We start from the raw sequence: 56504 nt of genomic DNA on the forward strand, positions 1-56504 counted from the left end.
TGGACGAGCTCGGTGAGGTTGAGCCGGTTGAGGATGGCGTCGATGTCCAGCTGGGCGGCGATGGTGTTGAGGTCGACGCGTTGTTGGACGAGCTCGGTGAGGTTGAGCCGGTCGAGGATGGCGTCGATGTCCAGGTCGGCCGCGATCGCGTTGAGGTCGACGCGTTGCTGGACGAGCTTGGTGAGGTTGAGCCGGTCGAGGATGGCATCGATGTCGATGCGTGAGGCGATGCCGTCGATGTCGACGCGCTCGAGGACGGGTTCCAGGGCGAGCCGTGCTGCCACGGCATCGACGTCGAGGCGTGAGGCCGCCGTGTCGAGGTCAACGGCCGCCACCACGGTGTCGAGGTCGACGTGGTGCAGGACGAGCTCGGTGAGGTCCAGGCGCGACAGCACCACCTCGACAGCCGACGGGACAACGGCGTCGACCACCGCCGACACCCTCTGCTCGATCAGGCGTCGCTGGTCTGCCCCGATGCACCCCAGGCCTCCCAGCAGTCGCTCCGGCTGCAGAGCCGACGGCACCAGCGGTGGGCGCAGCGCCAAGCCCACCACGGGTCGTGCCGCCGACGCGCCGGCCCGCATCAGGCGACCCGCTACCCCGATGCCGATCGCCGACGTGCCCAGCGCCACGTCCGCCAACGACGGGCTCGCCCCATCGCCTTCCGCCCCGCCGGGTCGCCCACGGGCCGTTTCACTCGCGCCGGCCGGCCCGCCTGCCCGCTCGTCAGGGTGGCTGAGTGACACCAGCCGTGGCCGCCCGAGGTGCACCCTTCCCAGCCCCCTGGCGACCTCTCGGCGCAGCCCTGGGCGCGACCGGCTCGACGACCCGGGAAAGTCGTCCGGGTTGTCGAGATGCCCCGCGGTGGCCACGTGCCGTCCCTGCTTCAGGCCGCTGCTCGGGGAGCCTTCGGGGTGAAGTCGGCGATGTCCATCTGCCCACCGCGCACCGTGAGGCAGGTGGACTCGGGCACCTCCCGCCACGCGCCGTGCAGGTCTCCGAGCGGCTCGGAGACGACCAGCCGGGTGTCGTCCGACAGCCCGTGCAGCAGTGGGTAGTCGGGGTACTGCTCCCGAAGGGTCGAGATGTCGGTGCTGTGGAACAGCGAGCGCGACTGGCCCTCGCTGGAGTACCGGAACGCCCACGTGGTCACACCGTCGGTGGTGGCCACGGTCATCTGGATCGGGTGCTCCACACCGTGACGCCGGCCGGTCTCCTCGATGTGCCCGACCGCGCGGGCGACGGCGGCCGGCGGGTCTGCAGCCAGCCCGTAGCTGAGGGCGAGGTAGAAGAACACCTCCGAGTCCGTGGAACCCTCGATCTCCGGGTACAGCTCGGGGTCGATCTCCAGCACCAGGTCACGCTTGACGAGGTGGAAGTCGCGGATGAGCCCGTTGTGCATCCACAGCCACTCGCCGCGCCGGAACGGGTGGCAGTTCGACTGCTGCACCGGCGAGCCGGTGGAGGCCCGGATGTGCGCGAAGACCCGCCCGGAGAGCGCCTGCGACGACAGCTCACGCAGGTTGCGGTCGTTCCACGCGGGTTCGGTGCTGCGGAAGATGCCCGGCACGGTGTGGCGGCCGTACCAGCCCACCCCGAAGCCGTCACCGTTCGTCGTCTCGGCCCCCATCCGTGAGTGCTTGCTCTGCACCACCAGCGAGTTCTGGGGCTTGTAGAGCAGGTCCTCCAGGCAGACCGGTGATCCTGAGTACGCGAGCCATCGACACATCGTCGCCTCCTTCCGACCCATCGCAGCAGGTCCCGGATGGGCCCGGATCACCCTCTGCGGGTGACTGGACTCGCTCAGCAGGCCCCGCGGGGAGATGGCGAGGTATGCCGCGTGGCGACCACGCGGCATACCTCGCCTATCCTTGGTGGCGGATGAGTCGGCCAGGCGGTCGCGTCGGTGAGCAATCACCGCCGAGGAACGTCCGGGCTCCACAGGGCGCAGTGGTGGCTAACGGCCACCCGGGGTGACCCGCGGGACAGTGCCACAGAAAACAGACCGCCAAGGCGAACCGCCGGCCCTCGGGCCGGTAGGCGTCAGGGCAAGGGTGAAACGGTGGTGTAAGAGACCACCAGCGGCCCCGGTGACGGGGTCGGCTTGGTAAACCCCACTGGGAGCAAGCTCAGACAGTGTGCGTCCGAGGGCTGCCCGCCCGAGCACACGGGTAGAGCGCTGGAGGCAGTCGGCAACGGCTGTCGTAGATGGATGACCGTCGCCGCGCCGCTGGTAACGGCGGCGCGGAACAGAACCCGGCGTATCGGCCGACTCATCCACCCCTCGTGGGTGTGCCTCGCTTCGGTCATTGACGGCTCGGACCTGCGGGAGAACACTCGAATGAGGCGAGAAAGGGGTCCGCCATGGCTTGGAACCTGGCTGGCAGCTACCTGGAGACCTGTTCGTGCGAGCTGATGTGTCCGTGCAACCTCTCGTTCGACCACGGAGCCACCTACGACTTCTGCCGGGTGACTCTGGTGTTCAACATCCGCGAGGGCCAGGTCGAAGGCACCGACATCGCCGGGCGCAGGGTCGCGTTGATCGCAGACACGCCCAAGGTGATGACCGAGGGCAACTGGCGCCTTGGCGTGTACATCGACGCGGAGGCCAGCGACCAGCAGTTCGACATGCTGGTCAAGGTGTTCGGCGGGCAGCTGGGTGGGCCGATGGGTGCCCTGGCCCCGCTGATCGGTGAGGTGGTCGGCGTGGAGCGGGCCACGATAGAGGTGACCGACGACGGCCTTCGGCACAGTGTCCGGGTCGGCGACACCATCGACTTCGAGATCGAGGACGTCGTCCCGTTCGGCGTGGAGACGGGTGAGCCCGTGCGCTTCCACGGGATGTTCCACCCGGTGGCCTCGGACCTCACCATGGCGGAGGCGCGGAGCAGCCGGATCAACGCGTTCGGCATCTCCTACGAGGGCAAGACGGGGTTGTCGACGTCGGAGTTCTCCTGGGCCGCCTGATCGGCCATGGGATCGTCCACCGCACCCGGTGCCGGCGACGGCCTGAGCCCGGCATACGCAGCGGTGCGTGCGCGGCTCGGCCTGGTCGCCGCACTGTTCACCCTCGCCGTGCTCGGCTGGGTCTGGGCCGCGCACGAGATGAGCGGCATGGACGCCGGGCCCTGGTCCGGCCTGCGCGGTCTGGGTTGGTTCCTCGGTGTCTGGGTCGTCATGATGGCGGCGATGATGCTGCCATCGGTGGCACCCACCATCGCGCTGTACACACGGCTCACGCAGCGGAGCTCGCCGCTGTCGCCGTGGATGTTCGCCGTCGGCTACCTCCTGACGTGGACCGGCGCGGGGTTCGTCGCCTATGCGGTCGGCGTGCTCGCCGGCGCCCTGTTCGGTGACGCGCTCCGGTGGGACCACGCGGGTCGCGGCTTGGCCGCTGCGATGCTGGCTGTCGCGGCTGCCTACGAGCTCACGCCGCTGAAGGACGTGTGCCTGGGCAAGTGCCGCAGTCCGTTGGGCGCGCTCCTCGGGTCGTGGCGAGAGGGTCGGACCGGCGCGGTGCAGATGGGCGCGCGCAACGGTGCCTGGTGCGTTGGCTGCTGCTGGGGACTGATGGCCGCGTTGTTCGCGCTGGGAGTGATGAGCCTCTCGTGGATGGCTGTGGTGGCCGGCATCATCGCCGTCGAGAAGACGCTGCCGTGGGGCCGTGGCGCCACCTACGCCACCGCGGTCCTGCTGCTCGTCCTGGCCGTGCTCCTGCTGGCCGCGCCCCAGATGCTGCCGGGGCTGACCATCCCTGGCGGCCCCATGATGTCCGCCGGCTGACGTCCTCGACACAGAAGCCCCCGCGGGAAGGCGGAGGCTTCGTGAGGAGAACCGCTGGGCGATCCCGTCAGACCGTCAGTCAGACGATCAGGACGACCGCGGCGGTCACCGCACCGGCCAGGGCGAGCGCGCCGAGCGCGAAACTCGTGATGGCAGGGGCGGTCCAGTTACCGGACCGGTCGCGAAGGCTGGCGCCGAGCATTCCAAGGCCTGCGGTGAGCAGAACACCGCCTGCGATGAAGCACCCGAGGTACCAGGCCGCGCTGAGGCCAGCCAGCACCCAGCTGGTCGGTGCGAAGTAGGTGTACGCACCAAACGCCGCGACGACGACGCCAAGGGTGATCAGCGTGTAGTCGACGGTACGGCTTCGGAACAGCCGCGGAAGATGGTCCACCGAGGTCTGCCCCTTCATCTGGGTCTGTGTCATCTCTCTCCCCTCCTTTCTCTCTCCACCTTCAAGCGTTCGCTGCAGAGAGGCCTGGGACAGAGCCGTTGGACCCGAGTCTCGTGCGGGTACCCGGCGCACGAGCAGCTGACGGCGCCGGGCGGGGGTCAGCTCTCGCGCCAGGAAGCGCCAGGAAGCGCCAGGAAGCGCCAGGAAGCGCCAGCCTGAGCCGTGGACCTAGGCCCCGCTGACGCCGGTCAGGCTGACGCCGACTCGAGCTGGCCCGCGAAGTGCTCGGCGAACCGCTTGACCGCGTCCCACTCGGTGTAGACGTAGTCACGGGAGGTGTCGGTCCCGAGGTGGCCCGGCTTGTCCCCGGCGATCTTCTTCATCATGTGCCGCTTGACGAAGCCGTAGTGGGTGTAGAGCAGCGCTCCGCCGAACAGGGCGATCTTGTCGGGGTGCCACCCGGTCTCTTCCGCGAACTCCTCCACGTACCCCTGTGCCTCCTGGGTGTCCCCGTGGGCGGCGAGGCTGACGGAGAAGAAGGCCGAGGGGAGCCGCTCCAGGGTGTCGTGGTTCCTGCGCACGAACTCGACCACGTGCTTGTCGTGCTTCCCCATGTGGATGGACGCTCCGATGACCAGGGCGTCGTAGCCGTCCGGAACCGTGTGTTCCAAGGTGGTGATGTCGGCGGTCTGCACGTCGTGACCGAGGTCGTGCAGGACGTCGGCGATGACCTCGGCGATTGTGGCGGTGTGTCCTTCGGTGGTTCCGTAGGTGATGAGCACTCTCGCCATGGGGCCGACCTCCTCGAGTAGGCGGGTCAGATCAGTGGGTTGGGTGACGGCTCGGCCGCTGCGCCGCTCGGTCACCCCCCGGGTCGCGGAGGCGATCTGGGTCCCGCCTCCCGGTCGTTGCAGTTGTCATCACTGTCGGCTGCCCAGACCGACCCAGGTAGGGACCTTGTTCCCAACCGGACGCCGCGGAGCTCAGCGGCGGTGCACGGGGATCGCGTGTACCCCTCTGGCCTCCGAGAGCACCAGCACCTCCTCGTCTGGTGCCGCGGCCAGGGCGGTGAGGACGGCATCCACCGACCACGGCGCCCCCATGGAAGCAGGGTCTTGACCAGGTGCCCGGCCGGACAGGGCCAGAGGCGCCCCTCGCGACCTCAGTCCTGCTCAGCACGGGTGGGGCCACCTATCTGTTCGTGCTGCAGGGCCGCTCGGTTGACTCGTGACAGCTGCTCGGCGCGCTGTTGGTCCCCCGCCCGAGCAACGGGGACCGGGTCGGAGGAGTACCACCGCGCGGCTGCCGTGCGGAGTCGGGCCCGCAACCCGGTCGATGGCTCGGGCGTGCTGACGTCGTCGCAGTGGGACCGGTCGCGCCTGTGGCTCGGGCCAGAGGTCTCAGAGCTCGGCACGACGGCCCGGGACCCGGTGGCCGTGTCCGGCTGTCCGCGCGCCACCAGTCGCCACTCGTCGTAGGGCGACAGCTTCTCGTGCCTCTCGAAGAAGCCGCCTCCGGCCGTGCGGACCAACCTCCCCGTCTCTCGGCCGTGCACCACCTGGGCACGGTCGCGACGCTGCAGCGACAGGCAGGTCCGGTGTGCTGCCCACGCTGCGAGGACTGGTCCGACCAGGACCGCCACGCGCAGGGTCCAGGTGATCGCCTCGAGCGACAGGTGCAGCTTGAGCGCGATGATGTCGTTGCCCCCGGCGAGGAACAGCGCCGTGTAGAAGGCCAGCGCGGCCGCACCGATGGCTGTGCGTGCTGGAGCGTCACGCGGCCGGTCCAGGAGGTGGTGCTCCTGTGGCCCCGCGCGAGTGGCCCACCGCTCCAGGAAGGGGTAGCTGGCTGTGACCCCGTACATGATGGGCATGAGGAGCACACCGGGAAGAAGGACGTTCAGGCTCAGGGTGTGACCGAAGGCATGGATCTCCACCGGAGCCATGAGTCGCAGTGCTCCCTCGGCGAAGCCCATGTACCAGTCCGGCTGCGACCCGGCCGACGCGGCGGTGGGGTCGTACGGACCGAAGAGCCAGATGGGGTTGATCGCGACCAGTCCGGCGATGAGGGCAACCACGCCGAAGACGATGAAGAAGAAGCCGCCGGCCTTGGCGGCATACACCGGGAGCAGCGGGAAGCCCACGACGTTTCTGTTGGTCCGGGCTGGTCCCCGGAACTGGGTGTGCTTCTGGACGACCACGACCAGCACGTGCACCACCGCGAGCGAGACGATGAGCGCCGGGAGCACCAGGACGTGGGCGGTGTAGAGGCGTGGGATGATCTCGTGCCCCGGGAAGGGGCCACCGAACACGGCGAAGGCCAGCCAGCTGCCGATGACCGGCACTGACAGCATCAGCCCGTTCGCGATGCGCAGGCCGGTGCCGGACAGCAGGTCGTCGGGCAGTGAGTAGCCCGCGAAACCCTCGATGATCGCCAGCAGCGACAGGGTCGTCCCGATCAGCCAGTTGAGCTCACGTGGCTTGCGGAACGCCCCAGTGAAGAACACCCGTCCCATGTGGACCGCGATGGCCACCGTGAAGAGCAGGGCCGCCCAGTGGTGGACCTGCCTGATCAGCAGGCCACCCCGCACGTCGAACGAGATGTCGACCGTCGACCGGTACGCCTCGCTGACGGTGATGCCTCGAAGGGGCGCATAGGTGCCGTCATAGACGACCCGTCCTGCGCTGGGGACGAACCACACCGTCAGGATCGTCCCGGTGACGAGCAGCACGACCAGCGAGTACAGCGCCACCTCACCGAGCATGAAGGACCAGTGTTCGGGAAAGACCTTGCGCAGCAACCGACCTGCGGGCTGGGTGACGCCGGTCCGGTCGTCAATCCACCCTGCAAGCCCCCCGAGCTGCCGTTCGACTGCCATCACGACACCCGGTACTGGGCGACGTCCGCGGTGCGGAGGGTGAGGCCATGGCCGGGTGCGTCGTCGTCCGGCGTGAGGGTGCCGCCTCGAGGGTCGAGGGTTCCGTCGAAGAACATCGACTCGATCCGCACGTGGTCGTGGAACCACTCGAGGTGGCGCAGGTTGGCGGTCGCCGCGGCGACGTGGACGTGCAGGTGGGGCGCACAGTGACCCGACACGTCGAGCCCGAACGAGGCCGCCACCGCAGCCGCGCGGAGCCACTCGGTGATGCCACCGCAGCGCGACGCGTCCGCCTGTAGGCAGTCCACGGCTCCCGTCTCACACAGCCGTCGAAAGTAGTAGAGGTCATTGCCGTACTCGCCGGCGGCGACGTCGGCGTCGACGGCGGCGCGCACCTGGCCCAACCCCGCGTGGTCGTCGGAGGACACCGGCTCCTCGAACCACCGGATGTCCAGGTCATGGGCTGCCCGCATCACCCGCACCGCCTGCTTGGCGGTGTACCCGCCGTTGGCGTCGACGAAGAGCTCCACCTCGGCGCCGATCAGCTCGCGGCTGTGCCGCATGCGCTCCAGGTCCCGCTCGGGGCGTGTGCCCCAGGACTCCCCGATCTTGATCTTCACCCGTGGGATGCCCTGCTGGACCCACCCCTCGAGCTGGTGCGCCAGCTGGGCCTGGTCGTATGCCGTGAAGCCGCCGCTGCCGTAGATCGGAACCTCGCTGCGTACGCTGCCCAGCAGCCGGTGCAGGGGGATGCCGAGCAACCGTGCCTTGAGGTCCCACAGTGCGACGTCGACCGCGCCGATCGCGTACGAAGCCAGGCCTGGACGACCGGCGTTGCGCACTGCGCGGATCATCGACTGCGAGACGCCGGGCACGTCGAACGCGTCGGCACCGCACACCACGGGGGTCAGCAGCTCCTCCACCAGGCGCGCGGCGGCGACGGGAGCGTAGGTCCAGCCGGTGCCCACGGTGCCGGCGGCAAGGACCTGCACCAGCACCAGGGTGGTCGAGTCCCAGGCCAGTGTCCCGTCGGCTTCCGGCGCATCGGTCGGGACGGTGTACGCGCTTACCTGCACGGCGTCGACTCCTGTCCGCCAGATGGGCCCAGGTCCTTGGTGGGTCACGTGTCGGACCCCCTCGTGCCGTCGGGGTGGTCGCCTTGCACACCCCGCATCCACTCGACGTCGTGGATGGCGAAACGCGCCGCGGGCGGCGCGCCGGTGATCATCCGTCACCGCCCGGCATGACCTCGGCGATCTTGGTCTTGACACCCTCCCGGACCACGCCCCAGCGGTCCTCGTCGCCCTTGAGCAGCGAACGGGCGGTGGCCTTCATCTCCGTCCAGGTCGCGTGCGGCGGCACTGGGGGCACATCCGGGTCGACGTGCACGTCCAGCACGGTGGGTCGGTCGGCGCCGAAGGCCTGACGCCAGGCATCCGCCAGCTGGCCGGGCTCGGTGACGCGAACCGCGTGGAGGCCGAGGCTGCTCGCAAAGCTCGCGTAGTCCACGTCCGGGAGGCGTTGGGACTCCTCGAACTTGGGTGAACCCTCCATGGCCCGCATCTCCCACGTGACCTGGTTGAGGTCGTTGTTGTGCAGGATGGCGACGACCAGCCGCGGGTCGCTCCACTGCTGCCAGTAGTGCTTGACGGTGATCAGCTCGGCCATGCCGTTCATCTGCATGGCGCCGTCCCCGGCGAACACCACGGCGGGCCGGTCCGGGTGGGCGAACTTCGCGCCGATCCCGTAGGGGACACCGGGGCCCATCGTGGCGAGGGTCCCGGAGAGCGACCCGCGCATGTCTGCCCGGAACTTGAGCTGGCGGGCGTACCAGTTCGCGGACGACCCCGAGTCCGCCGCGACCATCGCGTTGGGGGGCAGCTGCTCGGAGGCCTCGTGGAAGAGCAGCTGGGGGTTCACCGGATCTGCTTCAACCCGGGCCTCGCGCGCCATCGCCCCCCACCAGTCCGCGACGTTGGACTCGATGTTCTGCCGCCAGCCGCGGTCCTCCTTGCGGCGCAAGTGCGGGATCAGGGCCCGCAGTGTCGCCGCCGCATCGCCGACGAGGTTCAGCTCGTAGGGGTAGCGCATGCCGATGAACTTGCCGTCGAGGTCGATCTGGACGGCGCGGGCCTGATCGAACGCCGGCATGAACTGGGTGTAGGGGAAGTTCGACCCCACGGTCAGGAGGGTGTCGCAGTCCGCCATCATCTCGTAGCTGGGTCGCGTGCCGAGCAGACCGATCGACCCCGTCACCCACGGCAGCTCGTCGGAGAGCACGTCCTTGCCGAGCAGCGCCTTGGCCACGCCGGCGCCGAGGAGCTCGGCCACCTGCTCGATCTCGGCCCGGGCACCGCGTGCCCCCTGACCGATGAGGATCGCGGGTCTGCTGCCACTGTTCAGCAGCTCGGCCGCCTCGCGGACCGACTCGTCACGCGGCACGACGTCGGGCCAGCGGATCCCCATGCTCGAGGGCACCATCTTCATCGCGTGGGTCGGCGCCGAGTACTCCAGCTCCTGCACGTCCGAGGGGATGATCACGGCCGTCGGTGCCCGCTCCGCCATCGCCGTCCGGATGGCCCGGTCCAGCACGTTCGGCAGCTGCTCGGGCACCGTGACCATCTGGACGAAGTCGCTCGCCACGTCCTTGTACAGGCTCAGCAGGTCGACCTCCTGCTGGTAGGAACCACCCATGCCGCTCCGCGCGGTCTGCCCGACGATGGCCACCACCGGCACGTGGTCGAGCTTGGCGTCGTAGAGGCCGTTGAGGAGGTGCACGGCACCCGGGCCCGAGGTGGCCATGCACACCCCGACGCGGTCGCCGTACTTGGCGTAGCCGACGGCTTCGAAGGCCGACATCTCCTCGTGCCGGGACTGGACGAACTGGGGTGTGTTGTCGGCGCGCCCGAACGCGGCGAGGATTCCGTTGATGCCGTCTCCGGGGAAGGCGAACACGTGCTCGACCCCCCAGCCACGCAGTCGCTCCAGCAGGTGGTCCGAAACGGTGGGTGCAGCCATGTCTACTCCTGGGTGTTGGACTTGGCGGTGTTGGACTGGGCCGGCCCGGAGGAAACGGCCCGGGCCACAGAGGCGGCCGGGGCGGGAGAGCCGCCGCGAGCGCCGCGCGCGAGCAGGTCCGCCGTGCGAGCCGCGACGGCCATGATGGTCAGGGCAGGGTTGGCGCTGCCCTGAGTCGGCAGCACGCTGCCGTCGGTGATGTACAGGTTGGGGACCGCGAAGCTGCGACACGAGGCGTCCACCACTCCATGGCGTTCGTCCGCGGCCATCCTTGCCCCGCCGACGAGGTGCGCGAACCGGTCGATGGTGATGACCTCACTCGCCCCTGCGGCTCGCAGGATCGACTCCATGACCTCGCGCGCCGCCTCCATGAGCATCCCGTCGTTGTCACACTGGGAGTAGGAGAAGTGGGCCACTGGCATGCCGTGGCGGTCCTTCTCCGAGGCCAGGGTCACCCGGTTCCCGGGCTGGGGCAGGAACTCGCAGAGAGCCCCGAGGCAGGCCCAGTGGGGATAGTCCGTCATGTACCGGCGCAGGTCGTCGCCGAAGTGGCCCTGCGCCGAGACGTGCTCGGCCCAGGTGATCGGCAGGGGAGAGACGGTCTGGACCGAGAAGCCCCGCTGGTACGGCTTGGTCGGATCGGTCTCGTAGAACGCCTCCGTGCTCACCTCGGGAGGTGGCCCTTTCCACATCCGGACCTCCGCCTCGAACCGGCCGGCGCTCTGGGGTGCGCCCTGCACCATCAGGTATCGGCCGACCTGGTCGAAGTCGTTGCACAGGCCGTCGGGGAAGCGGGTGGACGCCGAGTTGAGCAGCAGGCGCGGTGTCTCGATGGAGTAGCCGGCCACCGCCACCATCCGCGCCCGCTGGAACCGCTGCCTGCCCCGCCGCACGAAGTGCACCCCGGTGGCGCGTCCGGTGCGGTCGTCGACCTCGATCCGGGTGACCATGGCATCGGCGCGGACCTCGGCACCGTGCGCGAGGGCGTCGGGGACATGGGTGATGAGGGGCGAGGCCTTGGCATTGACCTTGCACCCCTGCAGGCAGAATCCGCGGTAGATGCAGTGGGCCCGGTGGCCGAACCGGCCGTTGGCGATCGCAACCGGCCCGACCTTGGCCGTGATGCCGAGGGCCTCGGCTCCTCGCAGGAAGACCTCACCGTTCCCGCTGACGGGGTGTGCCGAGTGCGGGTACCGGTGCGGGTCACCCCAGGGCCAGTCCTCGCCGGCGACCGGGAGCTCGCCCTCGATGTCCTCGTAGTACGGGCGCAGGTCGGTGTATGCGATCGGCCAGTCCGCTCCGACCCCGTCCTGGGAGAGGGTGCGGAAGTCGCTGGGGTGGAACCGGGGGGTGTAGCCGGCGAAGTGGACCATCGAGCCGCCCACTCCGCGGCCCGAGTTGTTGGATCCCAACGGCACGGGGTTCTCGCCAGAGATGACGCGTGGCTCGTTCCAGTAGAGGTGGTGCGAGCCCGCCTCGTCACTGACCCAGTCGCGCTCGGGGTCCCAGAACGGGCCCGCGTCGAACGCCACCACGCGCCAGCCCTGGCGCGCCAGGCGCTGCATGAGGGTGGACCCACCCGCGCCGCAACCGACGATAACGAGGTCGACCTCGTCGTCGTCCTCGAAGGTGCGCATGTCGGCGCGGAGTCGGTGGTTGACGTCGCGGCCATCCGCCGGGACCAGCCACGCCGACTCGTTCCGGCGCCGCAGGGACCGCGCGCCGAGCCCCTTCACGACCCGCCCTCGCCGGCGAGGGGGTCCAGGCCGGGACGGGTGTCCTGCACCTCCCACGGCTCACGGGCGTCGAGGCCCATGTTCTTGTATCCCCGAGGGTATGCAGGGCCGCCAAACCCGATCTCGTCCCAGGCCCACGGGTGGGAGTAGAAGGCGGTGTCCGCGTAGCGGGTCCACAGGCTCCACACCCACGTGACCGGCATGCCGTGCCACTTCCCGGTGGCGTTGCGGACGGCGTGGAGGACCGCCGTCTGGTCCTCCCAGGAGCAACCCACGAACCCGGTGTCGAAGGCCTCGCGCGCGTCCTGCTCGAGTCCCGCCAGGCTGTCTCTCCAGGCCTGGCCGTCTGATGGCATGTCGACGTGGCGCCACCCGTCGGCCTGTCCTTCGGCGAGCCGGGCGTCGATCATCCTCACCACCGGTACGCGAGGGTCCTCGCGCTGTCCCAGGAGCTGGTCGGTGAGGGCGCAGGCCAGGTCCTCCTCGTGCGGCGTGAAGAAGCGCAGGTCCGTGGGGATCCCGATCCGGGGAGCAACCACGCCGGTGGTCGCGGCGTCCCAGTGCTGGGACTGCCCGATCGTGTCGAAACCGGGATAGCGCCCGCCGCCGTGCGCCGGGTCGAGGGGGAGGCTCGTGCGCGCACGGCGGGAGTGGGTCACTTCTCCCTCCGCAAGACGGACGCGACCAGACCCATGCCCCCGACGAGGGTGACCAGGAGGGGGGCCAGCAGGGGTGGGCCCATCTCCACGTTGTATCGCCAGTTGCGCCACCCGCCGGGCTTCTGCGCGACTGCGCGGGCGTGCAGGTAGGTGCCCTGCAGTCCGTTGGCGAGGATCGCAGCGGAGGCAATGGGCAGGGCCGTCTTGGCGGCCCGGTCGCTCGCCACGCCGGCGATGCCTGCCGCGGCCCCGATCGGTCCGAGAGCCACGGGCGACCACATCCACGGGTTGCCGAAACTGGCCTTGTCGTGCTCGAAGTAGATCTCGGCGGCAGTGACCACCGCGCCGGCAGCGGTCAGTGCCGACAGGGTGCGCTCGAACCGACCGTGCCGGACGTTGCGCACGAGGCGGTCGATGCCCAGCAGCGGTGTGGTGAGGGGGTCGGCGTTAGCGGCCACGGTGAGCTCCTCGAAGATATCCAGTGCTGTCAAACAATGATTGCGGTGACGCAAATGGTTCTTCGAGGATCACACGGACATCCCGAGACGGCAAGCGCAACTCTTGCTTCGGCGCAACGAATGGCATACTTCCTTGCGTGAGTGCCAAGGCGATGACGCACGCTGACGACCCCGACCGCCAAGCCGACGCGGTGATGCGTGCTGCGCGGGTGCTCGTGGGCGTGGTCGCCCGGTCCGTGGCCGAGGTCGAGGACCTCGTCTCCATGCCTCAGCTGCGTGTTCTCGTCCTCGTGGCCAGCCGCGGCCGTCTCAACCTCGGGCAGGTCGCGGACGCGCTGGGCGTGCACCCGTCAAACGCGACCCGCATGGTCGAGCGGCTCGTCGTGGCCGGGCTGCTCGCGCGCACCGAAGACCCCGATGACCGGCGCTACCTCGCGCTGGAGCTCACCTCGAAGGGCCACGATGTCGTCGAGCGGGTGATGGCCTACCGCCGTGCCTCGATCCTCGAGGTCATGGCGAAGATGAAGGGTACGCAGCGACGAGCCCTCGCCCGCGCGCTCGAGTCGTTCGCCGAGGCAGCGGGAGAGCCGTCGCGTGGCGAGGAGGCCTGGGTCCTGGGCCTGCCGTCCTGACCGGTGCGAGTGTCGGGGTGGTGTGGCCACACCTCACAGCGGTTCGTGCGGAGGCAGCTGCAGCCCCACGTCCTGCATGGCCGGACCACTCACGACGTAGATGTTCCCCGCGGCGATGTCCGCGGCCACGGCGTCCAGCCACGCCGGCGGCGGCAGCGGCAACGCGCGCGCGTCCAGCGCCCTCACCAGCGCCACCCGCGCCTGCTGCGGGGAGCCACCGCTACCTGCCGTGAACGCCTCGTAGACCGCTGCCTGTCGGTCCGCGTCGCGCTGCCGGCGTGCCCGCGGCCCGGTGTCGGCGTCCTCGTCCCGGGGCGTGCCGGCTCCCCGGGGCCGGGCCGGTGCCGGCAGGTCGAGCAGGTCGGGACTCGACGTCGGGCTCGGAGCAGGGGCGTGTTCGAGCGGCGGTGCTGGGCGGGGTCCTCGCGGCGACGGCGAGGGGCCCGCGAACAGGGCGGCGACGACGGCGTCGGTCGTGGCGGTCCGGGTCCGGCCTGGTGACCACGCTGCCAGGACGAGCATGCTGCCGGCGTGGAGCAGGTCGACCGCCCGGCTGGCTCGCCTGACCCGGTTCCGCCCATCGCGCATGAGCACGACCGCCTGGAGGACCTGCCTGGCGCCCAGGACCCGGGCCGTCACGCGGCCGGGCCGGTCCAGCCGAGTGCCGGTCAGGGCGACGGAGCACCGCTGGGGGTCGACCAACAGGGCCGCGCCGTAGGCCAGCCGGACCACGTCGCGGGTCCTCATCGCTGGCCCCGGCCGCATGGGTGGCCAGGAGCGGCGCTGGTGGCGGCGGCGACCTGGGGCAGCCCACCTGGTCGTCGCCCGTCGTCCGGGATGCCGTTTCGGTGCTCGCTCATCGTCTCTCCTCATCAGCGCTGGAAGGGGGGTGGGTGGCCCTGGGCCCACCACGGTCAGGTCATCGGCATGGCGCTCGGGCCGGCGAGCCTGGTCGCCGACTCGATGAGGAGCGCGTGCACGAACGCCTGGGGGAAGTTGCCGCGCAGCTGGCGTTGCTCGACGTCGTACTCCTCGGTGAACAGGCCGGGCGCCCCGCAGGCGGCCCGGTTGCGCTCGAACCAGCGCATCGCCTCCGTGTGCCCACCTTGCTGGTGGAGGGCCATGGCCATCTGGAACCCGCAGAGCAGGAAGGCGCCCTCTGCCTCTCCGAGCGGCCTGGCGTCCTGGCGAAAGCGGTACAGGTAGCCGTGCGAGCCGAGTTCGCGTCGCACTGCCTCGACGGTCCCCACGGTGCGAGGGTCCGACGCCGGCACGGCCCCACGGATGCCCGGGACGAGCAGGCTGGCATCGACGCGCTCGTCGCTGGGCGAGCGCTGCCAGCGACCCGTGGGGTGCAGGCAGTCGCGCGCCGCGTCGGCCACCATGGCGTCAGCCAGCGAGCTCCAGTCTGCTCCCTGCCTGGTCGGCGCGTGCCGCCCGATGGCGCGCAGCCCGGCTGCGCACATCAGGCGGGAATGCGCCCAGTGCTCGGGGTTCAGCTCCCAGATCCCGGAGTCCGGCCGCTTCCACCGGCGCCGGATCGCGGTCACCGTGGTCTCGGCAGCCTTCCAGTGGTCGACGTCCAACCTGTCATGGCCTGCCGCGGCCGCGAGGAGGAGCAGGACCTCGCCGAAGGTGTCGAGCTGGAACTGGCCACGGACCCAGTTGCCCACGATGCTCCGTCCACCGGGGTAGCCGGGCACGTGGAGTGCGCGCTCCTCCGGCACCTGCCCCCCCGTCACCGTGTAGGCGGGCGCGAGCTGGTCACCGTCGGCGAGCACTCTCTCGCTGACGAACCGGACGGCCGAGTCCACCAGGGACAGGCCCTCGCAGGCGGCCATCGCCTGGCCGGCGAGGCACTGGTCGCGGACCCAGGCGTAGCGGTAGTCGTAGCTGCGGCCCTCGGCAGCGCGCTCCGGTAGCGCCATGGTCGCTGCCGCGACCATGGCGCCGGTGCTGGAGGTCATGCCGCGCAGGACGGCGGCGGACTGACGGGCGTCGTCCGCGGCGATGGTCACGTCCATGCGGGGGACGGCGCAGCTCCAGGCGTGCTCAGTGCTCTCCCACGCCACGTCAGCGTCTGGCGCGGGACCCTCCCAGGGGCGGGTGGACAGCTCCAGCACCAGGTCGTGGTGAGCGCCCTCCGGCACGTCCACATCCAGCTCGAGCACACCGTCCCCGAGGGGTCGGGCCTTCCCGGCGCCGCTCCACCTCACGTGCAGCGAACCCGTGCGACCGGTCCACACGCCGTCGCTCTGTCTCAGCCGCGACAGCCCGAACCGGCCGAACTCCGCCCGGGGCGCGAGCAGCACCCGCACCCGAGCTGGACCCGAGGTGGCGAGGAGCCGGCGCAGCAGCACCGCCGTGTCAGGGTCGCCGGGGAAGGACAACGCCTCTCGGCACTCGATGACCCCGTCACTCGTGACCCAGCGGCTGCGCCAGATCATCGAACCGTCCTCGTAGCGTCCGCCCCACACGTAGCGACCGTGCGCGGGCGTCACGGCATACGCGCTCGGCACACCCAGCAGTGACGCGAAGACGGCGTCATCGTGCCACTTCGGCGCGCACATCCACGCCACGTCCCCTCGCGGCCCGACCAGGCAGCCCCGTTCACCGTCCGCAAGCAGGGCGTACTCGCGCAGGACGTGCGGCGGGAAGAGGGAGGAGTCCAGACGACCCATCCTCAATCAATACCATGCAACGATTGCATTGGCGCAATTATTGAAGCGGTGGCAACGCCGTGAGCTGGAGCCGCGGAGCTCAGCGGCGGTGGACGGGGATGGCGTGCACCCCGCTCGCGTCGGAGAGCACGAGCACCTCCTCGTCGGGGGCGGAGGCGAGAGCGGCCAGGACGGCGTCGACCGACCAGGGCGCCCCGCCGTCCTCGGTGCTCCAGGCCTGCACCCGCCCACCCGTGGCGTGGGCCACGGCCCTGGCGATCTCGGGATCAGCCGGACCCACGAGGAGGACGTAGCGCGGCCCGTGCGCGGCGGCCGGCACCGCGGAGCGGCTGCGCTGGTGGACGGCCCAGTGGTATGCCGCGATGGCGCCGGTGCTCAGGAGGATGCCGATCGGGACGCGCATGCTGCGGAGCGTCTCGGCGCTGACGGTGCCCTGCACGAGGTCCTCGAAGAAGAGGTAGACACCGACGACGAGTGCGACGACCGCCGTCAGTCCACCGAGCCCGAAGAGGAGGAGCAGGTAGGCGCGCCGGGTCGGCGAGGCGGCCTCGTCGGCGGGGGAGGCGTGGAAGGCCCGCTGGATGCGGTGCCAGTAGAACCACCAGACCGGGCCGCCGACGACGAGCAGCGTCGCCGACGCGAGCAGCGTGTTGACCGGGCTCTGGGCGAGGCCTTCGGTGGTGGTTCTGGTCAGCGCCTCGACACCGGACACCGCGAGCATCGCCAGGCCGACCCCCGCCGCCACCAGGCCGATGGCGGACAAGAGGTACTCGTAGACGCGCCGAACCTCGGTGCGGGTGGGCAGGTGGGCCTCCTGGAGGACCCGCTGGTGGTACCACCAGACCAGGGTGCCGGCGGCAGCCGCCCCGATCGCCCACGGCGCGCCGTTGAAGTGACGCACCGCGTCGGTGGACTCGGGGTCACCGAGGAACCAGACCAGCGCCGTGTAGAGGACGGTGCTCGCCGACACGACGGCGGTCACGAGGCCGCCGGCCACGCCGGGCAGGAGGACGTAGCCCAGCCAGAGGGTGTCGCGCTCCTGCCGTGCTGCCGTGCGTACCCAGTAGAGGAACCACACCGGCGCCCCGACCACCAGTGTGATGGCGCCGCGGATCGCCTCATCGCGGTTGCTCGGCCCCGCGTCCCCGCCAGCGAGGAAGAGCATCGCGAGCGCGCCGCCGAGCAGGGTCGCCAGACCGGTGGCGGTGGTGACCAGGCCGGTGAGCGAGCCGGCCAGATGGTGCACCGCGGACCGGCTCGCGGGAACGAACCGGAGGTGCAGCCACCAGTGCGCCGCCCAGACGGCGCCCCACACGATGAACCGCGCCAGCGCTCGCGGGTTGTCGGGCTCGACGCCGAGGGCCCAGCCCAGCGACGACTGGAACCCGGTCATCGCCACGACGAGGGAGGTGACCGCCGCCGCCGTCACGTAGAAGGCCCAAGCGAACGAGACACGCTCCAAGGGGTCGAGGAGCAGGCGGCGGCGCGACCACAGCGCCAGACCGGCATACAGCGGAACGCCCACCACCGTGAAGGCGAGGTCGCGTGCGAGTGCGACCTCGTCGGAGGTCACCACGGGGTTCCGGTCGAGTGCTCGGCCGAGCAGGCCCGCGAGGCCCACCGCCATGACGACGAGCGAGCCGAAGAGCAGCAGGTACTGGAAGAAGCGGCGGATGGCGTGGGCCTCCGTCACCGGGCCACGTTCGCGGCCCAGGCCACGACGCGCCGCCACGACGACGAGGACGACCACCACCAGGAGAAGCAGACCGACGACCACGTCACACCTCCCTTTCAGGGCAGGAAACCAGTCTGGCGGGCGGCGAAGCCGCACGTCAGGGTCGTTGGTCTCGACCTGAGGGGCAATCGGTGCGTGTCCTCGGCATACTGCCCGGGTGCGCCTGCTGCTCCTCGCCGACACCCATGTGCCGAAGCGGGCGCGCGACCTCCCCGCAGCCGTCTGGACGGCGGTCGGCGACGCCGACCTCGTCGTCCACGCCGGCGACTGGGTGGTGCCCGAGCTGCTCGACCGGCTGGAGGAGCGCGCCGCCGGAATGCTGGCGGTCTGGGGCAACAACGACGGCCCTCGGCTGCGGGAGCGGCTGCCCGAGCTGGCCACCGCGGTGGTGGAGGGCGTGCGCCTCGGTGTGGTGCACGAAACCGGCCCGAGCGGCGGCCGCGAGGCCCGGATGCGCGCGCTGTACCCCGACCTGGACCTGCTCGTCTTCGGCCACAGCCACATCCCGTGGGACACCTCGTTCGAGGGGCTGCGACTCCTCAACCCCGGCTCACCCACCGACCGGCGGCGGCAACCCCACTGCACCTACATGACGCTGACCCTGGTGGACGGCCGGGTGCACGACGTCGAGCTGCACCGCCTCGAGCGCCCCACGGCTCGCGGGACCTAGGGCCCTAAAGGGCGGACCGCGCCGCTGTTGGAATGAGTCAGTCCGCACGGTGCGGGCGAGCGGAGCGGAGGTGGACCAGATGAGCGTGAGCATGCCGCAGGGAACCGGTGTGGAGAACCTCGGCCACGTGGACCTGCTCTCCCGCGAGGAGCTGCGGCGGCTGGCCGCCGCGAGTGGTCCGTGCGTGTCGATCTTCCTCCCCACGGCGCGCTTCGGGCCTGAGACGCTCAGCGGTCCGTCCCGCCTGCGTGGGCTGCTGTCGGAGGCGACGACGCGCCTGGCCGAACGTGGCGTCGATGCCCGGCAGGCCGAGGCCCTGCTGGCTCCGGCGCGGTCGCTGGTGGGCGACGAGCCGTTCTGGCAGGGGCTCAGCGACGGACTGGCGCTGTTCTGCGCCCCGGGGGTGAGCGCGCGTTTCCGGGTGCCGGTCGCCTTCACCGAGGAGGTGGCGGTGGGGGAGGCGTTCCGCGTGCGACCGCTCCTGCCCGTGTCGGCGGCCGACGGCCTCTTCCACGTCCTGGCCCTGGCCCAGAACTCGGTGCGGGTCCTGGCGGCGACCCGCCTGACCGTCGGTGAGCTGCCCGTGCCGGGCCTGCCCGGGTCGATGGCCGAGGCCATCCCGCAGGAGGAGATGCAGCGCTACGGCCAGTCGCACTCCGTCGGGGGCAACGGCACGAAGTTCCACGGACAGGGCAACGAGGCCGACTACGACAAGGTGGCGCTCGACCGCTACTTCCGGGCTGTCGACGGACCGCTCGTGGCACGGCTCGGCAACACCAACGGCGACGTCCCCCTGGTGCTGGCCTGCGTCGGCTACTACGCCCCTCTGTACCGGCACGTGAGCCGGTACCCCGCGATCTGGCCGAAGGCGGTGGAGGGCAACCCGGAGGAGCTCACGGCGGCGCGGCTGCACGACGCCGCCTGGGCGCTGGTCGAGGAGCACTTCGCCGAGCGGGGACGCGAGTGGCTGGAGCGCTACCACCACCAGATGGGCACCGGCCGCACGGCGAACGGCGCCGCCGATGTCCTGGCGGCGGCCCGCGACGGCAGGGTCGACACCCTGCTGCTCGACGCCGAGGCCGCTGACGGCAGCGAGCTCGACGAGGCGTTGGCCGCGGCCGTCCGCCACGACGGCCGGGTCGTCTGCCTCCCCGCCACCGACCTGGGGACGGAGCCGGCCGCGCTGCTGCGCTGGTGAGCCGCGGAAGAGAGGCCTCGGCGTCGGCTGCTCAGGCGATGACGGCGTCGATCGTCTTCTTGAGGGCGCTCGGCTGCGACGGCTTCTTCGGGGCACGCTTCTTCGCCGCGGCGAGATCGGCGCCGAGCTCCTGGAGTGCCTTGCGCCCCAGGCCCGTCCGCACCTTGGGGAACCAGTCCTGCTCCTCTTCCTGCATGTGGTGCTCGACGTTCTCGATCAGCACGGTCGTCTTGGCCTCGAACCGCTCGTCCGTGGGGCGCATCATCGACAGCTCCATGACGAGGACGTCGGCGACGTGGTGCTCCTCGTACGACTCGAGCACGTCGTCCTCGAGGTCGGGCAGCAGGTCGCGGACCCGCGGGTACATGACCTCGTTCTCGATGTAGGTGTGGATGGTCAGGAGCTCGATGATCTTCTTGACGGTCTTGCCCTTCTGGGCCGTCGTGGCCTTGGGGCTCTGGAAGTCCTTGAACTGCTTGCGGATCTCCTTGTGGTCGTTCTTCAGCAGCACGATGGCGTCGGTCGACATGGTCTCTCCCCAAGTAGTCGCGCCCCGAGGGACGCGTGGTGTGGCCCGGGCGCCTGCACGCGGGCCGTTGTCCCGATGCTAGGGGCGCACGTCCGGAGTCGCGCGGAAGCGGAGGAGCCACAGGACCACTCCGGCTGCGAGCACCAGCGCGCCGGCGAGCACCGAGGAGGGCGGCAGGGCGAGGCCGACGGCGGTGCAGCCCACCAGCCCCAGTGCCGGCACGGCGCGCGCGCGCAGCGACCGCTGGAGGGTCCACGCGCTGGCGTTCGCGATGGCGTAGTAGGTCAGCACGCAGACCGACGAGAAGCCGATGGCGCCTCGAAGGTCGCCCGCGAGCACGGCCAGCCCCACCACGACGCCCACGGCCACCTCGGCCCGGTGCGGCACGCGGTATGCCGGGTGGACCCGGTCGAGGGCGCGCGGCAGGTACCCGTCGCGGGACATCGCGAACGTGGTGCGCGAGACCCCCAGCACCAGGCCGAGCAGCGAGCCGGTGGCCGCCAGCGCGGCACCCGCCCGGACGACCGGGAGGAGCCCTTCCGCGCCGGCGGCCGTGACGGCGTCGGCGAGCGGTGCGGTGCTGTCCGCCAAGCCGTCGACACCCAGGGCGTGGGAGGTCGCCAGGCCGACAGTGGCATACACGGCTGCGGTGATGGCGAGTGCGACGGGAATCGCGCGGGGGATGGTGCGCGCGGGGTCGCGGACCTCCTCGCCGAGCGTGGCGATGCGGGCGTAGCCCGCGAAGGCGAAGAAGAGGAACCCGGCGGCCTGCAGCACGCCCAGCAGCGTCCCGCTGCCGGTGGCGGCGCAGGCGGTGCAGCTGGCGGCGGGCGCGGCCCAGGCCGTCACCACCACGACGGTGAGGACGAGCAGCACCAGCCCGACGATGATCCGGGTGGCCACGGCACTCTTGTGCACGCCGACGTAGTTGAGGGCGGTGACCGCGGCGACCACCAGGACCGCCACCGGACGGGCGGCGGCCGGCCAGAGGTAGGTGCCCACCGTCAGGGCCATGGCCGCGCAGCTGGCCAGCTTGCCGGCGACGAACGCCCAGCCCGCCAGGAAGCCCCAGAACCGGCCCAGCCGTTCACGCCCGTAGACGTAGGTCCCGCCCGACTGGGGGTACAGGGCGGCGAGTCGCGCGGAGGAGGTTGCGTTGCAGTAGGCGACACCGAGCGCGAGCAGCAGGCCCAGCCACAGCAGCGGTCCGGCCGCCTCCGCGGCGGGCGCGAAGGCCACGAAGACGCCCGCCCCGACCATGGAGCCGAGACCGATGACCACTGCGTCCGCGGTGCCCAGGCGACGCTCGAGGGTGGGCGGCATGGCCGCACGCTACGACCTCGGCCCCGTCGACGCCGTGCAGGGCCCGGCATACGGTGGGGGCATGCGCCTGACCCACCTCGGACACGCCTGCCTGCTCGTGGAGGTCGCCGACACCCGGCTCCTCGTCGACCCCGGCATCTGGTCGCCGCGGGCGTTCGACCAGCGCGACCTCTCCGCCGTGTTCGTCACCCACCAGCACCCCGACCACCTCGACCGCGAGCGGCTTCCCGAGCTGCTGCGGGCCAACCCCGGGGCGACGCTCTTCACCGACCCCGGCACCGCCCCCCAGCTCCAGGACGCCGGAGTCGACGTCGAGGCGTTCGAGCAGGGTGACGAGGTGACGGTCGGCGGGGCTCACGTCGCGGCCGTCGGACGCGAGCACGCGCTGATCCACGAGGAGATCCCCCGGATCTCCAACACCGGTGTGCGGATCGGCGCCGAGGGGGAACCCACCCTCTTCCACCCCGGGGACGCGCTCGACGCCGAGCCCGGCGAGGTCGACGTGCTGGCGTTCCCGCTCAACGCGCCGTGGATGCGCAGCCGAGAGATGACCGGCTTCCTCCGACGCGTCAACCCTCCGTATGCCGTGCCGATCCACGACGCGCTCCTCAGCGAGCGCGGCCGAACCCTGTACCTCACGCAGGCGGACAACCTCGGCGGCCAGGACACCGAGATCCGTGACTGCGGGCACGGCGAACCGGTCGAGTTCCGCCGCTGACACCGCGCTCGGACCAACCCCGGGCGCAGGGCGTGGGCGTCGGAGTCCACGACCACCGCACTGCTAGCGTCTGGGCATGACCGGGGGACCCCAGACACCTTCTCCTGCAACCGCGTCGGGCACCGGGCCGGGCATCGGGTCGGGCACCGATCCGGCGCTGCGGATCCGGGGGTTGCGCAAGCAGTTCGGCCAGACCGTGGCCGTCGCCGGCATCGACCTCGACGTGCCGCGGGGCTCCTTCTACGGGCTGGTCGGGCCCAACGGCGCCGGCAAGACCACGACGCTGTCGATGGCCACCGGGCTGCTGCGCCCCGACCAGGGCAGTGTCCACGTGCTCGGCACCGACGTCTGGGCCGACCCCGTGGCGGCGAAGGCGCGCATCGGCGTGCTGCCCGACGGGCTGCGGCTGTTCGACCGCCTCACGGGGCTGCAGCTGGTGGTCTACGCCGGCCTGCTCCGCGGCATGGACCGTGACGACGTGGTGCAGCGGGCCGGCGAGCTCGTCGCCGCGCTCGGCCTCGACGACGCCGCCGACAAGCTGGTGGTGGACTACTCGGCGGGCATGACGAAGAAGGTCACCCTGGCGTGCGCGCTGGTCCACGGACCACGGCTGCTGGTGCTCGACGAGCCGTTCGAGGCGGTGGACCCGGTGTCTGCCAAGACCATTCGCGGCATCCTGAGCCGTTACGTCGAGGGCGGCGGCACGGTGGTGCTGTCGAGCCACGTCATGGACCTCGTGGAGCGCATCTGCACCGACGTCGCGATCATCGCCGGCGGCCACGTCCGGGCGGCAGGCAGGCTGGACGACGTGCGGGCGGGGGCCAGCCTCGAGGACCGCTTCCTCGACCTGGTCGGTGGCAGCACGGACGTGAAGGGGCTGGCGTGGTTGCACACCTCGTCCGACTGAAGCTCCTGCTGCTGCGGAACACGCTGCGCCGCAGCCCCGCTGCGCTCGTCGGCATGGGGCTCGGCGTGCTCTACGGCGGCGGGATCCTCGTCCTGGTGCTCGTGGGGCTGGTCTCGCTGCGCTTCCTCCCGGACCTCGAGCCGAGCCGCACCGCCCTCACCCTCGGCGGCGCCTTCCTCGTGCTCGCCTGGGCGGTGGTGCCGGTGGTCGCCTTCGGCACCGACCCCACCCTCGACCCGAACCGCTTCGCGACGTTCGCCGTGCCGGAGCGGCAGCTCGCCATCGGGCTGGCCGCCGCGGGCTTCATCGGCCTGCCCGGTGTGGCCACGACCCTGCTGGTGCTGGCCACGTTCGTCACCTGGTCACGTGGGGTGCTCCCGCTGCTCGGTGCGGTGGTGGGTGGTGCCCTCGCCCTGGCGACCTGCGTGCTGCTGAGCCGGGTCATCACAGCTGCCGCCTCCACCCTGCTCTCCAGCCGCCGCGGCCGTGACGTCGTCGCCGTGCTGGGCTTCGTCGCCCTCGTCGGCCTCGCCCCTGCGCTGAGCGTCGGGGGCAGCTTCGAGCTCACCCTCGCCGACCTTGCCGGGGTGACGACGGTGGTGGGCTGGACCCCGCTCGGCTGGGCGTGGGCGGCCCCGGCCGACCTCGCCGACGGGCTGCTGCTCACCGGCCTGGCGCGGCTCGTCCTGGCCGGGGCACTGGTCGCGGTGCTCCTCCTGCTCTGGCAGCGCCAGCTCGTGACGGCGGTGCACGACCCCCGCTCCTCGGCCCGCGACGCCGGTGCCACCGAGTCGGGGATCGGGCTGCTGGGCCGGCTGCCGGGCACCTCGTTGGGTGCGGTCGCGGCGCGCTCGGCGATCTACTGGCGGCGCGACCCGCGGCTCGGCTTCCCCGCCCTCATCACGACGCTCTTCCCCGCCGGCCTGCTGTTCGCCTGGCACCTCGGCGGCTCCGAGCTGGCCCTGGTCGCGATGCCCCTGGCGTCGGCCTACATGCTCGGGTGGGGACAGCACAACGACGTCGGCTACGACTCGACGGCGTTCTGGCTCCACGTCGCCAGCGCCGTCGACGGCGTCAGCGACCGGCTGGGCCGGCTGTTCCCCTCCGCGGTGCTCGGGACGATCTGCCTGCCCGTGTATGCCGTGGTGGGCGCCGCCCTCGGTGACCGCTGGGACCTGCTGCCCGCGACCCTCGGTGCCGGTGCCGCCCTCCTGCTGGCCGGGTTCGGGGTGGCCAGCGTGACGAGCGCGCTCAAGCAGTACCCCGTGCCGGGGCCGGGGGAGAGCCCGTTCAGGACACCTCCGGGTGGTGCGGGGATCACGCTCGTCGTGCAGGCAGTCGTCGGCCTCGCCGTGCTGCTGCTCGCCTTGCCGGCGCTGGCCCTCGGGGCCCTGGCCTGGTTCGGCCACGCCTGGGCGGCCTGGGTGGCGCTCCCGGTCGGGGTCGCGACGGGCATAGGGGCCGCCGTGGTCGGCGTCCGGGTCGGGGCCCGGCTGTTCGAGCGCCGGATGCCGGAGCTGCTGCAGGACCTCGTACGGGTCCGCTGAGCCGGCCGCGACGGGACGCCGGACCCTCGGCGACGACGGCCGGTCAGTGCGCCGACGTGGCCGCGAGCTGGGCGGCCCCGATGATGCCGGCCCGGTTCTCGAGCTGGGCCGGGATGATCGGCGTGCGCAGGTCCAGCAGGGGAAGGTACCTGTCGGCCTTCTTCGACACGCCGCCGCCGACGACGAACAGGTCGGGCCAGAGCAGCGCCTCGAGGTGGCTGTAGTAGCGCTGCAGCCGCTTCGCCCACTCCTCCCACGACAGGTCCTCGGCCTCCCGCGCGCCGGACGAGGCCCGCGTCTCCGCGTCGTGGCCGTCGACCTCGAGGTGGCCGAGCTCGGAGTTGGGCACCAGCACGCCGTCGTGGATCAGCGCGGTGCCGATGCCGGTACCGAGGGTCGTCAGGATGACCAGCCCGTCGCGACCCCGCGCGGCACCGTGGTACATCTCGCCGATGCCCGCGGCGTCGGCGTCGTTGACGGCGATGACGGGGTGGTCGAGCAGGTCGTGCAGGTGGGTCACCACGTCGAAACCGACCCAGTCCGGGTGGATGTTGGCGGCCGACCGCACCACCCCGTGGGTGACCACGCCCGGGATGGTGACGCCGATCGGCAGGTGCCCCTGCGTGCCGTCGAAGTGCTCGACGATCTCGCCGATGACCTCGCAGACAGCCTGGGGCGAGGCGCCTTCCGGCGTCGGGATGCGCAGGCGGTCGGTGGCGAAGTCGCCACGGTCGAGGTCGACGGGGGCGCCCTTGATGCCGCTGCCGCCGACGTCGATCCCGAGTGCGGTGACCGGTGCCGTCATGTGCTGCTCCTTTCGCTGCCACCACACCCTAGGTCGCGAGCGGTCGGCCTGCGCGGTCACCGGAGCGGCAGCGGCGCCTCAGGGGAGGGTGAGGATCTCGTTGCCGCTCTCGGTGATCAGGATGGTGTGCTCGAACTGCGCCGAGCGCTTGCGGTCCTTGGTGACCACCGTCCAGTCGTCGTCCCACATCTCCCACTCGTGGGTGCCGAGGTTGAGCATCGGCTCGATGGTGAACGTCATACCGGGCTCGATGACGGTGTTGTAGGACGGCGCCGCGTCGTAGTGGGGGATGATCAGGCCGGAGTGGAACTCGGCGCCGATGCCGTGACCGGTGAAGTCACGCACCACGCCGTAGCCGAACCGGCGGGCGTAGGACTCGATCACGCGGCCGATGACGTTCACCTCGCGGCCGGGCTTCGCGGCCTTGATGCCGCGCATCATCGCCTCGTGGGTGCGCTCGACCAGCAGGCGCGACTCCTCGTCGACGTCGCCGCACAGGTAGGTCGCGTCGGTGTCGCCGTGCACGCCGTCGATGTAGGCGGTGATGTCGATGTTGACGATGTCGCCGTCCTCGAGGGGCCGGCTGTCGGGGATGCCGTGGCAGATGACCTCGTTGACCGAGGTGCACAGCGACTTGGGGAAGCCGCGGTAGCCTAGCGTCGAGGGGTAGGCGCCGTGGTCGAGGAGGAACTCGTGGCCGACCCGGTCGATCTCGTCGGTCGTCACGCCGGGGGCGATCGCGGCGGCCGCGGCCTCCATCGCCTGGGCGGCGATCCGCCCGGCGACGCGCATCTTCTCGATGGTCTCGGCGTCCTTGACCTCGGGGCCCAGGCCCTTCGCCGGCGCCGGCCGGTCGACGTACTCGGGCCGCCTGATCGAGGCGGGCACGGGGCGCCGCGGCGACACGGTCCCGGGGGCGACAGTTGCGTACGTCAGCGGCATACGGTGGAGTCTAGGCAGCCCGACCCGCACACCGACATGGAGGCTCTCGATGGCTTTCTGGTTCAACATCTCCACCGGCAAGGTCGAGACCGACGAGACCCGCAGCCGCGGTGAGGACGTCATGGGCCCCTACGCCACCGAGGAGGAGGCGTCGCACGCCCTCGAGACCGCCCGCGCGAAGACCGAGCGCTGGGACGAGGAGGACCGCGCCTGGGCCGACGAGGACGTCGACGACTGAGGCCGGTGGGGGTGCTCCTCGGCAGCGACTCCTCAGTCGTTGCGGCGGTGGACGCTGACCACGTAGCCGCCCTCGGGACTCCAGGGCTGGCGGTCCCAGGTGCCGTGGCGCCGCAGGAACGACAGCCCCGCCACCGTGCAGGCGTTGTCGTAGTCCTCCAGCGGGGTCACCGGCACACCCGCCGGCAGGTGCGACGCGTCGAGCCCGAACCCGGCCACCACCAGACCACCCGGCTCCAGATGCGCGGTGATGCGCTCCATCGCCGCGAGCAGCGTGCCGGGCGCCAGCAGTGGCACGACGTTGCCGGCGAGCAGGACCAGCTGGAACGCCTGTGAGCGGAGCTGCAGCCGGCTGAGGTCCTGCTGCAGCCAGGAGGTGGCGGGGTCGCGCCGCCGCGCCACCTCGATCATGTCGCGGTCGGCGTCGACGCCGACGCAGTGGTAGCCGAGCGCGGTCAGCTGGGTGGCCACGCGACCGGTGCCGCACCCGGCGTCGAGGACGCGGGCCGGTGGCGGCAGCACCGACTGCACGAAGGAGGCCTCGCCGTGCACGTCGAGCCCCTTGGCCGCCAGATCGTCGAAGCGGCGCTGGTATGCCGTGGCGGCACCGATGCCGCCGGAGACCTCCGACCAGCGGGTGCGGGGCTCGCTCTCGGGGACCGGGATCTCGTGCTCGCTCATGGGGCCAGCGTAGGGCCGCTCACCGCACCAGCTTGGGCAGTACGTCGCGGCCGAAGACCTCGATCCACTCGCGCTGGTTGCGGCCGACGTTGTGCAGGTAGACCCGGTCGAAGCCGAGGTCGACGTAGCGCTGGATCTCGGCGCGGTGCACGTCGAGGTCGGCCGAGACCACCATGCGGCCGTCGAAGTCCTCGGGTCGCACCAGCTTGGCCATCTGCTCGAACTCGAACGGGCTGCGGATGTCGGCCTTGGGGAACTTCATCCCGCCGTTGGGCCACTCGGTCACGGCGTTCTGCAGCGCCTGCTCGTCGGTCTCGGCCCACGACAGGTGCAGCTGGAGCACCTTGGGCATGGTCGACGGGTCCTTGCCGGCCTCGCGAGCGCCCTCCTCGAACTTCGCGAACAGGCCCTCGATCTTCTCCAGCGGGGCGCCGACGGTGATCATGCCGTCGGCGAACTTGCCGGTCTTCTTCGCGTTGATGGGCCCGGCCGTGGCGACCAGTACCGGGGGAGCGACCTCGGGCATGGTCCACAGGCGGGTGGTCTCCATCTTGAAGAACTCGCCGGAGAACTTGGTGTCCCTGCCCTTCAGGGAGGCGGAGAAGAGCTGGTTGACGAGCTCGATGGCCTCCCACATGCGGCGCGAGCGCTCGCCGGCCTCGGGCCAGTAGCCCGGCACCACGTGCTCGTTGAGCGCCTCGCCGGTGCCCAGGCCGAGCCAGCTGCGGCCGGGGTTCATGGCCTCCAGCGTCGCCGCGGCCTGCGCCACGATCGCCGGGTGGAACCGGAACGACGGACAGGTGACGCCCGGGCCGAGGTCGCCCTCGGTGCGCTCACCGACCGCGGCGAGCACGTTCCACACGAAGGACGCCTGGCCCTGCTGTGGCACCCACGGCTGGAAGTGGTCGGCGGCCATGCACCCCGAGAAGCCGTGGGCCTCGGCGTGCACGGTCAGGTCGATCGCCTCGCGCGGTGCGAACTGCTCGAGCATGGCGGCGTAGCCGACCGTGAGGGAGCCGTCGGGGGTCATCGCGTGGGTCCGGTCCGTCATGCGGTCACGGTATCCCGCAGCCGCGCGGGGTGAGAGTCTCGGCCCCATGCCTGACGACACCCCCATCTCCGCCGATGAGCAGGCAGTGCTCGACGCCGTCGACGAGCAGGGACTGCTGCGTGACCTGGCCGCGCTCGTGGCCATCCCCTCCGTGGGCGGCACCGAGGCCGAGGTCGCGGCCCAGGAGTGGTGCGCCGGCCGGCTGGCCGAGCTCGGCCTCTCCGTGGACGCCTGGGACATCGACGTGGCCGCGGAGCGGGCGGCGCCGGGCTTCCCCGGGATGGAGGTGGAGCGCACCCGTGCCCGAGGCTGCGTCGGCGTTCTCGATGGGGGCGCGCGGCCCACGAGGGCGCAGGGCGCCGGTATGCCGTCGCTGGCCTTCTGCGGCCACACGGACGTGGTGCCCCCGGGAGACCCGGCGGCCTGGCCGGAGGGCGACCCGTGGCGCCTGCGGCGGACCGACGGCGTCGCCGCCGGGCGCGGAACCTGCGACATGAAGGGCGGTCTCGCCGCTGTGCTGGGGGCGGTGTCGGCCCTCGTCTCGACCGGCGTGCGGCTGGACCGACCGCTGGCCGTCCACGCCGTCAGCGCCGAGGAGGACGGCGGGCTGGGGGCGTTCGCCACCCTGCGGCGCGGACACCGCGCCGAGGCCTGCGTCATCGCCGAGCCGACCTCAGGTGCCGTCGTGCCGGCGAACGGAGGCTCGCTCACGTTCCGGCTCGAGATCCGTGGCCGGGCCACGCACGGCTCGACCCGCACCCGGGGTGTGAGCGCCGTCGACCTGCTGGCGCCGGTGCAGGCGGCGCTGGGCGAGCTGGAGGCGGAGCGGAACGCCTCTGCGCCACCGTTGTTCGCGCACCTCGACCTGCCCTGGCCGCTGTCCATCGGCGTGGTGCACGCGGGTGACTGGGCGAGCACTGTGCCCGACCGACTGGTCGCCGAGGGACGGTACGGCGTCCGGCTGGGGGAGTCGCTCGACGACGCGCGGGCCGCGTTCGAGGAGGGTTTGGGGCGCGCCGGTGCCGCCCACCCGTGGCTGCGCGACCACCCGGTGCAGGTCAGCTGGCCCGGGGGCGAGTTCGCCTCCGGGGCCTTGCCGGACGGTGACCCGTTGCTGCCCGACCTCGTGAGCTGCGTTGTCGCACAGGGCAGCTCTGCGCCGGCGGTGCTGGGTGCCCCTTACGGGTCAGACCTGCGCCACTACGCCGCCGCGGGGATCCCCACCGTCCAGTACGGGCCGGGCGACGTCGAGCACGCGCACGCGCTCGACGAGCACGTGCAGGTGGCGGACCTGGTGCGGTGTGCCCGGGTCTACGCCCTGCTGGCGCTGCGCCGGTGCGGGCCTCACATGGCGTCGGGGCGCTGAACTCGGGTCGCCCACCTTCGGGCGTCGACCTACTCCTCGAACGAGTGCTCGGCGGCCGGGAAGGCGCCGGAGGCGACGTCCGCGGCATACGCCCTGGCTGCCTCGGCGAGGGTGCCGCGCAGGTCGGCGTACTTCTTGACGAAGCGCGGTGGCTTTCCGCCCCGGAGCCCGGCCATGTCCGACCACACGAGCACCTGGGCGTCGCAGTCCGGACCGGCGCCAATGCCGATGGTCGGGATGGACAGGACCTCGGTGACCCGGGCGGCGAGGGGGGCGGGGACCATCTCCATGACGACGGCGAAGCACCCGGCCTGCTCGAGGGCCACCGCGTCGTCGACGAGGCGGTCGGCCGCGTCACCGCGGCCCTGCACCTTGTAGCCGCCCAGCACGTGCTCGCTCTGGGGCGTGAAGCCGACGTGCCCCATGACGGGGATGCCGGCGCGCACGAGCAGCTCGATCTCGGGGACCATGGCCTTGCCGCCCTCGAGCTTCACCGCGTGGGCGAGGCCCTCCTTCATGAACCGTGTGGCGGTGCCGAGCGCCTGCTCCGGGCTGGCCTGGTAGGAGCCGAACGGCAGGTCGGCGACGACCATCGCGCGCCGGGCCGAGGTCGTCACAGCCTTCACCAGCGGCAGCAGGTGGTCGACGGTGACGGGCACCGTGGTCTCGAAGCCGAAGACGTTGTTGCCGGCCGAGTCACCGACGAGGAGCACGGGGATGCCGGCCTCGTCGAAGATCTCCGCCGAGTACTGGTCGTAGGCGGTGAGCATGGCCCACTTCTCGCCCCGCTCCTTCATGGCCTGCAGGTGCGGGATGCGGACCCGCCGCACGGGGGCGCCACCAGCCCGGGCCTGGGGGCCGGAGCCGTAGGGAGCCGTGGTCTCGCCGGTGGGAGAGGAGTCGCTCATGCCGGGATCCTAGGGGCCCGCACAGGGAAGGGGCTCAGGAGTCCTGCTCACGCCACCGGCTGGTGATGGGCAGCCGGCGGTCGCGCCCGAACGCCAGCGCCGAGATCTTCGGCCCGGGCGCGAACTGCCGGCGCTTCCACTCGGCCCGGTCCACCAGTGAGACGACCTTGTCGACGACGTCGGCCTCGAAGCCGGCCTCGACGAGCTGCGCGCGACCCTGGGCGCCGGAGACGTAGCGCTCGAGGATGGCGTCGAGCACGTCGTACGGCGGCAGCGAGTCCTGGTCGACCTGCCCCGGGCGCAGCTCGGCCGACGGGGGCTTGGTGATCGAGTTCGGCGGGATCGGCATGGTCTCGCCGCGCCGCTCGGCCTCCTCGTTGCGCCAGGTCGAGAGCTGCCACACCAGGCTCTTCGGCACGTCCTTCAGCGGGGCGAAGCCGCCCACGCTGTCGCCGTAGATCGTGGAGTAGCCGACGGCGAGCTCCGACTTGTTGCCGGTCGCCAGCGTCAGGTGGCCCTCCTCGTTCGACAGGCCCATGAGGATCACCCCGCGACACCGGGCCTGCAGGTTCTCCTCCGCGACGCCCGTGAGCCCCAGCTCGCCGAGGAACGCCTCGACCATCGGCTTGATGGCCTGCACGCGGTAGTGGAGCCCGGTGCGGTCGGCCAGGTCGGCTGCGTCGTCCTTGGAGTGCTCCGAGGAGTAGGCGCTGGGCATCGAGACGCCGTGCACGTTCTCGGCACCGAGGGCGTCGCAGGCGACCGCGGCGACGAGGGCGGAGTCGATGCCCCCGGAGAGGCCCAGCACCACCGAGCGCATGCCGTTCTTGCGCACGTAGTCGCGCAGCCCGAGCACGAGGGCCTGGTACACCTCGCCGACGGGGTCGAGGCGCTCGGCGCACGGCGCCGGCCGCGCGGCATACGGCTCGGCGGTTTCCTCGCTCACCGAGGTGAAGGTGACGCCCTCGGTGACGTCGCTCGGGTCGAAGGTCGACGGGGCGACGTCGAGGTCGACGACGAGCAGGTCCTGCTCGAACTGCGGTCCGCGCGCGAGCACCGAGCCGTCGGGGGAGACGACGATCGAGTCGCCGTCGAAGACGAGCTCGTCCTGCCCACCGACCAGGTTGAGGTAGGCCAGGACGCACTCCGCCTGCCGGGCTCGTCGGGCGGCCAGCTCGAGGCGCACGTCGTCCTTGTCGCGCTCGTAGGGCGAGCCGTTGAGGACGAGCAGCAGCTCCGCACCGGCCTCGCGGGCCATCGAGACCGGTCCGCCCTCCTGCCAGATGTCCTCGCAGATCGCCAGGGCCACGTCGACGCCGCGGACCCGCACGACGGCGAGGTCGTGCCCCGGGGCGAAGACACGCGCCTCGTCGAAGACGCCGTAGGTGGGCAGGTGGTGCTTGGCGTAACGGGCGACGACCTCGCCGCGGTGCAGGACGGCAGCGCAGTTCTGGGGCAGCTCGCGCTGCGGGTCGGTGTCGAGGGTGCCCGGGGCGGCCCGGTCGAGGTAGCCGACGACGACCGGCAGGTCCCCGTGGCCGTCGGCGGCGAGCTGTGCGGCGAGGTGGGTCAGCGCGGCCCGGGACGCGTCGACGAACGAGGTGCGCAGCGCCAGGTCCTCGACGGGGTAGCCGGTCAGCGCCATCTCCGGGAAGGCGACCAGGTGCGCCCCCTCGGCAGCGGCGCGGGCGGTCCACTCACGGACCAGCGCCGCGTTGCCCGGGAGGTCTCCGACGGTGGCGTTGACCTGGGCGAGGGCGAGTCGGAGCTGAGCCATGTCGGCACCCTACCGAGGGCCCCCGGGGGGCGCGGCGCTGAGCGTTCCGGCGGCGCGCGACGGCCCTCGCGGCGGCGTCGCATCCGGGCTCGCATCCGGGCTGGGATCCGGGCTCTCGCGGGTCGTGGAGGCGGCCTCGGACCCTCCGGAACCGTCGCCTAGATACCCGATCAGGTATGTGAATTTTTGACGAGTCTTTACGTTCCGGCCGGTGGAAATGCCGGAAATTCGTGTTCTGATCTCGGTTTGTGTGCCGCTTCTGGCACACGAACACCACTGGAGGATCTGTGAAGAGACGTCACGTGAGCGTCCTGTCCGGGGTGGCGGTGGCAGCCGTCGCGCTGAGCATGGCGCCCGTCCAGGCGCAGGCAACCCCTGTGCAGGGCGACAAGGAACCGAAGGCCACGAACCGGGCCCACGACCTTCCCAACCCGCTCGGCGACGCCCAGCGCGCACTGCGCAAGGAGGCCGTCGAGAAGCTGGTCAAGGGGGAGGCCACCACGGAGACCCGCGGGGGCCAGCGGGTCATCAAGATCAAGGGGAACGCCAAGGCCCCCAAGGGGAGCAAGGCGTCAAAGGACCGCTACGTCTCCTACCCCGTGGAGCGTGAGGAGGACATCTTCACGATCCTCACCGACTTCAGCGACCTGACCCACAACAACATCCCTGAGCCCGACCGCAACTGGGACGGCAGCAGCACGGACGACAACTCGACCTACTGGACGAAGGACTTCGACCGTCAGCACTACCAGGACATGATGTTCGGCGACGGTGAGTCGTTCAAGGACTTCTACCTCAAGCAGTCCAACGGTCGGTTCCTCGCCAAGGGCGACGTCTCCGACTGGGTGCAGGTCAAGGGCGAGGCCGCCACCTACGGCAACAACGACAACGAGCAGCAGGGCTACTGGTCCTACATCACCGACACGGTGAACGCCTGGTACCAGGCGCAGCTCGCGGCGGGCAAGACCAAGGCCGAGATCAACGACTACCTCAAGCAGTTCGACAAGGTCGACCGCTACGACGCCGACGGCGACGGCAACTTCAACGAGCCCGACGGCTACATCGACCACTTCCAGGCCATCCACGCCGGAGAGGGCGAGGAGGCCGGCGGCGGTGTGCTCGGTGCGGACGCCATCTGGTCGCACCGTTGGTACGTCAACTCGACCGACTACGGCCAGACCGGCCCGGCGCAGGCCAAGCTCGGCGGCGCCAAGATCGGTGACTCCGACATCTGGGTCGGCGACTACACCACCGAGCCGGAGAACGGCGGCCTCGGCGTCTTCGCCCACGAGTTCGGCCATGACCTCGGCCTGCCCGACCTGTACGACACCCAGGGCGGTGACAACGGCACCGGCTTCTGGACCCTCATGTCCGGTGGCTCCTGGCTGAACCACGGCACCGACTCGATCGGCACCACGCCCGGCTACATGGGTCCGTGGGAGAAGCTCCAGCTCGGCTGGCTCGACTACAAGGTCGTGCCCTACGGCCAGGACTCGACGGTCAAGCTCGGCCCGGCCGACAAGCCGGCGTCCACGTCCAACTACCAGGCGCTCATCACGCCGCTCCCGGACAAGACGGTCACGACGGCCTACAACAAGCCGCACTCCGGCTCGTACGAGTGGTGGGGCGGTGCCGACGACAGCCTCAACAACACGCTCTCGCGCACCATCGACCTCACCGGCAAGAACTCGGGCTCGGTCTCGGCGTGGCTGCAGTACAACATCGAGAAGGGCTACGACTACCTCTACGCCGAGGTCAGCACCGACGGTGCCAACTGGTCGTCTGTCGGCTCCCCGGTCACGGGCCCGACGGACAACAAGGCGCTGACGCCGTGGCAGCAGCAGACCTGGGACCTCACGCCATACGCCGGCAAGAGCATCCAGTTCCGCTTCCGCTACGCCACCGACGGCGGACTGCACTACGAGGGCCCGTTCGTCGACGACATCGCGGTGACCGCCGACGGTGCCCAGGTGTTCAGCGACGACGTGGAGTCCGGTGACAACGGCTGGACGGCCCAGGGCTTCTCCCGCATGACCGGCACCACCTCTGAGCAGGCCAGCCACTACTACATCGCCGAGAACCGGACCTACACCGGTTACGACGCGACCCTGCAGACGGGCCCGTACAACTTCGGGTTCGCCAACACCCGCCCCGACTGGGTGGAGCGCTTCCCGTACCAGAACGGCATGCTCGTCTGGTACATCGACGGCCAGTACACGGACAACAACACCCGCAACCACCCCGGTGGCGGCGAGGTGCTCCCGGTCGACGCCCGTCCGGCTCCGGTGCGGTTCTACGACGGCACCAAGCTCGGCAACCGGCGCCAGCCGTTCGACGCCACCTTCGGCCTCGAGAAGACCGACGCGGTCACGTTCCACAAGAACGGCATCGCCACCGAGGTCCCCTCGCAGCCGGCGATCCCGACCTTCGACGACAGCAACCCCAACGCCTACTGGGACGCCACCAACCCGTGGAGCTCCACCAAGGTCGCGGGCACCGGCACCGTCATGAAGGTCAACAAGTCCAGCGACGGCGGCAACGAGCTGCAGGTGCAGGTCAGCTTCAAGTGACCTCACCGTCAGCTCACCAGCAGGACTGAGCTGACCGGCGGGACAAAGGAGTCCGGCCACAGCGTGACAGCGGGGCCCCGGGAGCGATCCCGGGGCCCCGTTCGCGTGCGCGGTGCTCCACTGCCGAGCCAGCGCCTCGCCCTAGTGTTGGGGCCGTGAACCACGACTACGACGACGTCGTCATCGGTGCCGGCCACAACGGGCTGACCGCCGCCGCCTACCTCGCGCGGGCCGGGCGGCGGGTCCTCGTCCTCGAGGCCGCCGACCACGTGGGCGGGGCGGCCGTGTCGGCCCGGGCCTTTCCCGGCGTCGACGCCCGGCTGTCGCGCTACTCCTACCTCGTCTCGCTGCTGCCGCGCCAGGTCATGACCGACCTCGACCTCGACCTGCGGCTGATCCGGCGCCGCTACTCGTCGTTCACCCCGCTGCCGTCCGACCCGCGCCGCTCGGTGCTGGTCGACAACGGCGACCCCGCCGCCACCGCCCACGCCTTCGAGGTGCTCACGGGGTCCCTCGACGCCCATCGGGACTGGCAGCGCTTCTACGACCGCATGGCCGCCCTTGCGCGAGTCGTCTTCCCGACGGTCCTGGAGCCGCTGCGCGCCGCCGACGAGCTCGCCGAGCGGGTGGGCGACGACGAGCTGTGGAAGGGCGTCACGCAGCGGCCGCTCGGCGAGCTGCTCGAGGCCACCTTCCCGGACGACACGCTGCGCGGCATCGTCGCGACCGACGCCCTCATCGGCACCTTCGCAGACCTGCGGGGCGACGACCTGCGCCAGAACGTCTGCTTCCTCTACCACCTCATCGGTGGCGGCACCGGTGACTGGGACGTGCCGGTCGGCGGGATGGGGGCGCTCACCACCGCCCTCGCCGGGGCCGCGTCGGCAGCCGGTGCCGACATCCGCACCGACGCCCGGGTGCTCAGCGTGACTCCCGACGGAGACGTCGAGTGGGAGGGCGGATCCGCCCGGGGCGCGGCGGTGCTCGCCGCCTGCGCGCCGGCGGTGCTCAACGGGCTGCTGGCCGCCGGGGGAGCGGCGCCGGTCCCCACCGAGGAGGCACCCGAGGGCGCGCAGCTGAAGGTCAACATGCTGCTGAGCCGGCTGCCGCGCCTGTTGGACCCGGACGCAGACCCCGCTGCCGCGTTCGCCGGCACCTTCCACATCAACGAGGGCTACCAGCAGCTCCAGGACGCGTATGCCGCCGCTGCCGCCGGCCACGTGCCGCAGCTCCCGCCGTGCGAGATCTACTGCCACAGCCTCTCCGACCGCAGCATCCTCGGCCCGGAGCTGGCCGCCTCGGACGCGCAGACCCTCACCCTGTTCGGCCTGCACATGCCGGAGCGGCTCTTCCGTGAGGACCACGACGAGATGCGTGACCTCGCCCTCAGCCACACCCTCGAATCGCTGAACTCGGTGCTGGCAGAACCCATCCAGGACGTGCTGCTGCGCGACGCCGACGGCGCCTACTGCCTCGAGGCCCGCACCCCGGTCGAGCTCGAGCGGGAGGTCGGCCTCCCCGGCGGCAACATCTTCCACCGGTCGCTGCAGTGGCCATGGGCCGAGAGCGCCGCGGACGTCGGGACCTGGGGCGTGGAGACGCCGCACCCGAAGGTGTTCCTCGCGGGGGCCGGCGCGCGCCGCGGAGGCGGGGTGTCCGGCATACCGGGCCACAACGCCGCCCAGGCGGTGCTGGGCTCGTAGCCCACGCAGGTCCCACACCGTGGCGCGCCGCGCCACCACGACACCCGAGTAGGGCAGGATTCGTCCCATGGATCGTCAGCAGGAGTTCGTCCTCCGCACCATCGAGGAGCGCGACATCCGCTTCGTGCGGCTGTGGTTCACCGACGTGCTCGGGACGCTCAAGTCCGTGGCCGTCGCGCCGGCCGAGCTCGAGGGTGCGTTCGCTGAAGGCATCGGCTTCGACGGGTCGGCCATCGAGGGCTTCGCCCGGGTCTACGAGGCCGACATGCTGGCCAAGCCCGACCCCGCGACGTTCCAGGTGCTGCCGTGGCGTGGCGAGAGCCCCGGCACCGCGCGGATGTTCTGCGACATCGCCCTCCCGGACGGCACGCCCGCCAAGGCCGACCCGCGACACGTGCTGCAGCGCGCGCTGGGCAAGGCGGCCGACCTCGGCTTCACCTTCTACACGCACCCGGAGATCGAGTTCTTCCTGCTGGAGCAGGGTTTCCGCCCGGGGGAGCGGCCGGAGCCGGTCGACAACGCCGGGTACTTCGACCACGTGCCGCACGGCACCGGCCACGACTTCCGGCGCGCCGCCATCACCATGCTCGAGTCGATGGGCATCTCGGTGGAGTTCAGCCACCACGAGGGCGCCCCCGGTCAGAACGAGATCGACCTGCGCTACGCCGACGCGCTGTCGACGGCCGACAACATCATGACCTTCCGCACGGTCATCAAGGAGGTCGCGCTCGAGCAGGGCATCTTCGCCTCCTTCATGCCCAAGCCCTTCGCCGAGTTCCCCGGCTCGGGCATGCACACGCACATGTCGCTCTTCGACGGCGAGAGCAACGCCTTCTACGAGGCGGGCGCGCCGTACCAGCTGTCAAAGGTGGGGCGGCAGTTCATCGCCGGCCTGCTGCGCCACGGCGCCGAGATCACCGCGGTGACCAACCAGTGGGTGAACTCGTACAAGCGCCTCTGGGGCGGTGGCGAGGCGCCGGCCCACCTGACCTGGGGCCACAACAACCGCAGCGCCATGGTGCGGGTGCCGATGTACAAGCCCGCCAAGGGCCAGAGCAGCCGGGTCGAGCTGCGCACCCTGGACTCCGCGTGCAACCCCTACCTCGCCTTCGCGGTGATCCTCGCCGCCGGTCTCAAGGGCATCGAGGAGGACTACGAGCTGCCGGCCGAGACCGAGGACGACGTGTGGGGCCTGACCGGCTCGGAGCGCCGCGCCATGGGCATCGAGCCGCTGCCGGCCACGCTGCACGAGGCGATCGCCGTGATGGAGCGGAGCGAACTGGTGGCCGACACCCTCGGCGAGCACGTCTTCGACTTCTTCCTGCGCAACAAGCGTGCCGAGTGGGACGACTACCGCGGCGAGATCACGCCGTTCGAGCTCAAGCGGTACCTGCCGGGCCTGTGACGGGGGAGTGGTGAGCCCTCGTCAGCCCTCCCGCACGGCGACCCTGGCCCGGCTGGGCTTCGCCGAGGCGGCCCGGGCCGAGCAGCTGCTGGGCGACCGCGCCCTGGCCGGGCTGGTCGACCCGTTCGACGACGAGTTCAGCGACGGCCTGCCGGACGCCCTCGGCGACACCGCCGACCCCGACCTCGCGCTGCTCAGCCTCGTGCGGCTCATGGAGTCGGTGCGGGCCGACGAGCCCCGGCGGCGCGACAGCGAGGCCGACCCAGAGGGTTCGCTGTCCGGGCTCGTCGCCGCCCTGCGCCACGCCGGGGCGGCCCGCGACCGGCTGCTCGCGGTGCTGGGGGCGTCGACGGCCCTGGCCGACCACCTCGTCGCGCACCCCGAGCACTGGCGCGACGTCACCGAGGCCAGAACCCTGACGACGCAGGAGCGGGTGGACCACCTCACCGGCGCCGTACGGGAACCCGGTGGGCTCACGGCATACGACGCCCTGCGCGTCGCCTATCGGCGTGAGCTGCTCGGCATCGCGGCGATCGACCTGACCTCCGACGGACCGACGGCGACACTGCCGGACACGGCGGAGGCGCTGGCCGACCTCGCCGAGGCGGCCCTGGAGGCGGCCCTGGTCATCGCGCGGGCGGAGCTGGGGGAGAAGGCCGACACCTGCCGGCTGGCCGTCATCGGGATGGGCAAGACCGGGGGCCGGGAGCTCAACTACGTCAGCGACGTCGACGTCATCTTCGTCGCCGAGCCGGCCGACGGCGCCGACGAGACCACGGCGCTGGCCGCCGCCACCGCGCTGGCCACCCACCTCATGCGGGCCTGCTCGACGTCCACGGCCCACGGGGTGCTGTGGCCGGTGGACGCCGCGCTGCGCCCGGAGGGCAAGCAGGGACCGCTCGTGCGCACGGTCGCCAGCCACCGTGCCTACTACGAGCGGTGGGCCAAGACGTGGGAGTTCCAGGCGCTGCTGAAGGCCCGGGCGGTCGCCGGTGACCGGCAGCTGGCCCGGGAGTACCTCGACGCGGTGAGCCCGCTGGTGTGGCAGGCGGCCTCGCGCGAGAACTTCGTCGAGGACGTGCAGGCGATGCGCCGGCGGGTCGAGCAGCACGTGCCGCCGGCCGAGGCCGACCGGCAGCTCAAGCTCGGTCCCGGCGGGCTGCGCGACGTCGAGTTCAGCGTGCAGCTGCTGCAGCTGGTGCACGGCCGCGCCGACGACTCGCTGCGCTCCGGCACGACGCTGGAGGCGCTCGACGCCCTGGCCGTGGGCGGCTACGTCGGGCGCGACGACGCCGCGGCGCTGGACGAGAGCTACCGGTTCCTGCGCACCCTCGAGCACCGGATCCAGCTCTTCCGGCTCCGCCGCACCCACCTCATGCCCACCGCCGACCCCGACCTGCGCCGCCTCGGCCGTGGGCTGGGCTACCGCAGCGAGGCCGAGGTCGAGGTGGTCACCCGGTGGCAGCAGCAGGCCCGCGAGGTGCGGCGCATCCACGAGCGGCTGTTCTACCGGCCGCTGCTGGCGGCGGTGGCGCGGCTCAGCACCTCCGAGGCCCGGCTCGGGCCCGAGGCGGCCCGCGAGCGGCTGGCGGCCCTCGGCTTCCGCGACCCCGCCGGCGCGATCCGCCACCTCGAGGCGCTGACCTCTGGGGTCAGCCGGAGGGCGGCGATCCAGCGGACGCTGCTGCCGGTCATGCTCGGCTGGTTCGCCGACGAGGCCGACCCCGACGGTGGGCTGCTCGCGTTCCGCAAGGTCAGCGAGGACCTCGGGTCCACCCACTGGTACCTCCGCCTGCTGCGCGACGAGGGCTCCGCCGCCGAGCGGCTCGCGCACACCCTCGCCCGCAGCCGGTATGCCGCGGACCTGCTCATGGGCGCGCCCGAGGCGGTCGCCGTCCTCGGCGAGAGCGCCGGGCTGGCGCCGCGGCCCCGCGAGGACCTCCTGCGCAGGATGACCGCGGCAGCCGCACGCAAGGACGACCCGGAGCGGGCGGTGCAGGCCGCGCGCAGCGTGCGACGCCACGAGCTCTTCCGCATCGCGGTGGCCGACCTCACCGGCCAGCTCGACCTGAGGGGCGTCGGCCACGCGCTCACCGACGTCACCGAGGCGCTCGTCGAGGCCAGCCTGGACGTCGCCCAGCGCGCGGTCGCCGAGAGCCACGGCGGCGAGCTCGCCACCTCCCTCCTCGTCGTCGGCATGGGCCGGCTCGGCGGGGCCGAAGTGGGCTACGGCAGCGACGCCGACGTGATGTTCGTGCACGAGCCGCGGGCCGGTGCCTCCGAGGAGGAGGCGCAGGCCCAGGCGTTGGAGGTGGTGCAGGAGCTGCGGCGGCTGCTCGCCAGCCAGGGCCCGGACCCGCACCTCGGCATCGACGCCGACCTGCGTCCCGAGGGGAAGAGCGGGCCGCTGGTCCGCAGCCTCGACAGCTACCGCTCCTACTACGCGCGCTGGTCGCTGACCTGGGAGTCACAGGCGCTGCTGCGCGCTCGGCCCATCGCCGGTGACGAGGACCTCGGCCGCCGTTTCCTCGAGCTGGTCGACCCGCTGCGCTGGCCGGAGAAGGGGCTCGGGCCCCGCGAGGTGCGAGAGATCCGCCGGCTCAAGGCGCGCATGGAGGCCGAGCGGCTGCCGCGCGCCGCCGACCCCAAGACGCACTTCAAGCTCGGCCGTGGCGGGCTGAGCGACGTCGAGTGGACCGTGCAGCTGGTGCAGATGTGCCACGCCCACGAGGTGCCGGCCCTGCGCACGACCTCGACGCTGGAGGCCCTGCAGGCGGCTGTCGACGCCGAGCTGCTCGACCCCGCCCACGCGGAGGACCTGCGGGCGGCCTGGACCCTCGCCTCGCGGATGCGCAACGCCTCGGTGCTCTTCCGCGGGCGGCCGGTGGACTCGGTTCCCTCGGACCTGCGGGTGGCCGACGGGGTGGGCCGGATCATGGGGATGGACCCCGGGAGCGGGGCCGAGCTGGCAGACCTCTACCGCCGGTTCGCCCGACGCGCGAGGGCAGTTGTCGAAATGGACTTTTACGACGCGTCCTAGAAGTGGACTTTTGTGACGCCTCTGAGGAGGGTACGGTCAGCCCATGCAGCAGAGGGGCTGGGGCGGGGAGGGTGTGCCGTCCTATCGGGAGGTGTTGAGGGCGCCGGGGTTCCTCCCGTTCTTCCTGGCCGCGTCCCTGTCGACCTGGGGCGACTACATCGCCCGGATCACCGTCGCTGCCGTCGTCTTCGAGCGCACCGGCTCCGCGGTCGCGACCGCGGCCACCTTCGCCGTCTCGCTGCTCCCCAGTGTCTTCGGTCGCATGGTGCTCTCGCCGTTCGCCGACCGGCTGCCCTACAAGTTCGTCCTCATCGGCACCCACCTCGTGCGCGCCGCCTTCGTGGTCGCCCTGCTGGCGGCCGTGGTGTCGTCCGCCCCCGTGGCGCTGCTGCTGGCGCTGCTGTTCCTGCTCGAGCTCGCCGGTGGGCCCACGGTGGCGGCCAACCAGATGCTGCTCACCGACCTGTTCCCCAACCGGCGCCTCTACGGGAAGGCCTTCGGGCTCAACACGCTCGCCGAGCAGACCAACCAGGCGATCGGCCTGGCCATCGGCGGCGTGGTGGTCACGACGGCCAGCCCGGTGCAGGGCCTGCTCTTCGACCTCCTCACCTTCCTCGTGGCCTCGGTGGTCCTCGCGATCGTCGTGCCCCGTCGCGACCCCGTCGGCCTGGCCTCGGAGGGCGTCACCGGCTTCGTCCGCGACATCGTCGAGGGCGGCCGCCACCTCGTGCACAACCGGGTGCTGACCTCCCTGCTGCTCCTGAGCCTCACGAGCACGCTCGCCATGGCTGCCCCCGAGGCCGTGGCCATCCCCTACGTCAACACCCACTCCGGCCAGCCGGGCTGGGGCGGCATGCTCATGGCCGCCCCCATCCTGGGTGCCGTGGCCGGACTCCTGGTGGTGAGCCGGTTCGGCGCCGAGGAGCAGAACCGCTCCGTGCTCGGCATGGCCCTCGTCATGCCGCTGCCGCTGCTGGTGACGGTGTTCGAGCCGCCGCTGCCGGCCGTCTGGGGTGCCTGGTTCGCCTGCGGCGCCCTGCAGGCCTACATGCTGCCGCTCCAGTCGACCTTCACCCTCATGGTCCCGGCCGAGCTGCGCGGACGCGTGTTCGGCCTGGCCGGCGCGCTCTCGGTGGCGTCCACCGGCGTCTTCTACCTGCTCGCCGGCTGGATCTCGCAGCACACCACCCCTGCCGCGGCGATCGGCGTCTGCGCCGTCGTCAGCCTGGGCGGCATCGTGCTCGTGGCCGCGCGCTGGCCGCGCACCGAGCTGGCCGACGCGGTGGCCCGCACCTTCGGGGTCCAGGAGACCACCTCCCGCGCAGCCTGAGGCCCTTGCCCACTGCGCAGTGACGACCAGCAGGGCTGCACGGGGCCGGCCTCCCGGAGGCTGGACCGCGGACGGGAGTGCGAGCCGCGCCACCTAGAATCGGGTCCATGATGTCCACGATCGACCTGCGCGGCCGCGTGCTCAGCATGCGCGAGCTGCGCCAGGCCCTGCCGCGCGCCGAGTTCGACGTCGAGGCAGCACTGGAGACGGTGCGGCCGATCACCGAGGCCGTCCGTCATCGTGGAGCCGAGGCCCTCTACGAGCTGGGGGAGCGCTTCGACGGTGTGCGGCCCCCGTCGCTGCGGGTGCCCGCCGCGGTGCTCACCGCGGCGCTCGAGGCCCTCGACCCGGCGGTGCGCGCGGCGCTGGAGGAGTCCATCCGCCGAGCCCGCGTGGTGCACGCCGACCAGCGGCGCACCGACACGACCACGCAGGTCGTGCCCGGCGGCGAGGTCACCGAGCGCTGGGTCCCGGTCGACCGGGTCGGCCTCTACGTGCCGGGCGGCCTGGCGGTCTACCCCTCCAGCGTGGTCATGAACGTCGTCCCGGCCCAGGCTGCCGGGGTCGGCTCGCTCGCCGTCGCGAGCCCGCCGCAGCGCGACAACACCGGCGCGTTCGCCGGCTACCCGCACCCGACGATCCTCGCCGCGTGCGCGCTGCTCGGGGTCGACGAGGTGTATGCCGTGGGCGGCGCCCAGGCCGTCGCCGCGTTCGCCTACGGGTTCGAGGACGCCGACGCGACCTGTGAGCCGGTCAGCCTCGTCACCGGCCCGGGCAACATCTACGTCGCCGCCGCCAAGCGGCTCCTCAAGGGCCTCATCGGCATCGACGCCGAGGCAGGCCCCACCGAGATCGCGATCCTCGCCGACGAGAGCGCCGACGCCGAGCACGTCGCGGCCGACCTCATCAGCCAGGCCGAGCACGACCCGCTGGCCGCGGCGGTGCTCGTCACCGACAGCCCCGACCTCGTCGAGCGGGTCGCGACCGCGCTCGAGCGCCGGGTCGGCCTGACCAAGCACACCGAGCGGGTCCGCACCGCCCTGACGGGGCAGCAGTCGGGCACCGTGCTCGTCGACGACCTCGACGCCGGCCTCGCCGTCGTCAACGCGTATGCCGCCGAGCACCTCGAGATCCAGACGCGCGACGCCGCAGCGGTCGCTGCCCGGGTGCGCAACGCGGGAGCGGTCTTCGTCGGTCCCTGGGCGCCGGTCAGCCTCGGCGACTACGCGGCCGGCTCCAACCACGTCCTGCCCACCGGTGGCTGCGCCACGCACAGCAGCGGCCTGTCCGTGCAGTCCTTCCTGCGCGGCATCCACGTCGTCACCTACGACGAGGCGGCCCTGCGCGAGGTCGCGAGCCACGTGGTGACGCTCGCCCAGGCGGAGGACCTGCCGGCGCACGGCGAGGCCGTCACCGCCCGGTTCGGCGACGCGCTGTGAGCCGGCTCCGCGAGCTGCTGCGCCCCGACCTGCGCGGCAAGACCGCCTACGGCGCGCCCCAGCTCGAGGTCGCGGTGCGGCTCAACACCAACGAGAACTCCTACCCGGTGCCCGACGACGTGGTCCGTGACATCACCGCGGCCGTGGCCGAGGTGGCGCCCCACCTGAACCGCTACCCCGACCGCGAGTTCACCGAGCTGCGGACCGCTCTCGCCGACTACCTGACCTCCACCTCCGGCGTCGTGGTGACGCCGGAGCAGGTGTGGGCCGGCAACGGCTCCAACGAGGTGCTCCAGCACCTCCTGCAGGCGTTCGGCGGCCCGGGACGCACGGCACTCGGGTTCACACCGGCATACTCGATGCACCCGATCATCAGCGAGACCGTCGGCACCCGCTGGGTCGACGGACGCCGGGGCATCGGCGCCGACGCGCCGTTCGACCTGACCGTCGAGTCGGCGGTCGAGCAGGTGCGCGAGCACCGGCCCCACGTCGTCTTCCTCTGCTCGCCCAACAACCCGACGGGCACGGCGCTCTCGCTCGAGCTCGTCCGGGCCGTGCACGACGCCGCCCCGGACGCGATCGTCGTCGTCGACGAGGCCTACGAGGAGTTCGCCCGCGAGGGGGTGCCGAGCGCGCTGACCCTGCTCGAGGGCCGCGAACGCCTCGTGGTGACCCGCACGATGAGCAAGGCGTTCGCGTTCGCCGGTGGACGGCTGGGCTACCTGGCCGCCGTGCCGGCGCTCACCGACATGCTGCGGCTGGTCCGCCTGCCCTACCACCTGTCGTCGCCCACGCAGGCCATCGCGCTGGCCGCCCTGCGGCACGCCCCCGAGATGCTGTCGACCGTGGCGGTGATCAAGCAGCAGCGCGACCGCATCGTCGACGGGCTGCGCGAGCTGGGGCTCGAGCCGGTGCCGAGCGACGCCAACTTCGTGTTCTTCGGCGGCCTCCCGGATTCGGCGGTGGCGTGGCAGGCGCTGCTCGACCGGGGCGTCCTGGTCCGCGACGTCGGCATCGCCCACTACCTTCGGGTCACGGCCGGGACCCCGGCCGAGACCGACGCCTTCCTGGCGGCGATGGCGGAGGTCGTCCCGACCCTGCGTTCCGCCGACACCGCCACCGACCCGACCCCGGCCGACGTCCCCGTGACCGCCACGGCCCCCGCCCCCGCACAGGAGCCCTCCGCATGAGCACCCCCGACCGCACCGCGTCGCTGAGCCGGACCACGTCCGAGAGCAGCGTCGAGCTCGAGATCAACCTCGACGGCACCGGCGTGGGCGAGGTGAGCACCGGGGTGCGCTTCTACGACCACATGCTGCTGTCGTTGGCCAAGCACTCGCTCATCGACCTGCGCGTCAAGGCCACCGGTGACGTCGACGTCGACGCCCACCACACGGTCGAGGACGTCGCCATCGTGCTCGGCGACGCCCTGCGCGAGGCGCTCGGCGACAAGCGGGGCATCTCCCGCTTCGGCGACGCCACGGTCCCGCTCGACGAGGCCCTCGTGCAGGCGGTCGTCGACGTGGCCGGGCGCCCCTACGTCGTGCACACCGGCGAGCCGGAGGGGCAGGCATACGTCGTCATCGGCGGCAACTACGTCGGCTCGCTCACCCGCCACGTGCTCGAGTCGTTCGCCTACCACGCCGGCATCGCGTTGCACGTGCGCGTGCTGTCCGGTCGCGACCCGCACCACATCGTGGAGGCACAGTTCAAGGCCGTCGCCCGTGCCCTGCGGGCCGCGGTCGCGCGCGACCCGCGCGTGACCGGGGTGCCGAGCGCGAAGGGCAGCTTGTAGGAGTGAGCGTTCCGTGGCAGTCGGCACGCCACGGGCGGGGCGTGCTCCTGCTGCGCGGTGAGCCGGACCAGGTGGCGCGCTGGGCCGCGCGCGGGCTGGTGGCCACCCGGGTGGTGCCGCTGCCGTCGTGGACCGCGGTCCTGCCCGCGGAGGCCGGTTCCCGTGCGCAGCCGCCGTACGACGACGCGCTGAGCGTGCTCGCCTCCCGGCCGGTCGCGCACCGGCTGCGGGCCGCCGTGGGCCTGTTCGCCATCGACGGCCGCGCCGTCGTGACGGTGCAGGGCCACGGGTGGCGGGCCGTGCAGCGCTGGCTGGTGTGGCAGCCCGGGCGTGGTGCCACCCGCGCCCCGGGCCTGCAGGTGGCCCGCCCCGCCGACCTGCTCGCCGCCGCCGGGGCCGGCACCCGCGGCGTCGGCGCCGAGCTCGCCGCCCTGCTGCGCGAGACGCGTGGCGACGCCCTCGAGGTGCTCACCGACCTGATGCGGGTGCTCGGGCTGCCCGGCGACGGCCTGCTGGCCGACGGCCCGCGGCGCGACGAGGGCGAGCTCGTCGAGCCCGACCACCGCGTCGTCGCCCGGTTCGACGCCCTGATGCTGGAAGAGGCACGCCACCGTGCCGAGCAGGAGGAGGAAGCCCAGTGAGCCGCACGAGTCGCCAAGCTCCACGAGTCGTCGTCCTCGACTACGGCAGCGGCAACGTCCGCTCCGGCGTGCGTGCCCTCGAGCACGTCGGCGCCGAGGTCGAGCTGACCGCCGACCGGCAGGCCGCGCTGGCCGCCGACGGCCTGTTCGTGCCCGGCGTGGGCAACTTCCACGCCTGCATGGCCGGGCTGCGCCGCGCCGGCGGTCCGCTGCTCATCGAGACCCGCCTCGCCGGCGGCCGGCCGGTGCTCGGTATCTGCGTCGGCATGCAGGTGATGTTCGACGGCTCGGAGGAGCCGAGCGGCCACCCCGAGGAGGGCCTGTCCGAGTGGCCGGGGACGGTCACGCGCCTCAAGGCCGACGTCGTGCCGCACATGGGCTGGTCCACCGTCCGCCCCCCGGCGGGCACCCGCCTCTTCGAGGGCGTGGAGGAGGAGCGGTTCTACTTCGTGCACTCGTATGCCGTGCAGGAGTGGACCATGGCCGAGTCCCACGGGGCGATGGCCGCCGTGGCGCCCAAGGTCACCTGGGCCGAGCACGGCGGCGACTTCGTCGCGGCCGTGGAGAACGGGCCGCTCAGCGCCACGCAGTTCCACCCCGAGAAGTCCGGCGAGGCAGGCCTCGCCCTGCTCGAGAACTGGGTGCGCAGCCTGCGCTGACGCCCGGATGCGCCGCGCCGGGAGCCGTCCACGCGGCATACCGGCCCCGCCCACACCGACCACCTTCCCTGCCCACCATCCACCGTCCCCGTTCCACGACCGACCACGACACCGACCCGAGGACTCTCATGACCGACGCCACCGAAGCCCCCCGCCTCGAGCTGCTGCCCGCCGTCGACGTCGCCGGGGGTGAGGCCGTCCAGCTGGTGCAGGGCGTGGCCGGCAGCGGCGGCCAGTTCGGCGACCCGTGGGAGGCAGCCAAGGCGTGGCAGGACCAGGGCGCCGAGTGGCTGCACCTGGTCGACCTCGACGCCGCCTTCGGCCGGGGCAGCAACCGCGAGCTGCTCGCCGAGATCGTCGGCCGGCTCGACATCAAGGTCGAGATGTCCGGTGGCATCCGAGACGGGGAGTCGCTCGAGGCAGCCCTGGCCACCGGCTGCCGTCGGGTGAACCTCGGCACCGCGGCGCTGGAGAACCCCGAGTGGACGGCCTCGGCCATCGCCGAGCACGGCGACCGGGTGGCCGTCGGCCTCGACGTGCGCGGCACCACGCTCGCCGCCCGCGGCTGGACCCAGGAGGGTGGTGACCTGTGGGAGACGCTCGAGCGCCTCGACCGCGAGGGCTGCGCCCGCTACGTCGTCACCGACGTCAACAAGGACGGCATGCTCAAGGGGCCGAACCTCGACCTGCTGCGCGAGGTGTGCGAACGCACCGACCGCCCGGTGGTGGCGTCCGGCGGGGTCTCGACGCTGGCCGACATCGAGGCGATCCGCGGCCTCGTCCCGCTCGGCGTCGAGGGGGCCATCGTCGGCTCGGCCCTCTACCGGGGCGCCTTCTCCCTGCCCGAGGCCCTCGACGTGGCGGGCCGCCCGTGACCGCCGTCCAGCGGCACAGCAGCGGCGGCCCGTGGGAGGACGCCTTCGGCTACTCCCGCGCCGTGCGCACCGGCGACCGCATCATCGTGTCGGGGTGCACCGCAGTCCGCGACGGCGCGGCGGAGCACAGCGACCCGGCGGCCCAGGCGCGCAGCGCGTTCCGCACCGCCCTGGAGGCGGTCGAGGCGCTCGGCGGCACCGTGGCCGACGTGGTGCGCACCAGGATGTACCTCGTGCACCGCAGCGACGCCGACGCGATCGGGCGGGTGCACGCAGAGCTGTTCGGCGACGTGCGGCCCGCCGCGTCGATGGTCGTCGTGGCGGCCCTGATCCTGCCCGAGCTGCTCGTCGAGGTCGAGGTCGAGGCGGTCGTGACCGAGGCGGCCTCATGAGCGGCGGGTCGCACGACTCCGCCGGCGTGCCGTGGGGTGGCCGGGAGCTCAGCGGCACCGGTTTCGACCACGACACCGGCGCAGCCGACCCTGCCCTCGTCGCCGCCCTCGACCAGCCGGGTGACGAGCCGACCCTCATGGCCGCGGTGTCGGCCGCTCGGCTCCTCGTGCCGGTGGTCGCCGAGCCGGTCAGCGTCGAGGAGCCCGGTGGCCTGGTCGCGGAGAAGCAGACCGACATGGCCGCGGTGACCCTCGTCGCCCCCGACGGACAGCGTGCCCTGCCCGTGTTCACCAGCCTCGAGACGCTCGCGAGCTGGGACCCGCAGGCGCGGCCGGTGCCGGTCACCGCCAGCCGGGCCGCCCAGGCCGCGGTGTCGGAGCGGTGCGACGTGATGGTGGTCGACGTGGCGGGACCGCGGACGGTCGTGCTGCGGCCGAGCATGGTCTGGGCGCTGGCGCAGCAGCGCGACTGGCTGCCGGCGCACGAGGACCCGACGGTGGAGCGGGCCGTGGCCGCCGCCGTGCGGCCCGAGGCCTCGGTGCGCGGCCACGCCGTCGGCCCCGGGCAGCCCGAGGGACAGGGCATCCTCGCGGTCAGGTTGGAGCTCGAGCCGGGGCTGTCCGCCGAGCAGGTGCAGGCGGTCGCCACGCGCGTGGGCGAGCGGCTGGCCACCGACGGCGAGCTGCGGGCCCGCGTCGACGGCCTCGCCTTCGCCATCCGCTGACGGCGTCCTCGGTCGTCGAAAAGGTGGTGAAGGCGGCGCGAGGCGGATGAGACCCTGAGCGGGTGCCCATCCAGCGCTACCGCCGTGTCCTGTCCAGCCCTGCCCTGCGGCAGGCGCTGTTGCTCGGGTTCCTGGTGCGCATGCCGATCTTCGCCGGTGGTGTGGTCCTGACCCTGCACGTCGTCAGCACCCTCCACCACACCTACGGTGCCGCCGGGTTCGTCTCCGCGGCGGCCACGATCGCCATCGCCGTCAGCGGTCCGTGGCGCGGCCGGCTCCTCGACCGGATGGGGCTGCGCCGGGTCGTGCTGCCCTCGATCGTCGTGGCCGCCATCTGCTGGTCCATCGCGCCCTTCGTCGGCTACTGGTCGCTGCTCGCGCTGGCGGCACTGGCCGGGCTGTTCGTGATCCCCTCGTTCGCGATCATCCGCCAGGCGGTCATCGCGGCGGTGCCCGAGGACGACCGGCGCACCGCCATCTCCCTCGACTCGGTCGCCGTCGAGATGTCCTTCATGGTCGGGCCCGCGCTCGGGGTGTGGGCGGCCACGGTCTGGCCGACCTCGTGGGTGCTCTTCGTGATCGAGATGGCCGGCGTCGGCGGGGGTGTCCTGCTCTGGTTCGCCAACCCGGTCCTGCGCGAGGCTGCCGAGGCGCCCGAGCTCGACGAGAACGGCGCCCCGGTGGCGGCAGCTCCGGTGCCGCGGTCGGCCTGGTTCCGAGCCCGGTTCCTCGCCATCTGCCTGGCGGCCACGGCCACCACCGTCGTGCTGGGCGGCTCCGACATCGCCATCGTGGCGGCCCTGCGCGCCTTCGGCGACCAGGCGTCCATCGGCTGGGTGCTGGCGGTCTGGGGCCTGGGCTCCCTCGTCGGCGGCCTGGTCTACGGCGGGTTCCACCGGTCGATCTCCGCGTTCTGGCTGCTCGGCGGCCTGAGCGTGGTCACCGCCCCCATGGCCCTCGCCGTCGGCGCGCCGTCGCTGGCGGTGCTGTCGTTCGTGGCCGGCCTGCTGTGTGCGCCCACCATCACCGCCACGGTCGACCAGGTCAGCCGCGTCGTGCCGCTGTCGGCGCGGGGCGAGGCCATGGGGTGGCACGGCTCGTTCATGACCGCAGGGATGGCGCTGGGCGCGCCTGTCGCCGGGCTAGCCATCGACACCCTCGGCTGGCAGGCGGGCTTCACGCTGGTCGCCGTCGTCGGGCTGGCCGTCGCCACGGCCGGCGCCGGGGCGACCCGGGTCCGCCGTCGGCGCCTGGTCGCAGCGCAAGCCGCCTGACCCTCCCATCGAAGGGTGTGGTCGGTCGCCCAAGGCGACGCCCCAGTGACCCACCGGCACCTCTCGCGTCAGCGAGCGGCCGGCGGCGGCCGGCTGCCGGCGGGCAGGGCCGCGGGTACCGGCATACGGTGGAAAGCCCATCGCCGAACTCAGGAGTGCACCCATGCCGGTCTCCGACGCCGTCGTCATCGGCAGCGGTCCCAACGGCCTCGTGGCGGCGAACCTGCTCGCCGACCAGGGCTGGGACGTCACCGTGCTCGAGGCGCAGCAGACGGCGGGTGGGGCGGTGCGCTCCGCCTCCGACGTGCACGACGGGTTCATCCACGACACCTTCAGCTCGTTCTACCCGCTGGGCGTGGCGTCGCCGGCCATCCGCGGCCTGCAGCTCGAGCGGCACGGCCTGGAGTGGGTGAACGCCCCGGCCGTCGCGGGGACGCCGTTCATGTCGGGTGAGTGGGCCGTCATGCACCGCACCCCGGAGGAGACCGCAGCGGCCCTCGACGCCCTGGCTCCCGGTGACGGGCAGGCCTGGCTCGACGTGTGCGCCGGGTGGCAGAAGATCGGCGACTCCGTCGTGGCGGCGCTGCTCGACCCGTTCCCGCCGGTGCGCTCGGGGGCGCGGGTGGCGGCGAAGCTGCCCGGGGCAGGCGGTATCGACTTCGTGCGCATGATGCTCTCGCCGCTGCAGAGCATGGCCGGGCAGCGGTTCAAGGGCAATGGCGCCCAGATGCTGCTGGCCGGCAACGCCGCCCACGCCGACATCCCGATGGACGCCCCGGGCTCGACGATCATGGCGTGGCTGCTGGCGATGATCGGGCAGCACCTCGGCTACCCCGTGCCGAAGGGTGGCGCTGGCATGTTCAGCGGCGCCATGGTCCGGCGCTTCACCAGCGAGGGCGGCGACCTGCGGGTCGGCCACCATGCGCGGCGGGTGCTGGTGCGCGACGGACGGGCCACCGGGGTGGAGACCGACGACGGCCAGGTGTTCACGGCGCGCCGGGCGGTGCTGGCCGACGTCAGCGCCCCGGCGCTGTACGGCGGACTGGTCCCGACCGAGGAGCTGCCCTCGCGGCTGCTGCGGCGGATGAAGCGCTTCGAGTGGGACCCCGGCACCGTCAAGGTCGACTTCGCCCTGAGCGGCCCCGTGCCGTGGGCGACCACCCCGGACGCGGCTCCCGGCACCGTGCACATCGCCGAGTCGATCGACGAGATCCGGCAGAACGGCGCCCACCTCGCCGCCGGGGCGGTGCCCGCCACGCCGTTCCTGCTGTGCGGGCAGATGGCCGTGGCCGACCCGAGCCGGGCACCGCAGGGTGGGGAGTCGCTGTGGCTCTACACCCACGTCCCGCACCACACCACCTCGGACGCCGGCGACGGCACCATCACCGGCCGGTGGGACCGCGACGACACCGAGCGGATGGCCGACCGCATGCAGGCCCGGGTCGAGGCCTACGCACCGGGGTTCGGCGACCGGGTGCTCTCGCGCCGGGTCCTCGGCCCGCGCGAGCTCGAGGGGCGCGACGAGAACCTCGTCGGGGGCTCGGTCAACGGCGGCACCGCAGGGCTGCACCAGCAGCTCATCTTCCGTCCCGTGCCCGGCCTCGGTCGTCCCGAGACGCCGGTGAAGGGCCTCTACCTCGCGTCGGCCTCGGCACACCCGGGCGGTGGCGTGCACGGCGCGTGCGGCTCCAATGCCGCCCGGGCGGCGCTGGCCCACGACCGGGTGCGGGCCGCCCGCTCCCTCATGGCCACCGGTAGGAAGGACATCCCCGCATGAGCACCACCACCCGTCTCCTCCACTGCCCGCCCGAGGACGTCTTCGACGTGCTCGCGGACGGCTGGAGCTACGCGACCTGGGTCGTCGGGGCCGCCCGCATCCGCGACGTCGACCGTGACTGGCCCTCCGTCGGTGCACGCATCCACCACTCCGTGGGCGCCTGGCCCCTGCTGCTCAGCGACACCACCTCGGTCGAGGCCGTGGACGAGCCCCACATGCTGCAGCTGCGCGCCCGGGCCTGGCCGACCGGGGAGGCCCGGATCGTGATCCGTTGCGAGCCGCAGGGCGACGGCACCCTGGTGACGATCGAGGAGTGGGCCGCGTCCGGTCCCGCGGCGAAGGTGCCGCAGCCGGTGCTGGACCCGGCCCTGCACGCGCGCAACGTCGAGGCGCTGAAGCGGCTGGCATACCTCGCCGAGAGCCGCGCCCGTCGCCACGACGACAGCGGGGGCCACGGGGGAGTGCCCAGGCTGCGCCGCCCCGGCTCGGCGGCGGACCCGCGCGACGAGGCCTGAGCAGCAGGCAGCGAGCCGCTCCCGCTGGCGGAGGCCGACTATCGCCCCCGGGCGAAGTCAGGCGACGGGACCGGTGAACTTCTCGCCGGGCCCCTGGCCGGGCGCGTCGGGGATGACCGACGCCTCGCGGAAGGCGAGCTGCAGCGACTTCAGCCCGTCGCGCAGCGGGGCGGCGTGCTGGCTGCCGAGGTCGGGCGCCGAGGCGGTGACGAGTCCGGCGAGCGCGGTGATGAGCCGGCGGGCCTCGTCGAGGTCGAGGTGCTCCTGCGCGTCCGGGCCCTCCGCCAGGCCGCACTTGACGGCCGCCGCGCTCATCAGGTGCACCGCGGCCGTGGTGATCACCTCCACCGCGGGGACCTCGGCGATGTCACGGGTCGCCTGCGCGACGTCGGGGCCGGGGAGGTGGTCGGCGGAGTGGTCGGTGGGGTGGTCGGCGGGGTGGTCGGTGCCGGCGGGATTGGGAGTTTCGCTGCTCACGCTGGTAGCCTTGCAGATCGACCGGCCGTTCCTGCCCGCGGGGTGACCCACGAGCGGGACGGTGTGCAAGAGAAGCGCCACCATGCTTCCACCCGCTGTGACCGAGAGGTCGCCGGGTTCCCCGGGTCAGCAGGGCGTATGCCGCGAAGCGCGACTTCACGGCATACGCGTCACCTGCGAACCCCGGGACCGGATCTGGTGAGGCTTCTCGCGCGACGGCAGCGGGGAGCCTCTTCTCGTTGCTGCGGGCGCAACCCTTGACCAAAAGGAGCACCACTATCAGCGAGCCTCGCATCAACGACCGCATCCGGGTCCCGGAAGTGCGGTTGGTTGGCCCCAATGGAGAGCAGGTCGGCATCGTGCGCGTCGAGGACGCGCTGCGTCTGGCCGCCGAGGCCGACCTCGACCTCGTCGAGGTGGCCCCGATGGCGAAGCCCCCCGTTGCCAAGCTCATGGACTTCGGCAAGTTCAAGTACGAAGCGGCCATGAAGGCGCGGGAAGCCCGCAAGAACCAGGTCAACACGGTCATCAAGGAGATCAAGCTCCGCCCGAAGATCGACCCGCACGACTACGGCACCAAGAAGGGCCACGTCGAGCGGTTCCTCAAGGGTGGCGACAAGGTCAAGGTGACGATCATGTTCCGCGGTCGCGAGCAGTCGCGCCCGGAGCTGGGTTTCCGCCTGCTGCAGAGGCTGGCGGAGGACGTGATCGAGCTGGGCACCGTGGAGTCTGCTCCGAAGCAGGACGGCCGCAACATGGTCATGGTCCTGGCCCCGACCAAGAAGAAGTCCGAGGCCAAGGCCGAGCAGCGACGGGCCCGCTCCGCAGCTGCCACAGAGGGTGCCGCTGACGCCCCCGTGGATGCCCCCGTGGATGCCCCCGTCGAGGGTGCGGACGCGCCCGTGGAGGAGCAGCAGTCTCCCGAGACGGCGCAGTAGCCGGCCAGGCGGCCGAGCCGGCGAGAGCCGGGCTCGGCTGGACGCCGCCCCGGCCCCCAGACCACCGCAGTACGAAGACACGACTGAAGGAGATCGGCTTCCCATGCCGAAGAACAAGACGCACTCCGGCGCCAAGAAGCGCTTCCGCCTGACCGGCAAGGGCAAGGTCATGCGCGAGCAGGCCAACGGCCGCCACCTGCTCGAGCACAAGTCCTCGCGCTACACCCGTTCCATCGCGAACGACGTCGAGGTCTCGAAGCCGGACGCCAAGAAGGTCAAGAAGCTCCTCGGCCGCTGAGCCGCCTCCCCACCCACCCCCCTGTGTGACGGGGCAGCACAGCAGCCTCGAAGCTAGACAAGACAGCAAGGAGAACTCACGTGGCACGCGTGAAGCGGGCGGTCAACGCCCAGAAGAAGCGCCGGGTCGTCCTCGAGCGCGCCAGCGGCTACCGCGGGCAGCGCTCGCGCCTGTACCGCAAGGCCAAGGAGCAGGTCACCCACAGCCTCGGTTACGCCTACCGCGACCGTCGCGCCAAGAAGGGTGACTTCCGTCGCCTGTGGATCCAGCGCATCAACGCCGGCGCCCGCGCCAACGGCATGACCTACAACCGCTTCATCCAGGGCCTGAAGGCCGCTGAGGTCGAGGTCGACCGACGCATGCTGGCCGAGCTGGCCGTCAACGACGAGGCCGCCTTCGCCGCCCTCGTGGAGATCGCCCGGGCCAACGTGCCCGCGACCGCCGACGCCAGCGTCTGATCCTGCGCTGAGCTCCGGCTGACGAACACACCCGAGCGCCGGGACATGCCCCCGCTGAGCACCCCCCTGACCAACCCACGGTCGGACCGGGTGAAGGCGGTGCGGGCCCTGTCCCGGCGCTCGGTGCGTTCGCGCACCGGCCGTTTCCTCGCCGAGGGACCCCAGTCGGTCCGTGAGGTGGTCCGCTGGCGGCCCGAGACGGTCCTCGACCTCTACGTCACCGCCGAGGCCGCGGCCCGGTACGCCGACATCGTGGCTGCCGCGCAGGAGGCCGGCCTCTTCGTCCACGAGGTCACCGAGCCGGTGCTCGCCGCGATGGGCGACACCGAGCAGCCCCAGGGCCTGGCGGCGGTGTGCCGGGTGGTGCCGGCGTCGCTCGACGGTGTCCTCGAGGCCGGTCCCCGGCTGCTGGTGCTCCTCACCAACGTGCGCGACCCGGGCAACGCCGGCACCGTCATCCGCGGCGCCGACGCGGCCGGCGCCGACGCGGTGCTGGTGAGCGAGAGCTCGGTCGACGTGTTCGGGCCCAAGGTCGTCCGTTCGACGGCCGGCTCCCTCTTCCACCTGCCGGTGGTCACCGGCCTCCCCGCGGAGGCGACGATCGAGCGGTTGCAGGCCCACGGCATACGCGTCCTCGCGGCCGACGGGGCGGGGGAGCGGCTGCTGCCCGAGCTCGACCTCAGGGCGCCGCACGCCTGGGTCATGGGCAACGAGGCCTGGGGGCTCGAGCCCGACGTCCGCGACCGGTGCGACGAGGTGGTCCGGGTGCCCATCCACGGCAAGGCCGAGTCGCTCAACCTCGCGATGGCGGCCACCGTCTGCCTGTACGCGTCGGCGGGCGCACTGCACCCGCTCGGTCGCTAGGGTGGCGCCCATGTTCTTCCGGGACGAGGAGCTGATGGCCCCGGCCGAGGCCGCGCGCGCCGTCGAGATGCTGCCCGACGGCCTCGTCGCGACCGACGGCCAGGCCCGGGCCATCTACTGCAACTCCCGGTTCGAGCAGATCACCGGCATCGCGGCGGCCGACCTCGTCGGGCACGACCTGCGCGAGGTGCTCACGCTGCAGGACAGCGACGGCAGCTCGTGGTGGGACTGCACCAAGCCGTGGGACGGCCTGCGCACCCGCACCGGCCACCGCGAGAAGCTCCTCATGCTCGGCAACGGGCGCGAGGTGCTCGTCACCGCCAGCTACATCCGGCCCGGGCGCAACCAGCGGGTCAACCGCGTCCTCGTCATGCTCCGCGACACCGAGCAGCGGCGCCGCACCGAGGCCAACCACGCCGCCCTCATCTCCACCGTGGCGCACGAGCTGCGCTCACCGCTCACCTCGGTGAAGGGGTTCTCCTCCACGTTGCTGCGCCGCTGGGAGCGGTTCAGCGACGAGCAGAAGCGGCTGATGATCGAGACCATCGAGGCCGACGCCGACCGGGTCACCCGGCTCATCAGCGAGCTGCTCGACGTCTCGCGCATCGATGCCGGACGGCTCCAGATCCGCCCCCAACCGCTCGACGTCGCCGCCATCTACGAGCGGCACGTCGAGCGCGCGGTGGCGACCGGCCA

53 protein-coding genes and 1 other RNA gene (1 of these 54 running past the window's edge) are annotated in these 56504 nt (G+C 72.1%); 32 read left to right on the top strand and 22 right to left on the bottom strand.

Annotated elements, in window-relative coordinates; genetic code table 11:
• Positions 1-632 (bottom strand): hypothetical protein (locus BMW78_RS19190; RefSeq protein ID WP_143056349.1); only part of this gene is annotated, 632 nt, incomplete at its 3' end.
• 254 nt (positions 633-886) lie between these two features.
• Positions 887-1729, bottom strand: coding sequence for a class II glutamine amidotransferase (locus BMW78_RS19195; RefSeq protein WP_091763014.1), 843 nt, complete (start codon positions 1727-1729; stop codon positions 887-889).
• A gap of 153 nt (positions 1730-1882) precedes the next feature.
• Between BMW78_RS19195 and rnpB the strand changes: the two genes are divergently transcribed.
• The 3 genes from rnpB (at position 1883) to BMW78_RS19210 (ending at position 3783) form a co-directional block, all read left to right on the top strand.
• Positions 1883-2280: RNase P RNA component class A (gene rnpB, locus BMW78_RS19200), an RNA gene on the top strand.
• Positions 2281-2364: 84 nt separating this feature from the next.
• On the top strand, positions 2365-2967 hold the full coding sequence (locus BMW78_RS19205) for a DUF1326 domain-containing protein (protein WP_091763016.1): 603 nt from the start codon (positions 2365-2367) through the stop codon (positions 2965-2967).
• 6 nt (positions 2968-2973) lie between these two features.
• Positions 2974-3783: a DUF2182 domain-containing protein gene (locus BMW78_RS19210; RefSeq protein WP_091763018.1), complete on the top strand. Its 810-nt coding sequence runs from the start codon at positions 2974-2976 to the stop codon at positions 3781-3783.
• 79 nt (positions 3784-3862) lie between these two features.
• Here the strand turns inward: BMW78_RS19210 and BMW78_RS19215 are convergent, their stop codons facing one another.
• From BMW78_RS19215 to BMW78_RS19250, 8 genes are all read right to left on the bottom strand, one after another.
• Positions 3863-4210, bottom strand: coding sequence for a hypothetical protein (locus BMW78_RS19215; RefSeq protein ID WP_091763020.1), 348 nt, complete (start codon positions 4208-4210; stop codon positions 3863-3865).
• Positions 4211-4425: 215 nt separating this feature from the next.
• Complete coding sequence (locus tag BMW78_RS19220; RefSeq protein WP_091763022.1) at positions 4426-4968, bottom strand: flavodoxin domain-containing protein; 543 nt, start codon at positions 4966-4968, stop codon at positions 4426-4428.
• A gap of 371 nt (positions 4969-5339) precedes the next feature.
• Entirely contained in the window at positions 5340-7055 is a 1716-nt protein-coding gene (gene qcrB, locus BMW78_RS19225) for a cytochrome bc1 complex cytochrome b subunit (protein ID WP_091763024.1), read from the bottom strand.
• Positions 7055-8131: an enolase C-terminal domain-like protein gene (locus BMW78_RS19230; protein ID WP_245736007.1), complete on the bottom strand. Its 1077-nt coding sequence runs from the start codon at positions 8129-8131 to the stop codon at positions 7055-7057. The genes qcrB and BMW78_RS19230 overlap by 1 nt, the downstream gene beginning before the upstream one ends.
• A gap of 148 nt (positions 8132-8279) precedes the next feature.
• On the bottom strand, positions 8280-10073 hold the full coding sequence (locus tag BMW78_RS19235) for a thiamine pyrophosphate-requiring protein (protein WP_091763028.1): 1794 nt from the start codon (positions 10071-10073) through the stop codon (positions 8280-8282).
• A gap of 2 nt (positions 10074-10075) precedes the next feature.
• A complete protein-coding gene (locus BMW78_RS19240) occupies positions 10076-11809 on the bottom strand; it encodes a GMC family oxidoreductase (RefSeq protein WP_245736009.1) in 1734 nt (577 codons plus the stop codon).
• On the bottom strand, positions 11806-12468 hold the full coding sequence (locus tag BMW78_RS19245) for a gluconate 2-dehydrogenase subunit 3 family protein (RefSeq protein WP_091763030.1): 663 nt from the start codon (positions 12466-12468) through the stop codon (positions 11806-11808). Before BMW78_RS19245 ends, BMW78_RS19240 begins: the two co-directional genes overlap by 4 nt.
• The gene (locus tag BMW78_RS19250) at positions 12465-12959 is read right to left on the bottom strand and encodes a hypothetical protein (protein WP_245736011.1); all 495 of its coding nucleotides are present in this window, start codon (positions 12957-12959) and stop codon (positions 12465-12467) included. The genes BMW78_RS19245 and BMW78_RS19250 overlap by 4 nt, the downstream gene beginning before the upstream one ends.
• 104 nt (positions 12960-13063) lie before the next feature.
• Between BMW78_RS19250 and BMW78_RS19255 the strand changes: the two genes are divergently transcribed.
• Positions 13064-13558: a MarR family winged helix-turn-helix transcriptional regulator gene (locus BMW78_RS19255; protein ID WP_245736012.1), complete on the top strand. Its 495-nt coding sequence runs from the start codon at positions 13064-13066 to the stop codon at positions 13556-13558.
• A gap of 33 nt (positions 13559-13591) precedes the next feature.
• Here BMW78_RS19255 and BMW78_RS19260 read toward each other — a convergent pair whose 3' ends face one another.
• From BMW78_RS19260 to BMW78_RS19270, 3 genes are all read right to left on the bottom strand, one after another.
• Complete coding sequence (locus BMW78_RS19260) at positions 13592-14305, bottom strand: hypothetical protein (protein ID WP_143056350.1); 714 nt, start codon at positions 14303-14305, stop codon at positions 13592-13594.
• Positions 14306-14472: 167 nt separating this feature from the next.
• Positions 14473-16239, bottom strand: coding sequence for a glycoside hydrolase family 15 protein (locus BMW78_RS19265; protein WP_091763036.1), 1767 nt, complete (start codon positions 16237-16239; stop codon positions 14473-14475).
• Between the two features lie 79 nt (positions 16240-16318).
• Complete coding sequence (locus BMW78_RS19270; protein ID WP_091763038.1) at positions 16319-18016, bottom strand: DUF5671 domain-containing protein; 1698 nt, start codon at positions 18014-18016, stop codon at positions 16319-16321.
• Positions 18017-18131: 115 nt separating this feature from the next.
• Here BMW78_RS19270 and BMW78_RS19275 point away from each other — a divergent pair, with 115 nt between their 5' ends.
• Both BMW78_RS19275 and BMW78_RS19280 read left to right on the top strand, forming a co-directional pair.
• Positions 18132-18644 (top strand): metallophosphoesterase family protein, encoded by a 513-nt coding sequence (locus BMW78_RS19275; protein ID WP_091763040.1) that lies wholly within the window; start codon positions 18132-18134, stop codon positions 18642-18644.
• 79 nt (positions 18645-18723) lie between these two features.
• The gene (locus BMW78_RS19280) at positions 18724-19842 is read left to right on the top strand and encodes a baeRF3 domain-containing protein (protein ID WP_143056351.1); all 1119 of its coding nucleotides are present in this window, start codon (positions 18724-18726) and stop codon (positions 19840-19842) included.
• Positions 19843-19873: 31 nt separating this feature from the next.
• On the opposite strand, the gene BMW78_RS19285 is transcribed toward BMW78_RS19280, so the two are convergent.
• Together BMW78_RS19285 and BMW78_RS19290 are read right to left on the bottom strand one after the other, a co-directional pair.
• Entirely contained in the window at positions 19874-20371 is a 498-nt protein-coding gene (locus tag BMW78_RS19285; RefSeq protein ID WP_091763044.1) for a hemerythrin domain-containing protein, read from the bottom strand.
• A gap of 78 nt (positions 20372-20449) precedes the next feature.
• Positions 20450-21694 (bottom strand): APC family permease, encoded by a 1245-nt coding sequence (locus BMW78_RS19290; RefSeq protein WP_091763046.1) that lies wholly within the window; start codon positions 21692-21694, stop codon positions 20450-20452.
• On the opposite strand from BMW78_RS19290, the gene BMW78_RS19295 reads away from it, so the two are divergent.
• The 3 genes from BMW78_RS19295 (at position 21693) to BMW78_RS19305 (ending at position 24866) form a co-directional block, all read left to right on the top strand.
• Positions 21693-22412: an MBL fold metallo-hydrolase gene (locus tag BMW78_RS19295; protein ID WP_245736014.1), complete on the top strand. Its 720-nt coding sequence runs from the start codon at positions 21693-21695 to the stop codon at positions 22410-22412. The two genes, BMW78_RS19290 and BMW78_RS19295, sit on opposite strands and share 2 nt — an antisense overlap.
• Before the next feature lie 76 nt (positions 22413-22488).
• On the top strand, positions 22489-23319 hold the full coding sequence (locus tag BMW78_RS19300; RefSeq protein ID WP_091763048.1) for an ABC transporter ATP-binding protein: 831 nt from the start codon (positions 22489-22491) through the stop codon (positions 23317-23319).
• On the top strand, positions 23295-24866 hold the full coding sequence (locus tag BMW78_RS19305; RefSeq protein WP_091763050.1) for a hypothetical protein: 1572 nt from the start codon (positions 23295-23297) through the stop codon (positions 24864-24866). Before BMW78_RS19300 ends, BMW78_RS19305 begins: the two co-directional genes overlap by 25 nt.
• Before the next feature lie 43 nt (positions 24867-24909).
• Here BMW78_RS19305 and ppgK read toward each other — a convergent pair whose 3' ends face one another.
• Positions 24910-25671 (bottom strand): polyphosphate--glucose phosphotransferase, encoded by a 762-nt coding sequence (gene ppgK / locus BMW78_RS19310; RefSeq protein WP_091763052.1) that lies wholly within the window; start codon positions 25669-25671, stop codon positions 24910-24912.
• A gap of 78 nt (positions 25672-25749) precedes the next feature.
• Complete coding sequence (gene map, locus BMW78_RS19315) at positions 25750-26613, bottom strand: type I methionyl aminopeptidase (RefSeq protein WP_091763054.1); 864 nt, start codon at positions 26611-26613, stop codon at positions 25750-25752.
• 49 nt (positions 26614-26662) lie between these two features.
• Between map and BMW78_RS19320 the strand changes: the two genes are divergently transcribed.
• Complete coding sequence (locus BMW78_RS19320) at positions 26663-26851, top strand: methionine aminopeptidase (RefSeq protein WP_091763056.1); 189 nt, start codon at positions 26663-26665, stop codon at positions 26849-26851.
• Between the two features lie 32 nt (positions 26852-26883).
• On the opposite strand, the gene BMW78_RS19325 is transcribed toward BMW78_RS19320, so the two are convergent.
• Positions 26884-27531, bottom strand: a complete 648-nt coding sequence (locus BMW78_RS19325) for a class I SAM-dependent DNA methyltransferase (RefSeq protein ID WP_091763058.1) — start codon at positions 27529-27531, stop codon at positions 26884-26886.
• A 19-nt stretch (positions 27532-27550) separates the two neighbouring features.
• A complete protein-coding gene (locus BMW78_RS19330) occupies positions 27551-28582 on the bottom strand; it encodes a TIGR03557 family F420-dependent LLM class oxidoreductase (protein WP_245736016.1) in 1032 nt (343 codons plus the stop codon).
• 46 nt (positions 28583-28628) lie between these two features.
• Between BMW78_RS19330 and BMW78_RS19335 the strand changes: the two genes are divergently transcribed.
• Complete coding sequence (locus BMW78_RS19335; protein WP_091763059.1) at positions 28629-29948, top strand: ArgE/DapE family deacylase; 1320 nt, start codon at positions 28629-28631, stop codon at positions 29946-29948.
• A gap of 29 nt (positions 29949-29977) precedes the next feature.
• Here BMW78_RS19335 and panB read toward each other — a convergent pair whose 3' ends face one another.
• Positions 29978-30856, bottom strand: a complete 879-nt coding sequence (gene panB / locus BMW78_RS19340) for a 3-methyl-2-oxobutanoate hydroxymethyltransferase (protein ID WP_091763061.1) — start codon at positions 30854-30856, stop codon at positions 29978-29980.
• A 34-nt stretch (positions 30857-30890) separates the two neighbouring features.
• Positions 30891-32633, bottom strand: a complete 1743-nt coding sequence (locus tag BMW78_RS19345) for an NAD+ synthase (protein ID WP_091763062.1) — start codon at positions 32631-32633, stop codon at positions 30891-30893.
• 302 nt (positions 32634-32935) lie between these two features.
• Between BMW78_RS19345 and BMW78_RS19350 the strand changes: the two genes are divergently transcribed.
• The 16 genes from BMW78_RS19350 to BMW78_RS19425 all read left to right on the top strand — a co-directional run bounded on the left by BMW78_RS19350 (position 32936) and on the right by BMW78_RS19425 (position 52773).
• The gene (locus BMW78_RS19350; protein ID WP_342707756.1) at positions 32936-35203 is read left to right on the top strand and encodes an immune inhibitor A domain-containing protein; all 2268 of its coding nucleotides are present in this window, start codon (positions 32936-32938) and stop codon (positions 35201-35203) included.
• Between the two features lie 155 nt (positions 35204-35358).
• Positions 35359-36906 (top strand): phytoene desaturase family protein, encoded by a 1548-nt coding sequence (locus BMW78_RS19355; protein WP_091763064.1) that lies wholly within the window; start codon positions 35359-35361, stop codon positions 36904-36906.
• 67 nt (positions 36907-36973) lie between these two features.
• Positions 36974-38311 carry a type I glutamate--ammonia ligase gene (glnA, locus tag BMW78_RS19360; protein ID WP_091763066.1) on the top strand — a complete coding sequence of 446 codons (1338 nt, stop codon included), beginning with the start codon at positions 36974-36976 and terminating at the stop codon, positions 38309-38311.
• 10 nt (positions 38312-38321) lie between these two features.
• A complete protein-coding gene (locus BMW78_RS19365) occupies positions 38322-41351 on the top strand; it encodes a bifunctional [glutamine synthetase] adenylyltransferase/[glutamine synthetase]-adenylyl-L-tyrosine phosphorylase (protein WP_091763132.1) in 3030 nt (1009 codons plus the stop codon).
• Between the two features lie 43 nt (positions 41352-41394).
• Positions 41395-42681: an MFS transporter gene (locus BMW78_RS19370; protein ID WP_091763068.1), complete on the top strand. Its 1287-nt coding sequence runs from the start codon at positions 41395-41397 to the stop codon at positions 42679-42681.
• Between the two features lie 107 nt (positions 42682-42788).
• On the top strand, positions 42789-44120 hold the full coding sequence (gene hisD / locus BMW78_RS19375) for a histidinol dehydrogenase (RefSeq protein ID WP_091763070.1): 1332 nt from the start codon (positions 42789-42791) through the stop codon (positions 44118-44120).
• The gene (locus BMW78_RS19380; protein ID WP_091763072.1) at positions 44117-45310 is read left to right on the top strand and encodes a histidinol-phosphate transaminase; all 1194 of its coding nucleotides are present in this window, start codon (positions 44117-44119) and stop codon (positions 45308-45310) included. The genes hisD and BMW78_RS19380 overlap by 4 nt, the downstream gene beginning before the upstream one ends.
• Positions 45307-45915, top strand: a complete 609-nt coding sequence (gene hisB / locus BMW78_RS19385) for an imidazoleglycerol-phosphate dehydratase HisB (protein WP_091763074.1) — start codon at positions 45307-45309, stop codon at positions 45913-45915. Before BMW78_RS19380 ends, hisB begins: the two co-directional genes overlap by 4 nt.
• A gap of 2 nt (positions 45916-45917) precedes the next feature.
• Positions 45918-46556, top strand: a complete 639-nt coding sequence (locus BMW78_RS19390; protein WP_143056352.1) for a hypothetical protein — start codon at positions 45918-45920, stop codon at positions 46554-46556.
• Positions 46553-47215 carry an imidazole glycerol phosphate synthase subunit HisH gene (gene hisH / locus BMW78_RS19395; protein WP_091763078.1) on the top strand — a complete coding sequence of 221 codons (663 nt, stop codon included), beginning with the start codon at positions 46553-46555 and terminating at the stop codon, positions 47213-47215. Before BMW78_RS19390 ends, hisH begins: the two co-directional genes overlap by 4 nt.
• Positions 47216-47343: 128 nt before the next feature.
• Positions 47344-48090, top strand: coding sequence for a bifunctional 1-(5-phosphoribosyl)-5-((5-phosphoribosylamino)methylideneamino)imidazole-4-carboxamide isomerase/phosphoribosylanthranilate isomerase PriA (priA, locus tag BMW78_RS19400; protein ID WP_091763080.1), 747 nt, complete (start codon positions 47344-47346; stop codon positions 48088-48090).
• Positions 48087-48482 (top strand): Rid family hydrolase, encoded by a 396-nt coding sequence (locus BMW78_RS19405; protein WP_091763082.1) that lies wholly within the window; start codon positions 48087-48089, stop codon positions 48480-48482. The genes priA and BMW78_RS19405 overlap by 4 nt, the downstream gene beginning before the upstream one ends.
• Entirely contained in the window at positions 48479-49207 is a 729-nt protein-coding gene (locus tag BMW78_RS19410; RefSeq protein ID WP_091763084.1) for an SseB family protein, read from the top strand. Before BMW78_RS19405 ends, BMW78_RS19410 begins: the two co-directional genes overlap by 4 nt.
• 62 nt (positions 49208-49269) lie before the next feature.
• Positions 49270-50481, top strand: coding sequence for an MFS transporter (locus BMW78_RS19415; protein ID WP_091763086.1), 1212 nt, complete (start codon positions 49270-49272; stop codon positions 50479-50481).
• Between the two features lie 163 nt (positions 50482-50644).
• Complete coding sequence (locus tag BMW78_RS19420) at positions 50645-52258, top strand: phytoene desaturase family protein (protein ID WP_091763089.1); 1614 nt, start codon at positions 50645-50647, stop codon at positions 52256-52258.
• On the top strand, positions 52255-52773 hold the full coding sequence (locus BMW78_RS19425) for an SRPBCC family protein (RefSeq protein ID WP_091763091.1): 519 nt from the start codon (positions 52255-52257) through the stop codon (positions 52771-52773). Before BMW78_RS19420 ends, BMW78_RS19425 begins: the two co-directional genes overlap by 4 nt.
• Positions 52774-52830: 57 nt before the next feature.
• Here the strand turns inward: BMW78_RS19425 and BMW78_RS20950 are convergent, their stop codons facing one another.
• Positions 52831-53250, bottom strand: a complete 420-nt coding sequence (locus BMW78_RS20950; protein WP_245736018.1) for a DUF1844 domain-containing protein — start codon at positions 53248-53250, stop codon at positions 52831-52833.
• A gap of 278 nt (positions 53251-53528) precedes the next feature.
• Here BMW78_RS20950 and infC point away from each other — a divergent pair, with 278 nt between their 5' ends.
• The 5 genes from infC to BMW78_RS19455 form a co-directional block, all read left to right on the top strand.
• On the top strand, positions 53529-54188 hold the full coding sequence (gene infC / locus BMW78_RS19435) for a translation initiation factor IF-3 (protein WP_177180483.1): 660 nt from the start codon (positions 53529-53531) through the stop codon (positions 54186-54188).
• A 103-nt stretch (positions 54189-54291) separates the two neighbouring features.
• Positions 54292-54486: a 50S ribosomal protein L35 gene (gene rpmI, locus BMW78_RS19440; protein ID WP_091763095.1), complete on the top strand. Its 195-nt coding sequence runs from the start codon at positions 54292-54294 to the stop codon at positions 54484-54486.
• A gap of 80 nt (positions 54487-54566) precedes the next feature.
• Positions 54567-54944 (top strand): 50S ribosomal protein L20, encoded by a 378-nt coding sequence (gene rplT / locus BMW78_RS19445; protein ID WP_091763097.1) that lies wholly within the window; start codon positions 54567-54569, stop codon positions 54942-54944.
• 45 nt (positions 54945-54989) lie between these two features.
• Positions 54990-55808: a TrmH family RNA methyltransferase gene (locus tag BMW78_RS19450; protein ID WP_091763099.1), complete on the top strand. Its 819-nt coding sequence runs from the start codon at positions 54990-54992 to the stop codon at positions 55806-55808.
• A gap of 10 nt (positions 55809-55818) precedes the next feature.
• Positions 55819-56504: the 5' portion of a sensor histidine kinase gene (locus tag BMW78_RS19455; RefSeq protein ID WP_245736019.1), read on the top strand. It continues 424 nt past the right edge of the window; the window shows 686 of its 1110 coding nt (coding positions 1-686); its start codon is at positions 55819-55821; the stop codon falls past the right edge of the window.

Origin of the sequence: Pedococcus cremeus (assembly GCF_900111375.1) — a bacterium.
Classification (GTDB): domain Bacteria; phylum Actinomycetota; class Actinomycetes; order Actinomycetales; family Dermatophilaceae; genus Pedococcus_A; species Pedococcus_A cremeus.

Excerpts from the sequence above, each read along its gene's own strand:
- BMW78_RS19195 (WP_091763014.1), bottom strand. The coding sequence starts at position 1,729 with ATGTGTCGATGGCTCGCGTACTCAGGATCACCGGTCTGCCTGGAGGAC.
- BMW78_RS19205 (WP_091763016.1), top strand. The coding sequence starts at position 2,365 with ATGGCTTGGAACCTGGCTGGCAGCTACCTGGAGACCTGTTCGTGCGAG.
- BMW78_RS19210 (WP_091763018.1), top strand. The coding sequence starts at position 2,974 with ATGGGATCGTCCACCGCACCCGGTGCCGGCGACGGCCTGAGCCCGGCA.
- BMW78_RS19215 (WP_091763020.1), bottom strand. The coding sequence starts at position 4,210 with ATGACACAGACCCAGATGAAGGGGCAGACCTCGGTGGACCATCTTCCG.
- BMW78_RS19220 (WP_091763022.1), bottom strand. The coding sequence starts at position 4,968 with ATGGCGAGAGTGCTCATCACCTACGGAACCACCGAAGGACACACCGCC.
- qcrB (WP_091763024.1), bottom strand. The coding sequence starts at position 7,055 with ATGGCAGTCGAACGGCAGCTCGGGGGGCTTGCAGGGTGGATTGACGAC.
- BMW78_RS19235 (WP_091763028.1), bottom strand. The coding sequence starts at position 10,073 with ATGGCTGCACCCACCGTTTCGGACCACCTGCTGGAGCGACTGCGTGGC.
- BMW78_RS19260 (WP_143056350.1), bottom strand. The coding sequence starts at position 14,305 with ATGAGGACCCGCGACGTGGTCCGGCTGGCCTACGGCGCGGCCCTGTTG.
- BMW78_RS19265 (WP_091763036.1), bottom strand. The coding sequence starts at position 16,239 with ATGGGTCGTCTGGACTCCTCCCTCTTCCCGCCGCACGTCCTGCGCGAG.
- BMW78_RS19280 (WP_143056351.1), top strand. The coding sequence starts at position 18,724 with ATGAGCGTGAGCATGCCGCAGGGAACCGGTGTGGAGAACCTCGGCCAC.
- BMW78_RS19285 (WP_091763044.1), bottom strand. The coding sequence starts at position 20,371 with ATGTCGACCGACGCCATCGTGCTGCTGAAGAACGACCACAAGGAGATC.
- BMW78_RS19295 (WP_245736014.1), top strand. The coding sequence starts at position 21,693 with ATGGCCGCACGCTACGACCTCGGCCCCGTCGACGCCGTGCAGGGCCCG.
- BMW78_RS19290 (WP_091763046.1), bottom strand. The coding sequence starts at position 21,694 with ATGCCGCCCACCCTCGAGCGTCGCCTGGGCACCGCGGACGCAGTGGTC.
- BMW78_RS19300 (WP_091763048.1), top strand. The coding sequence starts at position 22,489 with ATGACCGGGGGACCCCAGACACCTTCTCCTGCAACCGCGTCGGGCACC.
- ppgK (WP_091763052.1), bottom strand. The coding sequence starts at position 25,671 with ATGACGGCACCGGTCACCGCACTCGGGATCGACGTCGGCGGCAGCGGC.
- map (WP_091763054.1), bottom strand. The coding sequence starts at position 26,613 with ATGCCGCTGACGTACGCAACTGTCGCCCCCGGGACCGTGTCGCCGCGG.
- BMW78_RS19320 (WP_091763056.1), top strand. The coding sequence starts at position 26,663 with ATGGCTTTCTGGTTCAACATCTCCACCGGCAAGGTCGAGACCGACGAG.
- BMW78_RS19325 (WP_091763058.1), bottom strand. The coding sequence starts at position 27,531 with ATGAGCGAGCACGAGATCCCGGTCCCCGAGAGCGAGCCCCGCACCCGC.
- BMW78_RS19330 (WP_245736016.1), bottom strand. The coding sequence starts at position 28,582 with ATGACGGACCGGACCCACGCGATGACCCCCGACGGCTCCCTCACGGTC.
- BMW78_RS19335 (WP_091763059.1), top strand. The coding sequence starts at position 28,629 with ATGCCTGACGACACCCCCATCTCCGCCGATGAGCAGGCAGTGCTCGAC.
- panB (WP_091763061.1), bottom strand. The coding sequence starts at position 30,856 with ATGAGCGACTCCTCTCCCACCGGCGAGACCACGGCTCCCTACGGCTCC.
- BMW78_RS19345 (WP_091763062.1), bottom strand. The coding sequence starts at position 32,633 with ATGGCTCAGCTCCGACTCGCCCTCGCCCAGGTCAACGCCACCGTCGGA.
- glnA (WP_091763066.1), top strand. The coding sequence starts at position 36,974 with ATGGATCGTCAGCAGGAGTTCGTCCTCCGCACCATCGAGGAGCGCGAC.
- BMW78_RS19370 (WP_091763068.1), top strand. The coding sequence starts at position 41,395 with ATGCAGCAGAGGGGCTGGGGCGGGGAGGGTGTGCCGTCCTATCGGGAG.
- hisD (WP_091763070.1), top strand. The coding sequence starts at position 42,789 with ATGATGTCCACGATCGACCTGCGCGGCCGCGTGCTCAGCATGCGCGAG.
- hisB (WP_091763074.1), top strand. The coding sequence starts at position 45,307 with ATGAGCACCCCCGACCGCACCGCGTCGCTGAGCCGGACCACGTCCGAG.
- priA (WP_091763080.1), top strand. The coding sequence starts at position 47,344 with ATGACCGACGCCACCGAAGCCCCCCGCCTCGAGCTGCTGCCCGCCGTC.
- BMW78_RS19410 (WP_091763084.1), top strand. The coding sequence starts at position 48,479 with ATGAGCGGCGGGTCGCACGACTCCGCCGGCGTGCCGTGGGGTGGCCGG.
- BMW78_RS19420 (WP_091763089.1), top strand. The coding sequence starts at position 50,645 with ATGCCGGTCTCCGACGCCGTCGTCATCGGCAGCGGTCCCAACGGCCTC.
- BMW78_RS19425 (WP_091763091.1), top strand. The coding sequence starts at position 52,255 with ATGAGCACCACCACCCGTCTCCTCCACTGCCCGCCCGAGGACGTCTTC.
- rpmI (WP_091763095.1), top strand. The coding sequence starts at position 54,292 with ATGCCGAAGAACAAGACGCACTCCGGCGCCAAGAAGCGCTTCCGCCTG.
- BMW78_RS19450 (WP_091763099.1), top strand. The coding sequence starts at position 54,990 with ATGCCCCCGCTGAGCACCCCCCTGACCAACCCACGGTCGGACCGGGTG.